Genomic DNA, 57,671 nt, shown 5'->3' with positions numbered 1-57,671 from the left:
GCCGTAAGGCAAAAGTTTCCGACTTTGGTCTGCAGTTGCGCGCCAAGCAGAAGCTCAAGGGCTACTATGGCGACCTGACTGAGAAGCAGTTCAAGAAGATCTTTAAAGAAGCGGACCGCGTCAAAGGCGATACAGGTGAAAACCTCATCGGCCTTCTCGAGCGTCGTTTGGACGCGGTTGTGTACCGTGCCAAGTTCGTTCCAACAATCTTTGCTGCACGCCAGTTCGTGAACCACGGCCACGTCCGTGTGAACGGCAAGAAAGTAAACATCGCATCCTACCGCGTTCGCGAAGGCGACGTTGTTGAGGTACGTGATCGTTCCAAGCAGATGGCCGCAATTCTTGAAGCAACACAGCTTCCAGAGCGCGATGTGCCTGACTACATGGACGTCGATCACTCCAAGCTGACAGCGACATTCACACGTACACCTGGTCTGTCCGACGTGCCGTATCCGGTGCTGATGGAACCAAACCTCGTGATCGAATATTACGCACAGAACTAAGGTTCACAGCATAAAATTCAGGGCCGTCGCGAGAGATCGCGGCGGCCTTTTTCGTTTCGGCTGGCTTTGGCGAAACGGGCTGGCTAAAAGCGCAGTAAGGAGACCAGCACATGAGCAAGATCAAACCCCAACCGGGCATTATGGACATCGAGCTTTATCAAGGCGGCGCGACGCATGTTGAGGGTGTCAGCAATGTCGTGAAACTCTCGTCGAACGAGAACCCGTTCGGCCCGTCGCCTGCCGCGATCAAGGCTTATGAGGCGGGTGCGCGTTCGCTGCATCGGTATCCTTCGTCGGATCACGCTGAGCTTCGCGCAGCCATTGCATCGGTGTACAGTTTGGACGGGGACCGCATCATTTGCGGTGCAGGCTCTGATGAAATCATCGCGTTTTTGTGCCAAGCCTACGCGGGCAAAGGTGACGAAGTCATTCACACAGAGCACGGCTTTGCCATGTACGCGATTTCCGCGCGTGCAGCAGGGGCGAAACCTGTCGAAGTGAAAGAGCAAAGCCGCGTGACAGATGTCGATGCGATCCTCGCGGCCTGCACGAACAAGACCAAGCTGGTTTTTATTGCGAACCCTAACAATCCAACGGGCACGATGATTGCTTTGTCTGAGGTCGAGCGTTTGGCGGCGGGTATTCCAGAGCAAGCGATTTTGGTGCTCGACGGCGCTTATGCGGAGTATGTTGAGGAATATGATGGTGGAGCAGCCTTGGTGGACGCGCGCGAGAATGTTGTGATGACGCGCACCTTTTCCAAGATTTATGGGCTTGGCGCTTTGCGGGTCGGTTGGGGCTATGCACCTAAAGCGATCATTGATGTGCTGAACCGCGTACGTGGTCCATTTAACTTGAGCGATGCTGGTTTGCGCGCTGCTTTGGCGGCGGTTCAGGATCAGGCCTACGTCAATCAATGCCGTGAGGCGAATGCGAAATGGCGCGACTGGCTTTCGCATGCACTGGCCGCGCATGGCGTGCCATCGGATGTGAGCCTCGCGAACTTTATACTTGCGCGGTTTGGCAGTGATGAAGAAGCAGGTGCATGCGACGCCTACCTACAAAGCCAAGGGCTGATTGTGCGACGTGTGAAGGGCTACAAACTGCCCAAAGCTTTGCGCATCACCGTCGGTGATGAAGCATCTTGTCGCCAAATTGCTCATGCGGTTGGCCAGTTCAAAGGCGGCGCGCGATGAGTCAGATTTATGATCGCGTGGCACTAATTGGCCTAGGATTGATTGCTTCCTCGCTCTATTGGGCGTTCAAGCGCGATGGTTTGGTTGGCGAAGTGACGGGCTATGCACGATCTGGCGAAACGCGCGATATCGCGCGTGAGATTGGGCTGTGTGATCGTATTTGTGACAGCGCGGCCGAAGCCGTCGAAGGCGCTGATCTCGTGGTTCTTTGCGTCCCTGTTGGTGCGATGGATGCGGTCGCGCGCGAGATCGCACCAGCGCTGAAAGCAGGCGCGACGGTCACAGACGTTGGATCTGTCAAGCGAGCAGTCATAGACGCAGTGCATCCGCATTTACCTGATACAGTGCATTTTGTTCCCTCGCATCCGCTTGCGGGTACAGAGCATTCAGGCCCACGTTCGGGGTTTGCTGAACTGTTTGAAGGGCGCTGGTTTCTGATCGTACCGGTGGAGGGCACTGATGTCGCCGTGGTCGATCAGCTTGATACACTTTGGCAAGCGATCGGGTCGAAAACCGCGCGCATGGATGCGGATCATCATGATCTTGTGCTGGCCGTGACTTCCCACGCGCCGCACTTGATCGCATATACGATGGTTGGTGTCGCCGATGATCTCAGTCGCGTGACAGATAGCGAAGTGATCAACTATTCGGCGGCGGGTTTCCGCGACTTTACACGCATCGCAGCGTCTGACCCTACCATGTGGCGCGATGTGTTCTTAAACAACAAAGACGCGACGTTGGAAATTCTTGGGCGCTTCACAGAAGAGCTTTTTGCATTGCAACGCGCGATCCGCACCGAAGATGGCGATATGTTGCATGATTATTTCACGCGCACACGTGGCATCCGGCGGGGCATTGTTGAAGCGGGGCAGGATACGGATGCCCCCGATTTTGGGCGAACGAAAACATGAAGCATGTGATTGCAGCGATCTTGCTCGGGTGTTTGGCGATGCCAGCCGCGGCAATTGCGCCTGATGCGTCGATGCGTCCTTTGGCGCGTGGGCAAGAACCTTCGCCAGTTTTGCTGCGCCCTAAGTTACGCCCTGAAGTGAAGGCAGTTTTAGCTGCTGAAGCCGCTTTGCCACATCGCCCGAAGCTGCGCCCAATGTCGGAGCAAGAAAAGGCCATGGGTGATGGCGCGCAGATTATGCTCGCGTCAGCTGCAGTGGGATTGCAGCAATCTTTGCATCCAGTGACGCGCCCAAAAGGATTGGCGGAAAAGGTCATGGGCCAACGCCGCCAAGCAAAACGCGCGCTTGTGAAAGGGTCTGTTTGCGGTGACCCCGCGATTCAAGGCGATGTGGTTGGCGCTGTTCCAGGGCGTATTCGCGGATGCGGTGTGCAAAACGCTGTTAAGGTTCGATCTGTTTCGGGTGTTGCGCTGAGCCAATCGTCTGTCATGGATTGCGGTACGGCAAAAGCTTTGAAGACTTGGATTGATAAAGGCGTGAAGCCTGCGCTTGGTAATCGCGGTGGTGGTGTGAAATCTTCGCGTGTCGCTGCGCATTATGCGTGCCGTACGCGCAATAACAAAAAGGGTGCCAAGATTTCAGAGCACGGCAAAGGCCGTGCGATTGATATTTCTGGAATTAAGCTGAAAAACGAAGAAGTGATTACGGTTTTGAAAGGCTGGCGTTCTGGAAAGAACGGCCCGGCTTTGAAGCGCATGCACAAGGCGGCTTGTGGGCCGTTTGGTACAGTTTTAGGGCCGAATGCAGATCGCTATCATCAGGATCATTTCCATTTTGATACGGCGCGGTATCGATCTGGCAGTTATTGCATGTGATGTTTTCGGATCGCAAAGCGATCCGACCGGCTGGGGGACTAGTCCCCCAGACCCCCTAGGATATTTAAAAAGAGAGGAAGAGCAGCGGTTTATTCACGAAGTTCTTCCAGTCTAACGCCCCAAAGTGCTGCTTTTGGTGCCCAGCCTTTGTAGCCCGATGAGGTGAGGCGACACCAAGCAGGGCCGCATTTCCCAAGTCGTGCAATCACGCCATGTTCTAATCGAGCCATAACAGGAGTCGCTGGATCCGCGCGTTGGTAGAGTGCGAGCATGTCTTGCTCGATCAGCACGTAGCGTGTGCCAGAGAGCAAAGAATAATGCACCCAACCGCCTGCGCCATCGCGGTCGCGTACGCGACGCCAGTGGCCATGTTCAGCGGTGATTTCAAGTGGCATATCGCGGCGTTTGAAGACCCAGTCGATGCGATGGCTGAGGGAAGGCCCACGCCGCACGTTACCTTCGCTCGCCTTTAGGGAAACGTACCGAGGCAAGGGTAAATTGGTCACGGCCCCGCGCTCGGACGCGCTGGCTGTCGCTGCAATAAGAGCGAGCATGCCTGCTCGCAAAAGCGTCGCAATTGGTTTCATAAATAGGCCTGTTTTTTTGACTGCGTAATATTATTGCGCCTTGCTTCTTGTAGGTGGCGGCGCTTTTGGGCACTCTGCACCTGAACGGTCCGTTTGAAAACCCGCAAGGAGAGCAAGATGCCATCAGAACGCTTGAGTGTTGTCGTGACGCGACGCCTGCCAGAGGCGGTTGAGACGCGGATTAAAGAGCTTTTTGATGTGCGCTTGCGTGATGATGATACACCGATGACCCGTGCGGAGCTCTCAGAAGCGGTGAAAACGGCTGATATTTTGGTGCCAACGGTAACAGATACGATTGATGCTGCCTTGCTTGCAGGTGCCGGTCCGCGTTTGAAGTTGATCGCGAACTATGGTGTCGGAGTGGATCATATAGACGTGGCGACAGCGCGGCAGCGTGGGATTTTGGTGTCTAACACGCCCGGAGTTTTGACCGATGACACCGCTGACATGACGATGGCGCTTTTGCTCGCCGTGACGCGGCGCATTCCTGAAGGATTGAGCGTTATGCAGTCGGGTGAGTGGGGCGGTTGGGCTCCGACAGCTTTGCTGGGTGGTCGCGTTGGTGGGCGTCGCCTTGGTATTCTTGGTATGGGTCGCATTGGCCAAGCAGTGGCGCAGCGCGCGCGCGCATTTGGGATGCAGATCCATTATCATAATCGCCGCCGTTTGCGTCCAGAGGTTGAGGATGGTTTGGAGGCGACCTATTGGGAGAGCCTCGATCAGATGGTCGCGCGTATGGACGTTCTGTCCGTGAATTGTCCGCATACGCCCTCGACCTTTCATTTGCTCAATGCGCGACGTTTGAAGCTGATGAAACCCAGCGCTGTTTTGGTGAACACGTCACGCGGTGAAGTGATTGATGAAAATGCAATGACGCGAATGCTCAAGGCGGGTGACATCGCTGGTGCTGGGCTTGATGTCTATGAGCATGGCATGGAAGTGAGCCCTGATTTGCAAGGGCTGCCAAACGTCGTGTTGCTACCGCATATGGGGTCGGCCACTCAAGAAGGTCGCCTAGAGATGGGTGAAAAAGTCATCATCAATATCAAGACATTTGCAGATGGGCATCGCCCACCGGATCAGGTCGTTCCGGGCATGTTATAAAACAATTTAGGGAGACGAGACGATGCGCCAGAAGTTGATTTCAACAGGATTGGCGTTGATTGCGCCGTTTGCTTTATTCGCTCAAGAGGCCGCAGATGCGGTTCAGCCTGAGACGACGATTTCCCTTAATTCCAAAGCGGCTGGAACGCCGGTCGAAGCGCAAGACTGGATGATCGTTGCTGCCAATCCATTGGCGTCGCAAGCGGGCGCCAAGGTGCTTAGGCGTGGTGGGACGGCTGCGGATGCGATGATCGCGGTGCAAACCGTTCTAGGACTGGTTGAGCCGCAAAGCTCTGGTCTTGGTGGTGGCGCGTTTCTGGTTTGGTATGATGCAGAGAGTGGCGCATTAACCACGCTTGACGGGCGCGAGACTGCACCCGCTGATGCGACTCCGCGTTTGTTTCAGGACGAGAATGGAGAGCCTTTGAAGTTCTGGGATGCGGTTGTTGGTGGGCGCTCGGTTGGGGTGCCTGGCACGCCTGCGTTGATGGAACGCGCGCATCAAAAATGGGGCAACCAAAAGTGGGATACGCTGTTTGAAGATGGCATCGCGTTGGCCGCTGGTGGCTTCAAAGTATCAGAGCGTTTGGCTGGTATGATTGCGCGCGACTCAAACCGCTTGGTGCGCTTCGGTGGTTCGTCTGCGTATTTTTATCCGGCAGGCGTGCCTTTGAAAGAAGGTAAAATCCTACGCAATCCTGACTATGCAGAGACGCTGCGTGATCTCGCCAAGAACAGGACGATGAATTTTTATAACGGTGATATCGCGCGTGAAATTGTGCGAACCGTGCGCAACACGAGTGGTAATCCTGGTGTGTTGAGCATGTCTGACATGCGCGGCTATGAGGTCAAAGAGCGTGCCTCGGTTTGCGCTGCTTATCGCGCGCATGAGGTCTGTGGGATGGGGCCACCCTCGTCTGGGGCGTTGACGGTTGGGCAGATCTTGGGAATGCTGGATGGCTACGACTTGGCCGCTTTGGGTGCTGAAAATCCACAAAGCTGGCGCTTGATTGGCGATGCTTCGCGGCTCGCGTTTGCAGATCGTGGGCGCTACATGGCGGATAGCGATTTTGTGCCCGTGCCTGTGAAAGGCTTGGTCGATCCCGAGTATTTGGCGCAGCGTGCGGAGGCGCTGGATGGGGGGCCTGCTTTGGAGACGGTGAGTGCGGGCATGCCAGCGTTTGATCATGCGATGCTCTGGGCAGATGATGAGAGTATTGAGCTGCCATCGACCTCTCATATCTCAATCGTGGATAGCTACGGTAACGCGTTGTCGATGACGACGACGATTGAAAATGCGTTTGGCTCGCGCCTGATGGTGCGGGGATTTTTGCTGAACAATGAGCTGACAGATTTCTCGTTTCGCACGCATAAAGAAGGGGTGCCGATCGCCAATGCCGTCGCACCGGGCAAACGACCGCGTTCTTCGATGGCTCCGACGATTGTTTTGAAAGACGGTAGACCTGTTTTGGTGGTGGGTAGCCCCGGTGGCAGCCGGATTATTGGCTACGTGGCAAAAACGATTGTCGCGCACTTAGATTGGGGAATGGATGTTCAACAGGCGGTTTCGCTCGGGCATGCTGTGAACCGTTTTGGCACCTATGATCTGGAAGCTGGTAGCGCGATGGAGGCGATGGCTCCTGAGTTGGAAGCGCTTGGATATAAGGTGAAAATACGCGATCTTAATTCAGGAATCAACGCGATCTCGATCGGTGATAGCTTGCTCGGTGGAGCCGATCCGCGGCGCGAAGGCGTTGCCCTTGGGAAATAAGTTTATTTTGAAAGATGAAGGTCGGGTTGTTCTTCTAAATTGGCGTCTCCCCTTGTTGCGAGCCATTCGCAACACCATATCTAACTTATGAATAGACGATCCTTCACCGCCTCGCTCGCTGCTATATTTGCAGTGCCTGCCTTGCCTGCCGTTGCTTCGTTGGCGCCTGCTGCGGCATCACAAACCGCATTTTCGCATTATGCCACAGCCAAATTGCTAGCTCGTGCGCACAATCGATGCTCGCCAGAAATGTTGCAGCGTTTGTTGCGTGTGGACAGTGCGATGGCGCAAGAATTAAATGCTATGCTGCTCAAACGTGGTGTGATTTCAGGCGCGGGGGCGCATGGTGTGTCTATGGCAATCGAGCCGCTCAATACGCATTGCATCACAAACGAAGCAATGCGTTCGTCGAATTTGGTGCAGAAGGTGCGAAAGGCGAAGGTGCGGATAGACAAGTTAGACAAGGTGTCAGAGGCGTTTGAAACGCCACAACACGCAAATGCTTCCAATACAGATCAACAAAGCGGTTCTGAGAGCGGCTAACGCGCAAAGTAAAAAGAAGTCGGTTTCCAACGGTTTTGCGTCGGCTTGACCCCGCGCGTGCCTGCGACATTTGCGACAAGGGATGAAAGTGCATTTCAGGGAATCGCAGATCATGAAAACTCAGGTCAAAGCTCTTGTCGTTGGCGGCGGTGCTGTCGGAACGTCTATCGCGTATCATCTTGCGAAAGCGGGTTGGGATGATGTCATGCTGCTGGAACGTGATGAGCTGACGTCTGGGTCTACATGGCATGCCGCGGGTCTTTTGCCGCTCTTCAACATGAGCTTTGCGACGACGCATATTCACCAATATTCTGTTGATTTCTACAAAGAGCTTGAGGCGGAAACGGGTCTGAACGCGGGTTTCGCGGTCGTTGGTAATCTGCGTATGGCCCAAACCAAAGAACGCATGGACGAGTATATGGTCTATGCGTCAACTGCCGAAACCTGCGGCGTCCCTTATGAATTCTTGACCCCTGACGAGATCAAAGCGCGCTGGCCATTGATCAATACCGAGACGCTTGAGGGCGCTTTGTATCACGCGACGGACGGCTATATTAACCCTGCGGATGTAACGATGGCGATGGCCAAGGGCGCGCGTCAGCGCGGCGTCGAAATTGTACGCCGTGTGCAAGCTGATAGCTTTGAATGGACAGGCACGCATTGGAACGTGACTTGTTCGAAGATGATCGAGAAGGGCGGCAATCTGATCGCGTCTGACGAGCAGGTTGTCATTACCGCAGAACATGTCGTAACCGCTTCTGGCAACCATGCGCAGCGCACCGCGAAAATGCTTGGCATCAAAATTCCTGCGATCCCTGTTGAGCACCAGTTCATTGTGACTGACGTTGATCCCGCTTTGCAGCAATGGCGCAAGGATGGCAATCCTGAGCACCCTGTAATCCGTGATGCAGACGCGCAAAGCTATGTTCGTGAAGAACGTGGTGGTTGGATCTTGGGCGTGTACGAAAAAGACGCGCCAGCAGTCTTTGAATATGGCGTGCCAGACAGTTTCCGCGCAGATCTTTTCCCGCTCGCACTAGACCGGATCGAAGAGCAATATATGGCGATGATCCACCGGATGCCGTCATGTGAGGAAAGCGGGCTGAAGGATGATTTCAACGGTCCAATCTGCTACACACCTGATGGTAATCCGCTTGTTGGTCCAGCACCGGGTCTGCGCAATATGTGGCTGGCAGAAGGGTTTTCGTTTGGCATCACAGCGGCGGGTGGCACGGGCTATTACCTTGCGCAAATGATGGTAGATGGTGAAGCCGAGATTGACATGGCGAGCCTTGATCCCAAGCGCTACGGCTCTTGGATGACCACAGAGTTTGCAGCGCGCAAGAATGAAGAGTGCTACGATCACGTCTATGTTTTGCACCACCCTGATGAAGAACGTCCGGCCTGTCGCCCGCTTCGCACGGCGCCTGCTTATGACCGCCAGAAATCACGTGGCGCGCAGTTTGGATTTGTGAATGGATGGGAGCGTCCTAACTATTATGGACCTCTCGATGCGCCTGATAACTTCGATCACGATGGTCGTTCGTTCCGTCGCGGTGCGTGGTGGGAGCACGCGGTTGAGGAAGCCAAAGCGATCCGTGAGGGCGTCGGCCTCATCGATGCGACGGCCTTCACGAAGCATGTGGTCAAGGGCCCGGGTGCGACGGCGTTCCTGGATTGGTTTACCTGTAACAAACTGCCGAAAATTGGCCGTATCAACCTAACCTATGCGCTGACTGCGGCGGGTACGACACGCACAGAATACACCATCGTGCGCAATGGCGAGAACGATTATTATCTTGTGAGCGCCGGTGCTTGGACTGCGTATGACGCTGACTTCCTGCGCAAAGCTGCGGAGGATAAAGCGCCTGAGTTCGGCTATATCGAGATTCAGGATGTTACCACGCAGTGGGGTGTGTTTGCCATCGCGGGCCCCAAATCACGCGATGTTTTGAACAGCGTTATTAAGGATGCTGATCCTGCGACTGCACTCACGAACAAGCGCTTCCCTTGGCTCTCTGCGCGCAAGATTGAGCTGGGCATGTGCCCCGTGAATGCGATCCGCGTGGCCTACACGGGCGAGCTGGGGTGGGAGTTGCACCATCCGATGGAAATGCAGAACTATCTGTTTGATTTGCTGGAAAAAGCGGGTGAGCCCCATGGGATGAAACTGGTTGGTGCGCGCGCCCAAAACTGGTTGCGTCAGGAAAAATCTTATCGCGCCTTTGGCAACGAGTTGGGTCGCGATGCAACACCTGCGGAAGCGGACTTGCCGCGGTTTATTGATCTGAGCAAGGAGTTTCAGGGCAAGGCAGAGATGGAAGCGATTGGCATCAGATCCAAGTGCGTGACTTTGCTGATTGATGGACCGAGCGATGCGGACCCATGGGGCCGCGAGGCGCTTTATGACGGGGACACCAAAGTAGGTCGTCTCACCTCTGGTGGGTATTCTGTGCACTTCGGCAAGTCGATTGGCATGGGTTATGTGTCGCCTGATTTGGCGGTTGTCGGTCAAAAACTGAAAGTCAAAATGCTGAACCAGCTTTGGGATGCTGAAATCGTTGAAGACAGCCCTTATGATCCAAAGAACACCACTATCCGTGTAGACGGTTGATGGGATGCGCGCTGCTTTTAAGGCAGCGCGCTATTAGCCCACACCCCGCGATTTGCGCCACTGCTTCCACTGTGCCTCAGAGCCGTTGAAGCAGTTTAAATCGACTTCTTTTTCGATGCCGTCCAGAACACCCGTCGCAGTGTATTGCCAAAACCGCCACCCTTTGACGCGATAGCGTTGTTCGACGTGATTGGCTGTTGAGCGCAGCCAGAAGTCTCGTTTCAGGCGGGCAACATCGTTGCGTTCCCAGAAATCGGGGGCAGTGTAGACGACAACACGGGTTTGGTAGTGACGCTCAATAATCTTGATGAACCGATTGGCAACTCTGCGCACTTCGGCTGCTGGCGGGCGCAAGGTGCAGGTCGGCGAAAACGGGTTCCATTCCAGATCGAGCACAGGTGGCATTCCCCCGCGCAGACGCGGCACATTCTTGATGAACCACTTGGCCTGCGTATCTGGATCGGTGCAAAAGTAATAGAAATGATAGGCCCCAACTGGCACGCGCGCACGTTTAGCTGCGCGCCAATTCGCTTTAAATTCAGGATCAAGTAAATCACCGCCTTCCGTTGCTTTCAGCCAGGCAAAACGGATGCCTTGGCGACGCACTTGTTTCCAATCCATTTGGCCTTGAAAGCGCGCAGCATCAATGCCGTGAACTGGAAACGTCGAAGGCCCTCGAGCGCCAAAATTTACAGGATCGTTGTCTCGAAACGTCGAGCGTGCAAGCAAAAGCGAAGGCGCTGAAAGTAGTGGCAAACTTGCCAATCCAGTGAGTGTCGCGCGGCGGGTCAAAGTCATAGAAAATTACTTCGGTTTACGAATTACAAAACTCAAATTATTTGCGGGCATTTCAAGGATTTGATCCACCACAAGGCCACTGTCGCACGCCCAATTCAAAATTTCAGTGTCGTCTTTGTAGCCAATTTCGCGATCTGCATTGATCAGGCTTTCATGAAAACGCGCATCCCCTTCAGAGATCAACGCACCTTCTCGTTTGAATGGGCCATAGAGCAAGAACATGCCACCAGGGGCAAGCGCTTGGCTGACTTCATCCATAGCTGTGCGCGCATGTTCAGCACTGATCAGATGAAGCAAATTAACCAAAACAATCAGGTTGAGTTTTCCTGTACTTGCGCTCCAACCCGCTTTGGTCGCGTCAAGTTTTACTGGCAATGTCAGGTTCTCAAGCTGCGCATCACTCACATAAATCGCAATAGAAGCGAGCCGCGCTTCGTCGATATCCGTGGGCACCCAAATGAGGTTTGGGCACGCCTTGGCAAAAGCGACGCAATGCTGGCCAGTTCCGCTTGCCAGCTCAACTGCGCGACCTGTCTTTGGGGCAAAATCGCGCAGGACTTGGCAAAGCGCGTTCGCGTTTTTAGAAGCAGACGGCGCGACAAGTCGGCCATCATCCATTTGCTCTGCAATGCTTGCTGTCGGAGGGAGGGTCATACGCGTTCTTCCCAGCGATCTGTCGCAGGTGGTGGGGTAGGGCTGAGTGCCGCAATCTTTTGATAAAGCGCGTCGTCCATTTCAAAGGTGATTGCGTCGAGTGAAGGCTGCAATTGCTGAACGGAACGCGCTGATAAGAGCGGCACAGGCGCAAACGAGTGATGGGCAACCCATGCGGCGGCGAGCGTTGCTGGATGAATGTTCTGTTCGTGCGCGAGCGCACTTAGGGCGGCAGCGGTTTCGTGCATATATGCAAGTGAATAACGCTGGTTATAGCGTGTATCCGTCGCGATTCGACCACTCGCGCCTTGGCCATATTTTCCGGTCAACAATCCACCACCAAGCGGCGAATAGGGCGCGCATGTGATGCCTTGATCCATGCACATCGGCAGAATTTCAACCTCTGCTTGGCGCTTCACAAGGTTGTACATGGGCTGGATGATATCGATGCGTGTTCCGTGCGATTTGGCCAGCCCGACAGCATCCATGACTTGCCAAGCAGCGAAGTTCGACAGTCCAATATAGCGAAGTGTGCCTTGGCTTTGTTGCTCAGCCATCCATTCAATCGCGCGCGGCAGGTCCTTGCCGACGTGACGATGCAGGTAAAGGATATCAACGCACTCCATACCTAGCCTTTTGCGCGAAACGTCAAAATCGGTTTGGAGTTTGGTAGGATCACCCTGTTCGTCATAAGCAACTTTAGTGGCGATTATCAGCTCGTCGCGCAGGGGCTTTACAAGTGCCCCAAGGATCGTTTCGGAGCGACCTTCTGTATAAAGATATGCAGTGTCAAAGTGGTTAATGCCTGCCGCACGTGATGCGTCAAACATCTCGGCGCTGGCTGTTTCATCGGCAGTGCCGCCAAATTGCATTGTGCCAAAAGCGAATGGGCTCGCGGCGGTTCCATTTAGGGTTTTGATATCTATCATGCTGCCAAAATGGCACGCGCTGCTTGGCTTGAAAAGAGCAACAGCACCGCGCTACAAAAAAGGCCCCGCTTGTCACCAAGCGAGGCCTTGTTCTTGTCAGATGATCCGAACTTTAGTTAGGGATTTCACCTGTGATGCCTTCAACGTAGAAAGACATGCCAGCAAGTGTGCCGTCGTCCGCTGTTTCGCCTTCAGCGAGCCATGCGGAGCCGTCCTGTTTGTTGATCGGGCCAGTGAAGGCGTGGTAGCTGCCGTCACCCAAAGCCGCGACCATCGCAAGCGCTTCTTCCTTAACGTCCGCTGGAACAGCATCGGAAATTTCACCGATTTTAACCATGCCAGGGCCGATACCGTCCCATGTGCTGGTGCTTGTCCATGTGCCATCCATCACCGCTTGAACGCGGTCGATGTAGTAGGGTGCCCAATCGTCGATGATGGACGAAACGCGCGGCATCGGGCCGAACTCTGCCATGTCAGATGCTTGACCGAAGGTGATGACGCCGCCAGCTGCTTCCGCTGCGGCCTGTGGCGCGGTGGAGTCTGTGTGCTGCAAAATGACGTCTGCGCCTTGCTCGATCAGAGCTTGTGCCGCGTCTGCTTCTTTCGCGGGATCAAACCAAGTGTAGGCCCAAACGATAGAGAATTCGACGTCAGGATTAACCTTCTTCGCGTGGATAAATGCAGAGTTGATGCCGCGAATAACCTCAGGAATTGGGAAGGACGCGATGTAGCCAACTTTGTTGGTCTTCGTCATCTTGCCCGCGATATGGCCCTGAACTGCGCGACCTTCGTAGAAACGCGCGGAATAGACAGACACGTTGTCAGCTTGCTTGTAGCCTGTCGCGTGCTCGAATTTCACGTCCGGGAATTTCTTTGCAACGTTGATCGTCGGGTCCATGTAGCCAAAGGACGTTGTGAAGATTAGATCTGCACCCGACAGCGCCATTTGTGTCATCACACGTTCGGAATCTGCACCCTCAGGGACGCTTTCCTGAAACACTGTTTCGACTTTATCTCCAAATGCTTCTTCGACCGCGAGGCGGCCTTTGTTGTGCTCATATGTCCAGCCGCCGTCGCCGACAGGGCCAACAAAGACGAAACCAACTTTGGTTTTGCCGTGGCCGTCTGCAAATGCAGTGCCTGTGAGTGCCAGCGCGACAGCTGCGCTCGCGAGAAGTGTTCTGCGTTTCATGTGATGCATCCCCCTGTGGATGGTGGTGTTCTGCCGCTCTTAACGAGAGGCGTGGAAAATCTTGCCCAGTGCAGCGGGCGCGCCATGATTGCCGCGCGCCGAGATGATCACGAGCACTGCAATAGTTATCAGATAAGGCGACATCGACAAGACCTCGATCGGCACCTTCGCTCCTGCTGCCTGTAGATTCAGCTGTAAGACCGTGACACCGCCAAAAAGATAGGCACCTATCAGCACACGCCATGGTTTCCAGCTTGCGAAAACAACAATCGCGAGGGCGATCCAACCCGCACCAGCGGTCATGCCTTCCGTCCATTGTGGAACCCGCACAAGGCTAATGTATGCGCCTGCCAATCCAGCACAAGCGCCGCCAAACAGGATCGCAAGCAGGCGAATGCGCACGACTTTATACCCAAGCGCGTGGGCGGCATCATGGCTTTCGCCAACAGCGCGCAGGATCAGACCCGCACGACTGTATTTCAGCACCGCCCAAGTCGCTGCAACGAGGGCCACTGAGAAGTAGACCATCGGATCGTGCGAGAACAGCATAGGCCCAACGATAGGAATATCAGAGAGAATCGGCAGCTCCATCTTTTGCAGCGTTGGCGATTTGATACCCTCATAAGGTTTACCAATCAGTGAACTTAGGCCAAGCCCAACAAGGGTTAGTCCAAGTCCCGTGGCAACTTGGTTAGAGAGCAAATATTGCGTTAAAATGCCGAAGGCGAGCGACAGCAAAGCGCCACAGATAGCCGCAAACATAAAGCCTAAAACGGGCGAGCCTGTATTGACGCCAATCGCAAAACCACAGATCGCGCCAGTGATCATCATGCCTTCAACGCCTAGGTTTAGAACGCCTGACTTTTCGACAACGAGTTCGCCCAAAGCCGCGAGCAAAATAGGCGTGGCAGATACCATCAAAGAGGCGATGAGAAGGACGGGGTTGATGGATGACAGGTCCATTATGCGGCCTCCCCAGAGTCTAACCGGATACGGAAGTTGATGAACACATCTGTTGCAAGCAGGAAGAACAAAAGCATTCCTTGGAACAATTGGATTGCTGCGGATGGGATGCCCAGCATCAATGACGCGAGTTCACCGCCGATGTAGGTGAGCGCCATAAGCAGGCCCGCAAAGAGTATACCGATAGGGTGCAATCGGCCCAAGAACGCGACGATAATCGCGGTAAAGCCATAGCCCGAATTGAAGTCGATGGTGATTTGACCTGCGGGGCCAGAGACCTCGAACATGCCTGCCATACCCGCGAGCGCGCCCGCAAGACCGAGGCAGAGAAACACGATCCGCGTCGGGTTCACACCAGCGAACCGTGCAGCGCGGGGGGCTTCGCCAGTCAAACGGATCTGAAAGCCAAGTATGTGTCGTGACAGCAAGACATAGGCGAAGATCACCGCGATGAAGGCGGTCAAAACGCCATAGTGCATACCTGTGCCTTGGATGATTTCAAGGTTGGCGCTTGCAGGGTATTGCTGCAAATTGCGGCTTCCGGGAAAGCCCATGCCCTCGGGGTTTTTCAACAGACCAGACGATACAGAAGCAAGCCAAGCTTCGGCTACGTAAACCAGCATCAAAGAAACCAGAATTTCATTTGTACCGAAACGGGTTTTCAAAATCGCCGGGATCATCGCCCAAGCCCAGCCGCCAAGCGCGCCTGCGAGGATCATGAGCGGGAAAATGATAAAGCTCTCAGAGGGGTAGAACGCAAGGCCCATGCCAGCGCCGCAAATGGCACCCATGATGTATTGACCTTCTGCGCCAATGTTCCAGATGCCAGCCTTGAAACCCAAAGAAAGTCCAATCGCAATCAGGATCAGGGGCCCCGCTTTCACCAACAATTGTGGGCGTGAATAGGCGGCGAATTGTTCGCTAAACAAAGGATCCCAAAAGATGGTGCGGATCGCCTCGAATGGGTCACTGCCAAGCGCGGCAAACATGATGCCACCGACGATCATCGTCATGATGACGGCCAAGAAAGGTGTCGCAAAGGTCCAAAACTGACTTGGTTGCGCGCGCTTTTCGAGGCGGATCATGCCGCGCCCTCCATGCTGTCGTGCACACCGCCCATCATCAGGCCGATCTCTTCCACGCTTAGGCCTTGCACAGGGCGAATGGCGGACAAACGTCCTTCGTTCAATGCGGCGAAGTGGTCTGAAATTTCCATGAGTTCGTCCAAGTCTTGCGAGATCACGATCAAAGCCGCACCTTTCGCGGCGAGATCCATCAAAGATTGGCGGATCGCCGCTGCGGCGGAGGCATCTACGCCCCACGTGGGCTGGTTCACGATCAAAACATCAGGGTCTTGCAAGACTTCTCGTCCGATCACAAATTTCTGTAAATTACCGCCAGAAAGCGAGCGCGCTGCGTTCGCAGGTCCGGGGGTGCGCACATCAAACTCTTTGATCACGTGCTCCGCATAGGCTTTGGCCTTGCCCCAATTCAAAAAGCCGGATCGCATCATGTCTTTGCGCACGGCTGCTGATAAAAGCGCGTTCTCTGTCAAACTCATGTCAGGGACTGCTGCATGCCCGAGGCGTTCCTCAGGTGCCGCCAAAACCCCCAAAGCGCGTCTTTGTTGCGGGCCGAGCTTACTGATGTCGCGCCCACGCAGGCTGACCGCATTCGTGCTGCTCACTTCGCCAGACAAAGCGCCAAGCAGTTCGTCCTGACCGTTGCCAGCGACCCCCCCAATTCCAAGGATTTCGCCCGCGCGCACCTTAAAGCTCACCTCTTTGAGCGCCGTGCCAAATTCACTGGGCGCGCGCAAAGATAGGTTTGTAACATCAAGCAAAACCTCGCCAAACGCGCCTGCTGCGCGTTCTGGCACATGCAAAGTTTCGCCGACCATCATTTCTGCGAGTTCTTTGGCGCTGGTGTCTGCGGGTGTGCAGGTCGCCACTTTTTTGCCCAAACGCAGGATCGTCGCCGTATCACACAGGCTTCGAATCTCTTCGAGTTTATGGCTGATATAAAGGATCGCTGTGCCTTCTGATTTAAGTTGACGCAGCGTCTTGAACAGGATTTCCACTTCTTGCGGGGTTAGAACAGATGTCGGCTCATCCATGATCAACAATTTGGGATTTTGCAAAAGACAGCGAATGATTTCAACGCGTTGCCGCTCTCCTGCGGACAAATCGCCGACCCGCATGAAAGGATCAAGCGGCAGACCATATTGATGGGACACCTCTTTGATCTTTGCGGCCAAGTCACGCTGCTTAGGTGCGTTTTCCATCCCGAGCGCGATATTTTCTGCAACATTCAACGCATCAAATAGCGAGAAATGCTGGAATACCATGGCCACACCAGACAGGCGCGCCGCACTTGGTGCGCTGGGCGCGAAGGGTGCGTTGTTTAGCGTCATGCGACCCGTGTCAGGCTTTACCAACCCGTAGATCATCTTGACCAGCGTTGACTTTCCAGCACCGTTTTCGCCGAGCAAAGCATGCACTTCGCCTGCGTGAATATCAAACGAGATATCGCTATTGGCGACAACTCCGGGATAGGCCTTGGTCAGGCCACTCAAGCGCAGAAGTGGATCGCTCACGCTGAGTTCCTTTGTGTTTGTGCCACAGTTTGCGACGCCTTCAATAAAGAAGAGCCGACCCCAATCGCAATAGCTTGCGGGTGTTTGCCTAAGATAGGGTTACCAATCGGGCACGTAATGCGCGAAATTTGAGCGTTTGAGTGGCCAAGCGCTGCGAGACGACTTTGAAAGCGTGCCCATTTGCTTTTCGATCCGATCAACCCGGCGAATTGGAAATCATGCGTCAGCAGTTGATGACAAAGCTCAAGATCAAGGGCATGCGAATAGGTCAGAATAAGGTGTTCCGCATTTTTTGGCGCATGCTTGACCAGCGCTGCTGGATTTTGCGCTGGAAGTTTGGTGACATCTTCGGGAACGTTGTTTGGAAAGCGATCTTCGCTGGTATCAATCCATGTGGTCGCAAATTCTGGCAAAGGTGCCAGCGTGTTCACCAATGCGCGTCCTACATGTCCTGCGCCCCAAACCCAAAGCGCGCGCGTGGTTTTATGCACTGCCTCAATGAACCATCCTTGGCAAACGTGCGTTTCTATCAAAGCACCGCTGCGCGCGTCCTTCAGCAATTTTTGAACGCGCAAAGGCATGGTGTGGGATCCATCAACTGCTCTTACAACAACCCCGTTTTGCGATGTTGGAAGTGTGTTTTGCTCAAACACCTCCGTCACAATTTGAACAGCCCCCCCACAACATTGCCCCAACTCGGGTCCAAGTGCGTGGCGACTAAGGCGCTTGTCGGCTACGTTCAAAACTGATTTCGCGAGCTCAAATTCTAAAGCCCCGCCACCAATCGTCCCGCTTTGTCCGCCTTGCCAAACAAGCATGGACGCACCAATTTCGCGCGGTGAAGACCCTTGAATCCCAGTAATAACCACACGGGCCACGCGCCCATGCTCGGTTACCGCGCGCTCCAGTGCGTTCAGATCAAATCCCATGTTTCACCCGCTCAACTGTTTTCAAAACACGCTCCGGCGTGGCAGGCGCATCAAGCGACGGATAACTTTCGCCGCAGGAAGCGATGGCATCTGACAAGGCCATGAGCGCAGAAATTCCATGCATAAACGGTGGTTCACCCACAGCTTTGGAGCGGTAGATGGTTTCCTCTGGGTTCGATCTATCCCAAAGCGAAACGTTGAAGATGTCAGGCCGATCAGAGCAAGCCGGTATTTTATAGGTGGACGGCGCGTGCGTTCGCAAAGTGCCTTTGTCGTCCCAGACCAGCTCTTCCATCGTGAGCCAACCTGCACCTTGAACGTAGGCTCCTTCGACTTGTCCAATGTCCAACGCAGGGTTCAAGGATGCGCCTGCGTCGTGCAAAATGTCCGTGCGCAGGATACGGTTTTCGCCAGTGAGAGTGTCGATCACAACTTCGCTCACCGACGCGCCATAGGAGAAATAGAAGAATGGCCGACCTTCTCCCTTGATCCTGTCCCATGCAACTTTTGGTGTTTTGTAGAACCCGGTTGCAGACAATGAAATACGGTTTTCATAGGCGAGTTTGGCGACGTCAGCGAAGGCCAAAGCCTTGTCACCGATACGTACTTCGTCATTATCAAAAACAATTGCTTCTTGGGCCACCCCAAAATGTCCAACCAAGAAATCAATCAATCGCGCTCGGATCGTATCACAGGCTGCCTTTACGGCCATCCCGTTCAAATCAGATCCAGATGAGGCCGCCGTCGCAGAGGTGTTCGGAACTTTGCCTGTATCAGTCGCTGTAATTTTGACCGCACTCACGTCAATGCCAAATCGCGTTGCCGCAACTTGGGCAACTTTCAGAAACAAACCCTGTCCCATTTCAGTGCCGCCATGGTTCAAATGCACAGAGCCGTCTGAATAGACATGCACCAATGCGCCCGCTTGATTGAGATGAGTAAGCGTAAAGGAGATCCCGAACTTTACGGGGGTAAGTGCAATACCTTTTTTCAAAATAGGATTTTGCGCATTCCACTTTGCGATCGCCAAACGGCGCGTTTCATAGTCAGCCGCTTTTGCCAACGCTCCAGTCATCTCATGTAAAATAAAGTCTGTGACCTCCATGCCATAGGGCGTCGTCTGCGACTTCATCTTTCCAGTTAAACTTCCGCCGGAGGCTCCTGCATTTTCGGCCGGCAGGTCCGCGTAATAATTTGCACGCCGCACTGCCAACGGATCCATCCCCAACGCGTGGGCGACATGATCCATCACGCGCTCGATCCCGAGCATCCCTTGCGGTCCGCCAAATCCGCGATATGCTGTTGCGCTCTGCGTATTTGTCTTCAGTCGGTGACTTTCAATCCGTGCATTTTCGAGCAAGTAAGCATTGTCCGAGTGTAGCATCGCACGGTCCGCGACGGGCAGCGACAAGTCTTGCGCCCAACCACAGCGCGCATACTGGATGAAATCTACTCCGCTGACGCGTCCATGTGCATCAAAGCCTGCTTTGTACTTGATGCGAAAATCATGACGCTTGCCGGTTATGATCATATCATCATCGCGGTCATATCGCATCTTACAAGGCTGCCCCGTTGCGCGTGCTGAAACCGCACATGCGACAGCTAAAGCATTGCCTTGGCTTTCTTTTCCACCAAAGCCACCGCCCATGCGCCGCACTTCGACACGCACAGCATTCATCGGAACGCCAAGTGCCTCTGCGACTTTGTGCTGAATTTCTGTAGGATGCTGGGTCGAGCTATGCACAACCATGTCAGACCCTTCTTGAGGCAGGGCCAAAGCAGCTTGCCCTTCAAGATAAAAATGCTCCTGCGCGCCCATCTCGATTACACCTTCGATCGTGTGATCTGCCTGCTTTATCGCGTTAGTGGCATTGCCTTTTTGATAGATGCGCGGCCCTTCCTCAAAGCGGCTGTTTGCTGCGAGTGCGTCGTCAATGCTCAGTAGGCTGGGTTTTTCGAGGTATTCGATCTTGGCCAATCGCGCGGCTTTGCGCGCGAGCAAATGGGATGTGGCGATCACCAAAAAGATGGGCTGCCCCACATAATGAACTGATCCTTCCGCCAACAAAGGCTCGTCATGTGCAGAGGGGCTAACATCATTGTCGAACGGTAAATCATCCGCGGTGAGGACGGCGGTTACGCCAGAGGAACGACGAACTTCGGTAAGATCAATGCTTTGAATCTCACCATGTGCAATCTCGCTCTGACCAAATGCCAGATGCAAAGTTCCGCGCGGTGTCGGGATATCATCCACGTAGCGTGCGGCACCTGTGACATGCAGCTTTGCGGCGTCATGAGGAAGTGGTTTTGCAACGCTCATGCTTTCACCTCCAGGACAGAAACTTGCATTCCTGAAAGCTCTGCAAAGTACCGCCGCAGCATGTTTTGTGCAGTAAGCAATCTGTACTCGGCAGACGCGCGCATGTCTGACAAAGGAGTGAAATCAATTGCCATCATGCTTGCTGCAAGGTCGATATTATCTTCATTCCAAGCTTGACCAATCAGGGCCTCTTCGGTCTTTTCAGCCCTCATCGGTATCCCTGCCATCCCCCCGAAAACGATACGCGCATTTGTGACGACGCCCCTCGAAATTTCGATGTTGAAGCACCCACACACCGCAGAAATATCCTGATCAAACCGTTTGGAGAGCTTGTAGCAGCGCATTGCGTCTGCATGCTTGGGGATCGTCACACCCTCAACAAGCTCCCCTGCTTTGCGATCTTGCTGGCCGTAGCTGATGAAAAACGCCTCAATAGGCATTTCGCGCCGCGTCGCGCCTTTGCGCAGATGCAAGGTTGCACCAAGGGCGATCAAAGCAGGTGGGTTGTCTCCAATCGGTGAGCCGTTCGCGATGTTGCCGCCGATCGTGGCGGCTTGGCGCACTTGCTCTGACCCATAGCGGCGCACCATTTCTGCATAAGAAGGATGACACTCTTTCAAAACAGGATGAAGCTGCGCCATGGTGACCCCGGCCCCTATCTTGAGATGATCGCCTTGGTCTTCAATGCGTTGCAAATCGCGACAGCGATGCAAAAACGCGATGTCGGTAAGCTCTCTTAACTGTTTCGTCACCCAAAGCCCCACGTCAGTCGCACCGGCGACAAGCGTTCCGTTTGGATTTGCTTCATACCAAGCCGCCAATTCATCACTCGTTTCAGGGGACAAAGCGCTTGCGCTGACTTCAGGCGCAATGTCCTGCACCCAGTCTGGAACATCCTCGCTCGCGGCCGCTTTTGCTGCGCGAATAATCGGTGCGTAGCCTGTGCAGCGACATAGATTACCCGCCAAAGCGTCGTCAAAATCATCGCGCCCATTGCGGTGTGCCGTCACCATCGAGCCAATAAATCCCGGCGTGCAAAATCCACATTGCGATCCGTGATGCTCAACCATCGCTGCTTGCACAGGATGCAACGCGCCATCGGGGCTGCTAAACCCTTCAACGGTGCGGATCGCTTTGCCATGCAATTGCGGCAAGAACAGAATGCACGCGTTCAAAGCTTTCGCGCCGCTTGCGTCCGTGACCATGACGGTGCAAGCCCCGCAATCGCCCTCGTTACAGCCTTCTTTGGTTCCCGTCATCGCGCGTGTTTCGCGCAGCCAATCGAGCAGAGTGACCGTCGGACTACCGTCGATTAACTCTACCGCCTCTCCATTCAGAAGAAACTTGATGCTCATGCCATATGCCTGCCGCGGTACTGGTTTATTTGATAGTGCTGAAGTGTGCGCCCTCGATGCGGCGTAGAAAGCGCTTTGTTTAGATTGTGAAATTCAAACTTAGGAGGCGAACACGTGAACTTGCAAGAACATTCGATCTGGTAGCACGAATTGAATATTATTTTTTCGTGCGTTACGCAGAGATTCGATCTGCCTCGTCCAAGGCAAATGTCACCAAACGGTCTACGGTGCGCTTGCTGGTCACGATCCCGTTGTGATCGCCACTTTCATAGAGCGTGACTTGCGCTGCTGGCCATGTTCTTTGCAACGGAGCAATGTCTTCAAAAGGGGCAGCGAAATCATTTGTGGAATGGAGGAGCAATAAGGGCGCACTTTGAGATTCAGCGACTTTGTACCAGTCCTTATCTAGTTGGTAAGGCGCCCCTAATGCGTCGACTTGCTTGATGAAATAGGAAAGACTTTTACCCGCTAAACCAATCAGTTCGCCACCGCTTCGAATTAAATTTTGTAGTTTCAAAGGTATGGAAATGAATGCGTAGCGCGCACTTAAGGGACCATTTTCCAATTCAAACAAAACCGCATTCGCACTTACACAATGGGCGACTAACAAATGGTAAATTCCATGCTGTTTTGACGCTGTGCGCACGGTTTGCGCAATGGATCGCATTGAACATGTCTCTCTCTTTTTTCCGAGATGTCCAGGAAAGGCGAGAATATCGACGCTAAATTGGTTTTTATGCAGGTTACGTATCAACCTGAGAAATTGTTTGTAGTGCCCACCGTGACCGGGAACGATCAAACACCTTCGCCTTGTGCCTTGAGCATCTGTTGCGTCTAATCTTAGAATGTAGCCTGCACCACATTTTATGACTTCAAATGGGGTTTCCGAATGTCTTACATCTCTCAAAATTTGATGCTCTGACTGGAGATATCGCCGGGCAAATACTTTAGCGGTTAATCTGGGAAAGACCTGCGCTACACTTGGAACCGCTTTGTGAAACCTACCTGTTTGACGCTGCTTCGCGGCCTTCCGACCCGCGAAAGCGGTTTTAACGAAGGTATTCAGCATTTGTTCGTTTCCGACATCCAAGAGAAAGGTTTCATCAAGGAACGACCCACACGTCCGAAAATTTAGCGAAACGCACTATTTTTTGTCAACATTCCAAAGGGAATAGTCCGTAAATTGCTATGTCCTCGATAGTTAGGTTGAGATATGCTTGCGCCATGACAAAAGCTCCTCGATTCATTCACCTTCGCACACACACCGAATATTCGCTTCTTGAAGGGGCGATGCGGCTGAAGAAACTGCCAGACCTTTGTGTATCGATGGACATGCCTGCGGTCGCAGTGACCGACACCAACAACCTCTTTGCGGCGCTGGAATTTTCTGTTGGCGCGTCTGGCAAAGGCGTGCAACCGATTGTGGGCTGTCAGGTCGATCTCGCTTATCTCAAAGCCCAGCCGGGAGAGCGTGAAAAAACGCCTGCGCCGATTGTTTTGCTCGCCCAAACAGAGCAGGGTTACGAGAACCTGATGAAGCTAAATTCCTGCCTTTACGTCGATAAAGGTGGGCAGTTGCCGCAGGTGACGATGGACGAGCTTACCGCTTTGAGTGCAGGCCTAATCTGTCTCACCGGCGGACCTGAGGGCGCAATTGGCAAGCTGTTGCAAGGCGGGCAACGCCCTGCGGCGGAAGCGCTCATGGATCAGATGCAGAGCGCATTTGGGGATCGGCTTTACGTTGAACTCCAGCGTCATCCTGAGAATGGTGGCCTGCCCGAGGCAGAGCGCTTGTCCGAGCGAGGGTTCGTCGAAATGGCCTATGCCAAGGGCATTCCATTGGTCGCCACCAACGACGTCTATTTCCCGAAGTCGTCGATGTATGAAGCGCATGATGCACTGATTTGTATCGCGGATGGTGCCTACGTCGATCAACAAGACCCGCGCCGTAAGCTGACAGCGCAGCATTATTTCAAGTCGCAAGAAGAGATGGTCACGCTTTTTGCAGACTTGCCGGAAGCAATCGAAAATACTGTTGAAATAGCCAAGCGCTGCGCGTTTCAAGCTTATCGCCGCGATCCGATTTTACCGAAATTTGCCGACGATGAGGTTGCCGAATTGCGCCGCATCGCCAACGAAGGCTTGCAAAAGCGCCTCGCCGTGATTCCCCATGCGGTGACGGTGGAAGAATACCAAGCACGCCTCGACTTCGAGCTTGGGATCATCGAAGGCATGGGCTTTCCGGGTTATTTCTTGATCGTTGCGGATTTTATCCAATGGGCGAAAGACAATGGCATTCCCGTGGGACCTGGGCGTGGTTCTGGTGCGGGCTCGCTCGTTGCTTATGCGTTGACTGTAACCGACCTTGATCCTTTGCGTTACTCGCTGCTGTTCGAGCGATTCCTCAATCCTGAGCGTGTCTCGATGCCGGACTTCGACATCGACTTTTGCATGGATCGCCGCGAAGAGGTGATTCAATACGTTCAAAAGAAATATGGCCGTGACAAAGTTGGTCAGATTATCACGTTCGGTGCCCTCCTCTCTAAAGCTGCAGTGCGCGATATCGGGCGCGTTTTGCAAATGCCTTATGGGCAGGTGGATCGTCTCTCCAAAATGATCCCTGTTGAGGGTGTAAAACCTGTTTCGATTGAGAAGGCCTTGGCTGATGAGCCGCGCCTGCGCGAAGAAGCGCGCAATGAGGAAGTGGTGAAGCGCTTGTTGGATTATGGTCAACAAGTTGAGGGTTTACTAAGGAACGCTTCCACCCATGCGGCGGGTGTTGTGATCGGCGACCGTCCTTTGGACGCGCTTGTTCCTCTTTATCAAGACCCGCGCTCGGACATGCCTGCAACCCAGTTCAATATGAAATGGGTCGAACAAGCGGGTCTGGTGAAGTTCGACTTTTTGGGTTTGAAAACCCTCACGGTCATTCAAAACGCGATGGAGCAGATTACAGCGAGCGGTCGCCAATTGCATATCGCGGCGGACGGCACGGAACTGTATCAACCACCCGCTGGCACGGTCGATGATATCGGCGCGATCCCTTTGGATGATGAGAAGAGTTACAAGCTTTACGCCAGCGCCAAGACTGTCGCGGTGTTTCAGGTGGAAAGCTCGGGCATGATGGATGCCCTCAAGCGGATGAAACCGACCTGTATCGAGGACATCGTCGCCCTCGTGGCGCTGTATCGTCCGGGTCCAATGGAAAACATCCCGACCTATTGTGAGGTGAAGAACGGGATCAAAGAGCGTGAATCGGTGCATCCGCTTATCGACCACATTTTGGAAGAAACCCAAGGCATCATCGTTTACCAAGAACAGGTGATGCAGATCGCGCAGGTCATGGCAGGTTACTCGCTTGGTGGCGCTGATTTGCTGCGTCGCGCGATGGGTAAAAAGATCGCCGAAGAAATGGCGAAAGAACGTCCTAAGTTCGAGAAGGGCGCAAAAGAAAATGGCGTGCCAGCCAAGAAGGCGTCCGAAGTTTTCGACCTTCTTGAGAAGTTCGCGAACTACGGTTTCAACAAATCCCACGCGGCGGCCTATGCTGTGGTCAGCTACCAAACGGCTTGGCTGAAAGCGAACCATCCGGTCGAGTTTATGGCCGGCGTGATGAACTGCGATATCCATCTGACCGACAAGCTCGCTAACTATTTTGAAGAGGTGAAAAAGGGCCTGGATCTGCCTTGGGTACCGCCCTGCGTGAACCGTTCTGGCGCGACGTTTAAAGTGACCGATGGCGCGTTGGTCTACGCGCTGGGCGCTTTGAAGAACGTCGGTGTCGAAGCGATGAAATTGGTTGTGGACGGGCGTGGAGACAAGCCGTTTAGCACCATCTTCGATCTTGCGCGGCGTGTTGATTTGAAACGCGTTGGCAAGCGTCCTTTGGAAATGCTCGCGCGCTCTGGTGCGTTTGATCAGCTTGATCCCAACCGTCGCCGAGTGTTTGATAGCCTTGATGGGTTGGTGAATTATTCACAGGCGATTTTCGAGCAGAAAAACTCTAATCAGGTCTCATTGTTCGGTGAAGCGGGGGATGATCTTCCAGAACCACGCCTAAGCCCTGTCCAAGACTGGATGCCCGCGGAACGCTTGAACGAAGAGTTTCGTGCGGTTGGTTTTTATATGTCTGGCCATCCGTTGGATGACTACATGGCCCCTTTGAAACGTAAAGGTGTGATGACGCTCGATGAAGTGACGGCCAAGGCAGAAAACGGCGCTTTGGTTGCGAAACTTGCAGGTGTTGTTGCGGGTCGACAAGAACGTAAATCAGCGCGTGGCAATCGTTTTGCGTTTGCGCAGCTGAGCGACACGAGCGGGGCGTATGAGGTCACGTTGTTCTCTGACACGCTCGATAAATGTCGCGATTTTTTGGAGACTGGCGCGAAGGTTGTTGTGACGGTTGAAGCGACAATGGAGAGCGATCAGTTGAAGCTGCTGGGGCGTTCAGTTGCGCCGATTGATGTGGTTGTTGCGGATGCGGGTCAAACGAGTTTACGCATTTTTGTCGAAAATTCAGGTGCGGTCGCGAATATTGCGTCTGTGCTTACCCGTGCGCAAGAAACAGTGAAGCAGGGCGCGCGTGGCTCTGTTTTGCTTTGTTTGCTCGACAGTGATTTGCCGGGTGAAGTGGAGGTGGACTTGGGACGTGAGTTCCCGGTGAATCCGCAGATTAAAGGTGCGCTCAAAAGCCTGGATGGTGTCATGCAGGTCGAAGAGGTTTGAAGTGCGATTTTTCTAGAAAAATCGATGCCTCCGGCGGGGATATTTTTAAAGAGAGGAAGATCAGTGCGGTTCGCGGTTTAGCGCAGCTTCGGCCAAGTCTGGCAGACCGGTTTTCTGATATACCTCAGCAAGCATCCTATTGAGCGGCACCCCATCAGGATCAAATGTGCGCCGCATCTCCAAAACTTGCTGCGCTTGCGCGAGCCGTTCTGTTTTCATCAAAGCATCCAAATGAACTTGCTCGAATAGATCGCGTTGGGCGTGACTGCCGCCAATCTCTGCCATGCGCGGCAGTGCGTGGCCAAGTTCGCGAACCGCCATTTCAAAATCGCCACGCGTATATGCGAGCAAGCCTTCGCAAGCAGGCAAAGCGACGTTGCGCCAAACTTCTTGCTCAAAACTAGGGGCACTGGCTTTCTGCTTGATAGCGCTGATCAAAGTGTCGGCCATTGGATCGTTTGAGCGACCCAATGCGTAGAGGTATTGCATGGTTAAGAATGGCAGCGTCGTGTCGGCACCGCGCAGGGCTATGTGACCCGCGACGTCTTTCCAGCGATCCTCCACATCGATGCCCGCAAGCTCCATGCGGGCTAGCAGTGAGGCCGCGCCGATCTGATCTTGCGCAAAATTTTTCTCAAGGCCCCAAACATGCGTGTCATAAGCTGCCCGCACTTCGTCGTGCTTGCCCATAGAAATGTAGAACAGCGCAAGGTGCCACCAGTTATGGCTGTACATAAAGCTGTTGAGGCCGTCCCAGCGCGGTGCCATCTCTTCCATAAAAGCAGCGCCTTCGAGCACGCGGCCTTGGGTCAGCATCACATGTGCAATCGCGTGATGTGCCCAGGCATCGGTGGGTTCGATATCGATGGCGTGGCGCGCACTGGCTTCGGCTTGCTCTAACTGATGGCACTGCTCATAGCCAAAGGCGATCATGCCATGCACGAAAGGTTCACCGCTGGCGGCGGGTAGTGCTTTCAGGCCTGCGCGCAACATGGATGGTGCATCGCCGGTGTTGAAATAGAGGTACTGCGCGAGTTTGATGATGACCAGATCGCGTGGATATTGATCAGAATGCGCCTCGCACAGGCGCATGGTTTCAGGGACATTTCCCGAGGCCCACGTGCTGGCGATATTTATCGTAGAGCGTTCACGTGGATTGGCGTTTTCAGCGTTTTGCGCACGCGAAATATACGGCGCAGCTTTGTCTGCGGCTACGGGCGCTTCGAGGAACATCCAAAGCATGCCTGCGTAAGCGTTTATCAACGCGCTGGAAGGCGTTTTATCTGCGGCAGCCAAGATGTTTGCGGCCTTCGGTTGATAGGCAAGGAAACCATGCACGAAGTCGTCGATCGCTGCCACGTCGGTCGGTGAAGTCTCAGAGAAAGTATTGTCGAAGCGATCAGTTGCCATTGTTATGCTCCTTCAAAAACGGAATGAGGTGGGCGAGCACTTCGGTCGGTGCATCCCAATGAACCGAGTGGCCCGATTGCGGTATCGTGTGAATACTAGATTGCGGGATTTGTGAGAGCAGGTCTAGCGCTTCGCCGTGTGGCACGATGAGATCATTTTCAGCGAGAAGTGCAAGTGTTGGGACATTCAGCTGATGCGCCATGTCTTTTGGCGCGTATTCTTTGAGGGCATCGAGTTGGTGTTGCATCGCGTCAAGAGATTGCGCGTATGGGTAAGCGAGGCTGGCGGCAACAGCCCCTTCGATCTGTTCGGGTTTGTCGAAAAAACGATGATGGAAAAGCCACGGAAAGAGGCTGCGTAACCAAAGTCCTTCTGGGCCGTCTTTTCGAATATCGCACAAAGTTTGGAACAGGTGCCAAGAGCGTTTTAAGTTGAGCGGAGCACTGCACAAGAGCGTGAGAGATTTGATGCGTTCATGTGCACAAGCGGCGAGTTCGGCGGCGATGTAGCCGCCCATGGAATGCCCGACGATATGAGCTTGTTTGATCTGAAGATGATCCATGAGCGCCAGTATGTCAGACGCATTTTGCTGTGGTGATGTTGGCGCGAGCTTTGGTGTTGTGCGCCCTGTTGAACGGTTGTCGGGGCGGATGACTGTGTGGTTTTCAAGCAATGGCGCAATCAGCGGGCCCCAACTTGCGCTATCGCTAAGCATACCTGCGATCAGGATTACAGGCGTTCCGTTGCCATCCTTTTCAAAGTGCATCTGAATATCGTTCAATGAGGCTGTTGGCATCGGTTAAGCCTCGTTCTTTTCGCGCCATGTGGGGAGTAAATCGCCTTTGGCAGGGCTTGCTTCATAGACAGCGCGCGCGATGGCGCGCGTGACGCAAAGGGCGGCTGCGTGGCCTATCATGGCAAGTTCGAAGTCTGGATTGGCGAGCTCTTTTTCGCCGGTTGTGGTGCTAAAAATCAGATCACCGTCCATGGGCGTATGCGCAGGAACGCAGGCGCGGCCAATGCCGTCATGCGCGGCGATTGCCACTCGTTTGCATTGGGCTTTGCTGAGTTTGGCATCTGTCGCGACGATGCCGATGGTTGTGTTGGCATACTTTAACATGGCGGTGATTTTTTCTGAGTTGAGATCGCGGCCTAGACCGGTGCTGGGATCAACACCTTGTCCGCCAAACTCTGCGTCGATCTCAAACGGAGCGGCCCAGAAATGACGCTCGCCCGGAGTTGTGACAGAGCCGATTGGATTGGCGATCATCAGCGCGCCAACGGTTACGCCGGAATCTAGCGTAAGCGAGGCCGAACCTGTTCCGCCTTTTAGCATTGCACTCATCGCGCCTGTGCCAGCACCGACCGAGCCAAGCGTAAAAATGGCGTCGGCGCTGCTTAACGCGGCTTCTCCGAGGGCAGGATAGGGGCTGGCGTCCCAATGTTTGTTACCGCCATTGATCAGATCGAAGATGATTGCAGCTGGAACAATCGGCACGCGCACAGTGTGGACTTGAAAGCCGCGACCCATATCCCGCAATCCCTGCACAACGCCACTGGCGGCATCGAGACCGAAAGCGGACCCACCTGAGAGCACAAATGCATCGACGCCGGGGGCGGATTTATCAGGATCGAGCAAGTCCGTTTCGCGGCTGCCCGGTGCGCCGCCCATGACGTGCACCGATGAGACAAGTGGTTTGTCCGATGTCAAAACTGTCGTGCCGGATTTAAGGCTTTCGTCTTGGGCATGGCCGACTTTGAGGCCTTGCACATCAGTTATCAGGTTTAAGGGGCCTGGTTTCATGGGGAAGGAGCCTCCGGCGGAAGTTTATTTCGAAAGATGAAGGTGGGGTTAGATACAGCGGCCACCATCCACTTCCATGCAGACACCTGTGATCATGCTCGCTTCGTCAGAGCACAGATAGCAGGCGGCGTTGCCCATGTCCTCTGGGGTGGAGAAGCGACCAATTGGGATGGTGGAGAGGAATTGCGCGCGTCGCTCGGGCGTGTCTTCGCCCATGAAAGAGGCGAGTAAAGGTGTTTCGCCTGCCACAGGATTGAGGGCGTTCACACGGATGCCAAAGGGCGCGAGTTCTACGGCCATGGATTTGGTGGCCGTGTTCATCCAGCCCTTTGACGCATTGTACCAGCTGAGGTTCGGGCGCGGGCTAACGCCAGCGGTTGAAGCGACGTTGAGGATGTTGCCGGATTTGTTGGCTTTCATGTGCGGGATGACGGCTTGGGCAATGAGGTAGACAGATTTACAGTTCACTGCGAATACGCGGTCAAAGTCATCTTCTGAGATCGTGTCCATAGGTGCGGGCAAATGGGTGACGCCTGCATTGTTGATGACGATATCGATTTGGCTGTGCCTTTGGAGCGTTAAGTCGATCATCGCTTGAACGCTTGCTCTATTCGCAACGTCAACAGTGCAGGGCGTTCCGCTTATCTCACGGGCGATCGAGGAGGCTGCATCGCTGTTGATGTCAGCGACAATCACATGAGCGCCTTCAGCTGCAAACTTTCTCGCAATACCCGCGCCGAAGCCTGATCCTGCACCTGTCACAATCGCTGTTTTACCATCAAGTCGCATTTTATTTCCCCCGAATTTCGCGTGGCGGTTTTTCTCGCCACATTATGTAGAGTGCTGCGCAAGCGCCAAGTACTCCGCCAAAATAGCTTGCCTCATGCATGATAGCTGCGCGCACGAACCCTTGTGGGTCGGTAAATGCATCAAGTGAAGGTAAATAGCCAACAAGCGTGTTTATGTCTGCGATATGCGCAAAGCTGAGGCCAATGAAAGCGCAGATCGCGGTGATTGATAACGCAACTGTTATGGCTTTGATCCCTGCGTAAAAATAGCGTCTGCGACCCGGTTGAGTGAAAAAACCATACAGGAATGCAGGAGTGCCCATAAGAAGGCCCATCCACCAGCTGGCGAGCGCGCCGACGATGCTGGCACCGATCCGGTTTTGCGCGGTTGGATCGATGGCAAACTGCGGAAATTTCACATCGTAAAAGTAGCTTGCGCCTACACTAAAGCTGATCTGATTGTGCAACGCTCCAAAGATTGCGGCAGCAAACATCGCGCAAAAGCAAAGCAATATGAAGACCGCAAACCTAGCCATGTTTTGCCGCAACTGTTTTGAGGGTTGAGAAGCCATAGAGGGCTTCGAACCCTTTTTCTCGGCCATGTCCGGATTTACCGACACCGCCAAAAGGCAGTTCTACACCGCCGCCTGCACCGTAGTTGTTGATGAATACCTGACCGGATTTCAGAGCTTTGGCGAGACGCATTTGGCGCGCGCCATTCTCTGTCCAGATGCTTGCCACGAGGCCAAAATCGGTGCCGTTGGCGATCTTGATTGCATCGGCTTCGTCTTTGAAAGGGATGATAACTTGAACGGGGCCAAAGATTTCTTGCTGTGCAAGTGGGTGGTTTGGATCGGTGCAAAGCAAAAGATGTGGCGCAACATATGCGCCAGTCTCAGGCGCATCGGCGGCGATTTGGCCAGTGGCTGCGAGTTGCAAGTCCTCACCTTGTTTTAAGAAGCCTGTGACGATCTCTTTCTGACGCTGGGAAATAAGAGGGCCAAGATTGAGGTCATTCATGGCGGGGCCAACCGTAAGGGCTTTGTAGCGCTTTGACATGGCTGTGACGACCTCATCATAGCGCGAATGATGCACGAGGATGCGTGAAGAAGCAGAGCATGTTTGCCCTGCATTCTGAATGCCTGCGTTCACGAGGAACGGCAGAGCCTCAACGAGATTGGCATCCTCAAAGACCAGTTGCGGGGATTTGCCACCAAGTTCTAGCGTGACAGGGATCACATTCGCGCCTGCGGCTTGCTGTACCAAAGCGCCTGTTTTGACGGAGCCTGTAAAGGATATATGCCGCACGCCTGCGTGGCCTGAAAGAGCGGCACCAGCTTCGGCACCAAGGCCCGGAACCACGTTCAAAGCGCCATCAGGAAGACCCGCTTGGCGTGCAATTTCTGCGAACATGAGGGCGGTCAGACAGGCCTCTTCAGCAGGTTTCAAAACTGTAGCATTGCCCATCGTCAAAGCCGCGCCAACAGAGCGACCTATGATTTGCATCGGGTAATTCCAAGGCACGATATGGCCTGTCACGCCATGAGGTTCGCGTAGCGTGTAGACCGTGTATCCATCAAGGTAGGGAATAGTTTCGCCGTGCACTTTGTCCGCAGCACCCCCGTAAAATTCCATATAGCGCGCCAGCGCAACAGCATCTGCACGCGCTTGAGTAAGAGGTTTTCCAACGTCACGGGCTTCGAGTTCTGCTAGCAAATCCACGTGTTCTAAAACCAGCTGTCCAATGCGGGTTAAAATGCGACCGCGCTCCAGTGCTGTGGTTCTACCCCACTCCCCATCTAAAGCCGTTTGTGCCGCCGTGACGGCGGCGTCGATGTCTATTGATGTTCCACGCGCGATTTGTGTGAGCTCGCTGCCGTCAGATGGATCAACTAACGCTAGCGTTTGGCCTTCTTGAGGCGCGCGCCACGCGCCGCCTATAAGGCAATAAGACGGATTGAAGGGCAGGTCAGGCAGGGACATTAGACAAGGCTTTCACATCAGGAAGAGTTGGGGCCGCGGCAATCAGATTGGCGGTGTAGGGATGAGATGGGTTGGTGAAAACTTGTTGTGTGGCTCCATCCTCAACGATTTCACCGTTTTTCATCACAAGTACGCGGTCGGTGATCGTACGCACGACGCTCAGATCATGGCTGATAAAAAGGTAGCTGAGATCATGAGTTTGCGTCAATTCAGCGATCAGGTCGAGGATTTGTGCACGGATTGACACATCTAAAGCGCTGACGGCTTCATCAAAAATAATGACCTCGGGACGAATAATAAGCGCGCGTGCAATGGCGATGCGTTGGCGTTGCCCACCGCTGAAAGCGTGGATGTATTTGTCGGCGTCATCAGGATGCAGGCCGACAGCGAGAAGCGCGTCGCTCACTCGGTTTTTACGCTCCAATCCTTGGGGCGGATTATCGAGTAGATGGAATGGTTCCGTGATAATGCGCGCGACTTTGTGACGGGGGTTAAAGCTGCCGTAGGGGTCTTGAAACACCACCTGCAAACCAGAGCGCAGCGCGGCGGGCATATCTGGTGCAACTTCTTGCCCGAATGCCTTGATGGAACCACCTTGGAGCGGTTCTAGCCCTAGAATGGCGCGGGTTAGGGTGGACTTGCCACAACCGCTTTCTCCGACCAGACCGATACGCTCGCCCTTGTGCAGCGTAAAGCTGATGCCGTTCACGGCGCGGGTATATTCGCGCTGGGCAAAGAGCGTTGTGCGCGGTTTGGGATAGTCGCGCACTGCATCTTGAACGATCAACAAAGCATCATCCGCTTCGGGCGCTTTTGGCAGGTTCACTTCATGCGCAGAGGCAGCGAAGAGCGCGCGTGTATAAGGGTGCTGCATATTTGCGAAGAGTGTCTTGGTCACGCCAGTCTCGACAACTTCGCCGCTGCGCATCACGACGATCCGGTCTGCCATATCCGATACAACGGCAAGATCATGCGTGATCATCAAAAGGCCCATGCCAAAGTCTTGCACGAGGTCCTTCAAGAGCTCCAGAATTTGCGCTTGCGTGGTCACATCAAGGGCTGTCGTCGGTTCATCCGCGATCAAAAGGCGCGGGCGAAGGGCGATTGCCATAGCAATAACCACGCGCTGTCGTTGCCCACCCGAAAGCTCGTGTGGGAAGCGCGAGAGGCTGTAACTTTCGGGCGGCAGACCAACACGGGCTAGCACCTCTAGGGCCCGTTTACGCGCCTCATCGCGACTTTGGTTGGTGTGAAGAAGGATCGTCTCCATCACCTGGTCACCGATATTTTTCAACGGGTTGAGCGCGGTCATGGGTTCTTGAAACACCATGCCGATGTCATTGCCGCGCAGCTTGCACATTTCGGGATCTGGCGCGTTCAGTACTTCTTGGCCGTCGAGTTTGATTGAGCCTGTAGTGACAGTTCCGCGCGGCAAAAGCTGCATGACAGAAAAGGCTGTTAGCGATTTTCCTGAGCCACTTTCGCCCGTAATCGCAACAATTTCGCCCTGCGCGAGGTCCAGTGAAACGCCGTTCAAAATAGGGTTGCCGTGAATGCTGAGATCGAGGTTTTGGATGGACAACAGGCTCATGTGCGCTCCACCCGAATGCGAGGGTCGAGCAGGTCGCGCAGACCGTCGCCCATAAGGTTCAAACCGAGCACTGTCAGGATAATCGCACCACCTGGAATGAGCGCAAGATGTGGAGCGAAATTGACCATAGTTTGTGCATCCGCGAGCATACGTCCCCAACTAGGCAAAGGCGGCTGTGCACCAAGACCAACGTAGCTTAGACCCGCTTCCGCAAGGATACCAAGCGAGAACTGGATAGTGCCTTGCACGATCAAGAGATTGGTCACATTGGGCAGAATATGCTCTATCGAAATGCGCGACACACCTTTGCCTGCGACGCGCGCAGCCATGATAAATTCGCGCTGCCAAAGCGGCAAAGCTGCACCGCGCGTGAGACGTGCGAAGACCGGAATGTTGAAAATGCCAATAGCGATGATCGCGTTCACAGCACCGGGGCCAAAAACGGCCGTAATCAGGATTGCAATGACCAGCGAAGGAAAGGCAAAGACAAGATCGTTGCCGCGCATGATGACTTCGTCGAGCAAGCTGCCCTGTCGTGCAGCAGCGGCCAGCCCAAGCGGTACCCCAACCCCCATACCAATCCCGACAGCAACCAGCGCCACAGCAATAGAGGTCCGCGCGCCGACCATGATCATGCTGAAAATATCGCGTCCAAAGTGATCGGTGCCAAGCCAATGTGTTCCGTTCGGCGTTTGTAATTTCGCAGGAATATTCATCTGCGTGACGTCATATGGCGTCCACAGAAAACTAATCAAAGCCGCGGCAATGACCAGCGCAGAAAGTACGCCACCAATGATAAGATTGCGCGATCTCATGATCGCGATCTTAGGCGGGGATCAACAAAGGCGTAGGCGAGGTCGACAATAAAATTTACCATGATGACTGCGAAGACTAGCAACATCACGACGCTTTCGACCACGATCAAATCGCGTTGCGAAATGGATTGAAAGACGAGGCGCCCGAGCCCCGGAAGATAGAAAACCTGTTCGATGATGATGGACCCTGCAAGCAAGAACGAGAATTGCAAACCGATGATTGTGAGCACTGGGATGAGCGCGTTTCGGAGCGCGTGACGCCACAGAGCTTGGCGACGGCTAAGGCCTTTCGCGCGCGCGGTTCTAATGAAATCTTCGTTTAGTATGTCGAGAAGGGACGAGCGCATGACGCGCGCGAGGATCGCCGCTTGTGGGAGGGCGAGTGCGATTGCAGGAAGCGTGAGGGCTTTTAGGCCGGTGAACAGGCCTTCGTCCCAACCGGGAAAGCCGCCCGCAGAGAACCAACGCAAGTTGATCGCAAAGACCAGAACCAGTATCATCGCGAACCAGAAATTCGGGATGGCGACGCCGAGTTGCGTCGCCCCCATCACGGCCACATCGCCCGGTGCGCCGCGACGCGAAGCTGCATAAATACCTGCGGGAAAAGCGATTAGCGTCGAAAGAGCCAAAGCATAAAGTGCAAGCGGCAAGGACACCCAAAGTCGATCTGCCACCATTTGCGCGACCGGCGTGCGATAGGTGTAGGAGGTGCCGAAATCACCTTGAAGCATCCCAAACGTCCACGACAAATAGCGTTCCAGTTTACTCTGGTTTAGCCCCAATTCTTCGCGCAACGCGTTTAAGGTATCCTCTTGCGCATTCATCCCCAGCATAAAGCTGGCTGGATCACCCGGTGCAACCTCGATCACCAGAAAGATGACAAGGCTGGCGATGATCAGGCTGATCGCAAGGGACAGCAGTCGTTTGAGGCTATATCGCAGCATCTGATCACGCTAGGCGAGAGCCGCGCGAGCGTCTAGAGGGCTTGTCGCATCGTGACGCTGGTGTATGTCAAAGGGCATGTTGAAACACCCCATTTTCATCGGCTCGGAAATCTATCGTGGCTCGTCTTACGGTGGGTTGCATCCTTTGCGCGTGCCGCGCGTTTCGACCGTGATGGACTTAAGCCGCGCGTTGGGCTGGCTGCCGGATGTGCAGTACCGCACGTCTCCGCGTGCCAAGCCAAAAGCCTTTTGGGAGTTTCACACACCCGCCTATATCTCTGCCCTCGCGCGCGCCGAGCGGCGTGGTCAAGTAAGTGACGAAGAGCGCGCGGAGTTTGATCTGGGCACGCATTCCAATCCTGTGTTTGGTGAGATGTTTCGCCGTCCTGCCACGGGTGTTGGCGGTGTGATGCTCGCGGCGGAACTCCTTGCCGAAGGCGGTATTGTGCATGTGCCCGGCGGTGGAACCCATCATGGAATGCCGGAGCGCGCGAATGGGTTTTGCTATCTGAACGACCCTGTTTTTGCGATCAAAGCTTTGCAACATCATGGTGCGTGGCGCGTGGTTTATGTGGATATTGATGCGCATCATCCAGATGGTGTGGAGGTCGGATTTAGTGGTGATCCGTCGGTACGCATGATCTCAGTGCACGAGGAGAAGCGTTGGCCCTTTACAGGGGGTCTTGATGAGACCGGCAAGGGCAGCGCGTTCAACTTGCCAGTGATGCGGGGCTTTAATGATAGTGAAATGCGAATTGCTTTGCAGGATTTGATCATCCCGCTGATCGAAGATTTCGAACCCGACGCTATCGTTCTGCAGTGTGGTTCTGATGCGATTGAAGAAGACCCGTTGTCGCGTTTATCCCTATCAAACAATGCGCATATCGAGGTCGTGCGCGCTCTGATGGCTCTCACGAACCGCCTGATGGTGCTTGGCGGTGGCGGCTATAATCCATGGAGCGTTGGGCGGTGTTGGACACGTATTTGGGGTGCTTTGAATGGGTTGGAAGCGCCTGAGATGTTGAATGTTGAGAACGCGCAAATTTTGCGAGCGCTTAGATTTGAGGGCAATTCTCGCGGTCGTAATCCGCCTGAGCATTGGTTTAGCACGCTCGCGGACGAACCCAACGAAGGCCCTGTTCGTGACGAAATACGCGCGCGCATTGGAATGTTGCGCGCGCGTTTGATTTAGGGCGTCGAATTTTCTAGAAAATTCGGACCCCGCTTAGTTGGACCAGCTTACGCCAGTGAGATCGGTCGCTTGTGTTGGGGCATTCTCCCAGAGGCCTTTCACCTTTGCATCCGCAACAGTCGGGAACGCCAGCTGGAACAAATACCCGTTCACATAATCTTGCGAGATTGTTGTCTGTGCCGTCGCGATCATCTCTGAGCGCATCGCAGGATCAGCCGTCGCATTGAGCTTTGTCATCAACGCTTGGAACTCAGGGTTGTCGTACTGGAAGTAGTAATCTGGACGCGCATAGATGCCGATGTCGAAAGGCTCTGTGTGGCTTACGATTGTCAGACCGAAGTCTTTGCCACGAAACACAGTTTCCAACCACTGCGCCCATTCCACATTAATGATTTCAGCTTTGATGCCAACTTCGGCGAGCTGAGCTGCGATAATTTCACCGCCACGACGCGCGTAAGAGGGCGGCGGAAGATGCAAAGTTGTCTCAAATCCGTCGGCCATGCCTGCTTCGGCCAGCAGTGCTTTCGCCTTCGCGGGATCGTGCATAGAGCCAGCGGTCAAATCCACATAATCAGGATTGTGTGGGGCAAAATGCGTGCCGATTGGCGTGCCGTATCCGAACATCGCACCATCAATAATCGCTTGGCGATCAATCGCATGCGCAACGGCTTGACGTACCTTCACATTGTCAAAGGGCGGCATCTTGTTGTTGGTCGAGAGGATCGTTTCACCCTCTGAACTACCAACAAGTACTTGAAAGCGTGGGTCAGCTTCAAATTGCGGAAGGTTCTCTGGTGCAGGAAAGCCTGCGAACACATCCACATCTTGAGCCATTACAGCAGCAAACGCCGCTGTTGGATCAGAGATGAACTTGAACGTCGCCGCCTCTAGCGCGGGGGCATCGCCCCAATACGCATCGTTGCGCGCCAGTTCGATTTTGTCGCCTTGTACCCAGTTTACAAACTTGAATGCGCCTGTTCCGATGGGCATCTGTTTGATGTTCTCGATACTTTCCGGCGCAACAATCACCGCATCGCCCCAAGCAAGGTTGAACAGCATGGAACCGTTCGCCTCTGCAAGCGTCAATTTGACGGTCATCGGGTCCACTACGCTGACATCTGTGATGCCTGCATAAAGGGCTTTTTGAGCATTCGTGCTGTCCTCGGCGCGTGCGCGATCGAGCGAGAATTTCACATCTTCCGCGTCCATCGCCGTGCCATCATGGAACGTCACGCCGTCGCGCAACTTGAATGTGTAGCTCAACCCGTCGTCCGAGATTTCCCAGCTCTTCGCGAGGCCCGCAACAACTGACCCGTCTGCCATGAAGCGTGTTAAACCTTCAAACACGTTGGAATAAAGAACGCTATCAATCGCTCCAGCGGCGGCAGATGTGGGGTCCAAATGCGGTGGCTCAAGTTGCAATGCAACGGTGATGTCTGATTTCGCGAAAGCGGCGCCAGCTAGCAAAGCTGCGGCACTTGCACCTAGAAAAAGCGTTTTGAAGTTGGACATATGTATCTCTCCCAATGATGTTTGAGTGAGAGCGTAGCCCTTGCCTTAGGGTCTTGCATAGGGGGAATTCTGGTCTTGCGCGTTGGGCTTATGCTCGGGTATGGGCTGTTTTTTGGCAATTGAGGGCGGAAAATGGCTCAGCATCAGCAGGTTTTGGCCGTCGATTTTGGTACATCGAACTCGGCTGTTGGCATCTGTCGCGATGGCCAAGCGCATATTCTTGAAATGGAGGCAGGTCAGCAAACTCTGCCCACTGCGCTGTTTTTTGATTACGAAGAAAAGGTGGTCAACTTCGGCTCGGCAGCGGAGCAAGCGCTGTTTGAGGGGGCATGGGGCCGATACATGCGCGCGCTCAAATCTTTGTTGGGCACACCTTTGATCCGTGAAAGCAGCATTTTTCTGGGCAAACGGATGAGCTACATCGACATCGTCGCAAAGTTCCTGGCTGAACTCAAAGAACGCGCAGAATTGGCGTCGGGTGTGCGTTATAACAGCGTGTTGTCTGGGCGCCCCGTACGATTTCATGCAGATCCCAAACGCGATGCGCAGGCGCAAACTGATTTGACTGAATGCTATGAAAAGGCAGGTTTCAAACAGATCCACTTCATGAATGAACCCGAGGCTGCTGCGCGTGCGCAAGCACATGTTTTAAGCGCCGGTGATCTAGGGTTGGTGATTGATATTGGGGGGGGTACCTCGGATTTTACCCTTTTTCGCAACGCGTCTAACACAGAAATAGAAATCATCCACAGCGAAGGTTTGCGTCTTGGTGGCACTGATTTTGATCGCCTGCTTAGCTTTGAACACATCATGCCGCTACTTGGCAAAGGCAGCCCTATTCGTCACGCTTTTGGCAGCGAAACGCATCTTGCTCCGAATGGCATTTTTGCGGATCTCGCCACTTGGCAAAAAATTCCATTCCTCTATGCGCCAGACACACGCCGTGCGGCGAAAGACTTACTGCAATATGCGGTTGAGCCAGACAAGCTCGCGCGGTTGGACCGCGTGCTGACGGATGAACGTGGTCACGATCTTGCTTTTGCGGTGGAAGCGGCCAAGATTGAGCTGAACACAAAGCCAGTGGCGAGTGTGGATATCAAGCTTGATCCTTTGGAAAAGGGTTTGATCGCGCCGCTCTACGCGCTTGCGCTCGCACATTCGCTTCAGCTCTGTGCCGAGCAAATTGCGCAGACTGCTTTGCGCTGCACGGATCAAGCGGGCCATACGCCAAGCGATGTCACGCACCTTATTCTTGTGGGTGGTTCGAGCCTGATGCAGGTCGTGCAAACCGCAGTTTCAGGTGCTTTCCCAAAGGCTCAAACACATCACGGTGCGGCGCTCACGGGGATCATTGAGGGCCTCGCGCTTGCCACTCAGGAACACTAGCCGCATCCCCTTTTCGTAAATATCCCGGGGGAGGCTTGGCTTGCCAAGTCGGGGGCTGGCCCCCTTCAGACCTCATCCGTCAAGAGCTGCGCCAACGCATGTGCCATGACTTTCGCACTATCGATCATGTCATCAACGCCAACATATTCGTCCGGTTTATGCGCCAGCTCCAAAATTCCGGGCCCATAGGCGATGCAATTTTTCAACTTCCCGATCCGATCAATATGCTTTTGATCATATGTACCCGGTGACGCCACATAGCGCACTTTTTTGCCCATCACCGCTTCTATCGAGCGCGCAACTGTCTGCACAACAGGCGCTTCTTTATCGGTCATGGAGGGTGCGACGTGGTTCAATTCTCGCATTTCGTATTCAAAATTCGGCCGCGTCACACGCAAACCTTCGAGCAGGTCTTTCACCTCACCGCTCACGCCTTCGTAATCTTCTTCTGCCAAATAGCGGCGATCGATCACGATACGGCAACTGTCAGGAACGCAATGCGACGGCAATGCTGTGCTGTCTGCGGCCTGCTCATTCTGACCGCCATGGATCGAGTTGATGTTCATCGTCGATTGGCGCGCGCCTTCGGGGATCACAGGCATTTCTGTGTGTCGCGCAGCCATTGCGGGATAAAGCGTATCTTCGAATTTATCGAGCACGGCTCCCATATGACGCACAGCGCAATCGCCCAGGAAAGGCATGCAGCCGTGGGCAATCTCGCCAAAGGTTTCGATTTCTGCCCACCAACCGCCGCGATGCCCAAGGCAAATCTGATCGACGCCAAGTGGTTCGGGAATGATCACATGCTGCACGCGCTTGGGATCGTAGAACCCTTTTTGCGCCAAATAGGCCACGCCACCATAGCCACCTGACTCCTCATCGGCCGTTCCGCTGATTTCAATTGCGCCTGCATAGTCAGGGCATTCTTCAGCAAACGCTTCCGCCGCGATGATCGAAGCGGCGAGACCGCCTTTCATATCGCAAGCGCCACGTCCGTAAATTTTACCGTCGCTGAGCTCTCCACCGAAAGGATCAAAGGTCCAGCCTGCACCCACTTCGACGACATCAATGTGGGAATTAAAGTGAACGCACTCACCCGCGCGCGTTCCTTCGCGACGACACACAACATTCCAACGTGGGTACTTTGTGCAATCCCCCGGCGCACCTTCTGCACGCACCATTTCCATCGCAAAGCCACTGCGCGCCATGCGTTCGCCCAAATAGGTGCAGATCTCGCGGTAGTTTTCTCCGGGGGGATTGAGCGTGGGGATGCGGATCAGCTCTTGTGTAAGTTCGATCAGATCATCGCGTTTGTCTTCGATGCGCTTGGCCAGCCGTGTTTGCAAATCGCTCATGTCGCTCTCCCATTTGAAACTCAAAGTGACGCGGCGACGGCACTCTTGCAAGACCTCTGCGCGCATGGCACGAAGCAAGTGTTCTCAGGGCAGGGTGAAAGTCCCTACCGGCGGTGATAGCCCGCGAGCGCTTGTTGTCCCTAGCGGGACAACTTGGTCAGCAGATTTGGTGAAATTCCAGAGCCGACGGTGAAAGTCCGGATGAAAGAGAGCGGTTTGCATGTCCTTTGGGGCAGGTAGGCTATTGCGATGCTCTGGGGCTTTTGTGACGTCTAAAACAAAGGTTCCAAAATGACGAAACTTCTTAAAATTGCGTTTATCAAAGCGCGTTGGCATGCCGAAATCGTTGATCAAGCGCTTGTCGGATTCGAGGCGGACATGGACAGCGTTGATGCGACTGTGCAGATCACCTCATTCGATGTTCCGGGTGCGTTTGAGATGCCGCTTCTGGCGAAAAATCTAGGTGCATCAGGCGATTACGACGCCATTGTCTGTGCCGCGTTGGTCGTGGATGGCGGGATTTATCGCCACGATTTCGTCGCCGCAGCAGTCGTGAATGGCTTGATGGAGGCACAAATGTGCACGGGCGTGCCGACATTCTCTGTCTCGTTGACACCACATCATTTTCAGCCAAGCGCGGAACACATCGAGTTTTATTCCGAGCATTTCGTCAAGAAAGGTTCAGAGGCCGCGCAAGCGGTGCGTCAAACGTTAGAGCACTACGTTTAACCTGCGACTTAACGAAGTCGAAACAGCGGGGCGGGTCCAATCGGGATCGGCCCCAGTTTCATCATGCCCGCGTCCAATTTGAGCGGCAGATCAAGCGTGTTGCGATTGCCGGATAGGCCAGAGAGCAAGGAAAGCCCTTGCTCAATTGGGCGTAAAAGCTGGGCTGGCACAGCCCCTGTCGCCGCACTTAGCGCTAAAATATCACGCCAGTTTTGCGCTTTGATCGTGATCTGACCCGTCGCACGACCCGCAGTGTCCACATCAAAACCACCGGCAAGGCGTAGTTCTAGCTGACCCCATTTCGCCTCAATCAACCTCACGTCAATGCGTGTCGGTTGTGGGCGCGAAGCCTGCAAAGCGTTCAAATCCCAAGGCGCGTCAAATGCCGCCGTCACATCGCCGCGCGCATATTCGAGCGCTTTGGGCAAGATGCCCGCCTCAAGACGCAGTCCTTTGGGCTCTGGCAAAACCACATCCTTTAGATCGACGCCGAACTTGTAGGTATTCTGCGCTGCTGCGGTTTTCTCTACCGCCATCAGAGCTCTCGCCGCTCCCAATGTTTCGCCGCTCTCCATCTGGATCTTGACCGCGTCCGCAGTGAAGTTGGTTTTCTCCAACGCAAGGGAGGTGTTTTTCTTCACGATAAGCGATGCGCGCATGTCTTCGCTGGTGATTGCTGCTTTGCCAAAAGGGCTGCTAAAGGTCTGCTCGTTGGGCCAAACAGCGATCAAATGCTCTGGCTTGTAGCTAAGCGCAAAGATTTGCAAGAACGGTGCAGAATAGGCGACGCCTGTGTCTGGATCGGCCAAGGAAATACCGCTCAAAGTCGTGTCAAAACGGCTTGGAAAACCACGTGTTTCGATGCTTTCGACGTCCGCGACCCAACCCTCGGCGCGGCGCTCTTCGAACCAACGCTCGAAGCCCGCAGTCGCACCGGAAGAGCCGACAAACCAGTAGCCTGCATAAAGCGCAGCGGCGGCAATAATCACAAATAACAGTCGTTTCATGTCTTTTCCTCACGGCTTGGCTCGTATCTAGTGCAGGCATCTGAAAAGGACCAGTGCGATGACGATGTGGGTGTTTGGCTACGGATCCCTTTTGTGGAACCCCGGTTTTGAGGTGGATGAGCAGCAAGTTGGCATGATGCACGATTATGCGCGCAGTTTTTGCATGCGCTCAATCCATCATCGCGGGACCTCCGAACATCCCGGTTTGGTCTTGGCTTTGGATGAAATGCAGGGTGCGCGCTGCGAAGGTGTGGCTCTGCGCGTCAAGGCTGGCACAGAGGCAGAAACGCTGGCTTATTTGCGAGAACGCGAGCTGATTTCGTCGGCTTACCTAGAGAAAAACCTCGCAGTGCATCTCAAAAATGGCGAGGTGATTGAGGCTGTGACATACGTGATTGATCCCAATCACGTGCAGTACTGTCATCTGGATTTAGAGGCGCAGGCACAGGTCATTTCACGCGCTATCGGCGATCGTGGTCCGAACACGGATTACTTGCACAACACGGCGAGCCATCTTGTCGAACTCGGGATCGAGGATGAAGATCTCAACTGGCTTTCGCAGCGTGTAAAAACCCTTTGTTCATAAGGCTTGGCTTGATCGCGCAATCAGCGTAAACTCACCCACAATAAGAAACGTGTCAGGAGCAGTCCCCTTGGACAAGCCAGACCGCGAGGTACGCGCGCAGTTTTCCCAGCCTTGGCGGCAAATTACGTCAATGCTGATCGTCATCGGCTTGGTCGGAGCCGGAGCATTCGTGGCCTTGCCGCGCGTGTTGCCTGTTTTCTTGGCCAATCCTTGGCTCAATGGCTTCATTATTGTCGTCTTTTTCATTGGTGTTTTGGCTTGCTTTTACCAAGTGGGCCAGTTGATCAATTCAGTACGATGGCTCGAGGCATTTGCCTCTGAAAACCGTGAAGACCCGAGCATTAAAGCCCCACAATTGCTGGCGCCCTTGGCGGCGTTGTTGCGGTCACGTGGCGCGCGGATGCAGATTTCGAGTAGCTCCACACGGTCGATCTTGGATTCTGTGGCGACGCGCATTGATGAAGCGCGTGAAATTACGCGCTATCTTGTTAACCTACTGATTTTCCTTGGTTTGCTGGGAACGTTCTATGGGCTTGCCACAACTGTCCCTGCGATTGTCGATACAATCCGCAACCTGAGCGCAGCTGAGGGCGAAACTGGCGCAGATGTTTTCAAACGTCTGCAATCGGGACTTGAGGCGCAAATGGGTGGCATGGGCGTTGCTTTTGGGTCTTCGCTCTTGGGTCTCGCTGGATCGCTTGTCGTCGGCCTTTTGGAACTCTTCGCGGGTCATGGCCAGAACCGGTTTTACCGCGAGCTTGAAGAGTGGCTCTCATCCATCACGCGTCTCGGTTATTCCTCTGGCGATGGCGAAGGCGGCGTAGAAAACGCGGCGATGGCTGGGGTCATGGACCATATGGCCGAGCAAATGGAAGCACTGCAGATGATGTTCACTCAAAGCGATGTCAGCCGCTCGATGGTGGATGACAAGCTTGGCTCGCTCACGGATGCAATTTCAAGAATGACAGAACGTATGGAGGCCACGGGCACCGCCACTGATGCACTTATGCGTGTGGCGCAGGGACAAGAGCAGTTGATCGCCAAACTCGATGGCGGCGTGTTGGGCGGGGATGGCGGTATGGATGCGGAAAGCCGGATGCGCTTGCGCTCTATCGACGTTCAGATGCTTAAAATTCTTGAAGAAATGTCCGCGGGTCGCGCTGAAACCATGGCCGAGTTGCGTAGTGACATCGGTGCGTTGGGTCGCATGCTGACGCAACCGCGCAAAGCACCCGCCGGGGCTGCGAAGGCACAGGCAACACGTACGCGTGACGGTGGCTAATGGCACTCTCAAGGCGCACAGGTCAAAGGTTTCAAGGCTCGATCTGGCCCGGCTTTGTCGACGCAATGACCGGACTTTTGCTGGTTTTGATGTTCGTTCTGACCATCTTCATGGTGATGCAATTCGTCTTAAATGAAACGATAACCGGCCAAGAAAGCGAGTTGGATGATCTTGGCCAAGAGATCGCAGCACTTGCGCAGGCCTTGGGCTTGGAAAGGGATCGCAGCGAGAAGCTAGAGAATGATCTTGGCGCTTTGAACGCAACGCTTGATGACACAACGCAGCGCGCAGAGGCGCAATCGGCCCTTATCGCATCTTTGCAACAACAGCGCGCGGATCAAGATAGCGCATTGGCGCAAGCGCAAGCACAGATCACCAGTTTCGAGGCGCAAGTCGCATCGCTTTTGTCCCAACGTGATGATGCGCTCAGCAATGTGGCGTCGCTTGAGGATGCGCAGACCCAATTGCTAAGTGAAAAAGAAGCGCTTGATCTCGCGCTTACTTCTGCGCGCACAGAGATTGATGCGCAGGTTGAAACGGCTCGGCTTGCGGCTGCAGAGCGTGAAGCAATGGATGCCTTGATCGCTGATCTGCGTCGCGAAGGCGAAGATAAAGACGCAACACTTAGCGCGCGCGCTCTGGAACTCGCTGAGTTGCAAGAGGCGCTTTCAGCAGAGGAAAAAGCGCGTTTGTTGGAGGCAGAAGCTGCCGAAGTCTTGCGCGCACGCTTGGAAAACGCGGACGCAGAGCTGACTGCGATGACGTTGAGTTTGGAAGCAGAGCGTAAACAAGCTGAAGAAACGCTAACGCTATTGGCCGCTGCGCGCTCTGCGGGTGATGATCTCACGGCGCAATTGGCCGCGGCTGTAACCATTGGCCAAGACAGAGACGCTGCAAAAGCAGCTGTTGAAAAAGAGCTCTCAGAGGTTTTGACGCAGCTCGCACTCGCGCGTTCAGATTTGGATGCGGCGCGTGAACAGCAGGCTTTAAGCGAAGCAAGTAAATTGAGTGCTGAAGAGGAAGCGGCAGCACGCATTGCGGCGCTACAAGCTGCGCAAAAAGCGGCCGAAGCTTTGCTCGCAGAGCAAGGGTCCGATCTGGAGAATGCGAACGCGCAGTTGGCAGCCTCGAATTCAAGAATAACCGAAACCAACGCGTCGCTTGAGATCGCTCAAACGCGTTTGAACGAGATAAATAGCGCCTTGGCGCGGGCTGAAGCGCAGCTTTCCGAGGCGAGTGGATTTTTGAACGAAACGCAAACCGAACTTGCGAGACTTCAAGCCGAGCAGGAACAGTCTATTGCAACGATCACAGCCTTGAGCGCAGAACTGGCGCGGACCCGTGACGCGCTTGCTTTGGCTGAGGCGAACTTGACCGTCGCGATGGACGACAGTGAGCTAGAGCAGACGTTGGCAGCAGCCCTTGCGGCGCGTAATGCAGCAGAGCTGGAACGTGAAGAGGTGCAAAAACAACTTGCCGCAGCACTAGCGGCGAAGCTTGCAGCTGAACAAGATGCTGGAACACGATTGAATGATGCGGAACAGCAAGCCATTTTGCTGTCTGCCGCGCGTGAAGAATTGGCCAAAGAACAGGCACGTTCGAGCCAAGCAGAATTGCAGACAGAAGCGCTTAATCAACAAGTTGCAGCGCTTCGTGCGCAGCTTGGTAGTTTGCAGGCGATCTTGGATGACGCGCGTGTTCAGGATGTGGCGTCGCAGGTACAGTTGCAAAACCTTGGGTCTGAGTTGAACGCAGCTTTGGCCCGTGTCGCAGCGGAAGAGCGTCGTCGGCGTGAGTTGGAAGAGGCGGAGCGCGTGCGTTTGGAAGCGCAAACCAAAGACCTAGAGCGGTATCGCTCTGAGTTTTTCGGACGCTTGCGCGATGTTCTTGGCAGTCAGGAAGGGGTTCGGATCGAAGGGGACCGTTTTGTCTTTTCTTCAGAAGTGCTTTTCCCACCGGGGCGCGCTGCGCTCTCAGAAGTTGGGCGTGGAGAGGTGGCAAAGGTCGCTTCGATCCTGCGCGCAGTTGCCGATGATATTCCAGAAGGGATTGACTGGGTCATTCGCGTAGATGGTCATACGGATAATGTGCCGTTGTCTGGTCTTGGTGAATTCGCCGATAACTGGGAGTTGAGCCAAGCGCGCGCGCTGTCTGTCGTCAAATATATGGTGAACTTCCTCGGGATCCCGCCAACACGTTTGGCGGCAAATGGTTTTGGACAGTATCAACCTGTGAACACCGAGGACAGTGACGAAGCGCGCGCGCAGAACCGTCGTATCGAGCTGAAATTCACCGAAAAGTAACTATCGCTTGATTTCAAACGTAGCAGTTTGTGTATCAATTTCTTCGCCGTTTCGAGTAAAGCGCGCTCTGGCTTCATAAATGCCCACAGGCCAAGGCTCAGCACGACGTTTTTTACCTATGGCGCGGAAGAAGCGGGCTAGGTTCTTTTCGAGCTCGTAGATTTGCGTAACCTCAAATCCATCAGGTCCAGTGAACTGCACATCAATTTTGTCACCCGCTTTGCCGCCAAACATGAAAAAGTAGCTGACGAGCGCTGGTGAGATCGATCTCAATTCTTGCTCTGCCGTACCCATTTTTATGTCGGCGAACTTGGGAACGCTTTCGGCAAAACCAATTTCTAGAATGCCACCTTTTTGAAACAAGAGCGGCTCGCGCCACATCGTTTTTTCAATCGGTTTATCGCACTTAGCACCCTTAGGCGCGAAGGGATCGACGGGTTTTCCGTCTTTGCGCACGGACAAATGCAGGTGGGCAAATTCTGTGCGTCCGGTCATCCCCATTTGGCCAAGTTTTGTACCAGCCTCGACGATCTGTCCTTTGCGCACGTTCAAAGAGCCTTCGCGCAAGTGACAATACTGCGTTTGCCAACCGTCGCCATGATCAAGCACAAGGCCATTGCCGCATTCACGCCCTTTGATCGCATCTGTGTTAATCTCGCCGTTCCAAACGTCGCTCATTCCGTCTCGCACGCCAAGAACTGTAACTTCAGCGGCGGCGAGAATATCGACACCTTCCTGTGCATCGCGTGCTGTAGGAACGGCAAAATCAGTGCCTTTGTGCGCATTGTACGAGCGCGGACCACATTCGAAATCTTTGAAATTTTCTGTCGCGTCATGATCCATATATTGTTGGATATAGCAGTTTTTTCCAAGCTCGCAGTCCACAGGCAGCGCCAAAAGAGGAGCCCCCGCAGCAGGTGCTGCGAGGGCTAAGAAAGGTATCATAAAAAGCGCGAGACGCATTAATCGGCCGTCAGCAAGGGAGGCTTTTTACCAGAAAGACGCGGCTTTTCCGGGCCTTCTGTCTTTAGAACAATCTTGCCGTCTTTGACACCGACTTTAACAACACCGCCTTTGGCAAGCTTACCAAACAGCAACTCCTCTGCGAGTGGCTTTTTGATGTGCTCTTGGATCACGCGGCCAAGCGGGCGCGCACCCATTTTGCTGTCGTAGCCTTTGTCGGCAATCCATTCTGTTGCTGCTTTGGACAGCTCAAACGTCACGTTGCGGTCCATTAGCTGCGCTTCGAGTTGCAGTACGAATTTTTCAACCACTTGCATGATGACAGTCTTCGGCAAGGCACCGAAGCTGATGATCGCATCCAGACGATTGCGGAATTCAGGCGTGAATGTGCGTTCGACCGCAGCCGTATCTTCGCCCTCACGTGCGGAGCGACCAAAGCCCATCGCTTCTTTCGCTTGCTCAGCGGCACCCGCGTTAGAGGTCATGATTAGCACGACATTGCGGAAATCAACGGCGCGGCCATTGTGATCCGTCAGTTTGCCGTGATCCATCACTTGCAACAGGATGTTGAACACATCGGGATGCGCTTTTTCGATTTCATCAAGCAAGAGCACGCAGTGAGGATGCTGATCCACACCATCTGTCAAAAGGCCGCCCTGATCGAAACCGACATAGCCGGGAGGTGCACCGATAAGACGCGAAACCGCGTGCTTTTCCATGTACTCGGACATGTCAAAGCGCAACATCTCAACGCCAAGCGTATCGGCGAGTTGTTTTGCGACTTCGGTTTTACCCACGCCAGTTGGGCCTGCGAAGAGGTAGTTGCCAATGGGCTTTTCAGGCTCGCGCAGACCTGCACGGGCAAGTTTGATCGCGGAGCTGAGTGCTTCGATGGCCTTGTCTTGACCAAAGACCACGCGCTTGAGGCTCGCCTCGAGGTCTTTCAGAACCTCAGCGTCGCTTTTGGAGACGCTTTTCGGCGGAATGCGCGCAATCTTGGCCACGACCGCCTCAATTTCCTTAGCACCAAGCGTTTTGCGGCGCTTGCTTTCAGGGATCAAATGCTGCGCGGCGCCTGCTTCATCGATCACGTCAATGGCTTTGTCCGGCAATTTACGGTCATTGATGTAACGTGCAGCCAGTTCCACGGCGCTTTTGATCGCGTCAGATGTGTATTTGACGGAGTGATGATCCTCGAAATAAGGCTTGAGGCCTTTGAGGATTTTGATGCTGTCCTCAACAGAGGGCTCATTCACGTCGATCTTCTGGAAACGACGGCTGAGCGCGCGGTCTTTTTCGAAATGCTGACGGAACTCTTTATAAGTGGTTGAGCCCATCGTGCGCAATTTGCCGCCCTGAAGCGCAGGCTTCAGAAGGTTGGATGCATCCATCGCACCGCCAGAGGTCGCACCAGCGCCGATAACTGTGTGGATTTCGTCGATGAAGAGAACACTATCAGGATGCTCTTCGATTTCTGTCACAACCGCTTTCAAACGTTCTTCAAAATCACCGCGGTAGCGTGTCCCCGCGAGCAAGGCCCCCATGTCGAGTGAGAAGATCGTCGTTTTTGAGAGAACCTCAGGGATTTCACCTTGCACGATCTTGCGCGCAAGCCCTTCGGCAATGGCTGTTTTACCAACGCCGGGATCGCCCACCAAAAGCGGGTTGTTCTTGCGGCGGCGGCAAAGCACCTGAATGCAGCGTTCGACTTCGCTATCGCGGCCAATCAATGGATCAACATCGCCTTTCGCAGCTTTTACGTTCAGATCAACACAGTACTTCGCGAGCGCACTTTCTTTCTTTTCTTCGCCGTCCATTGCAGCAGCGGCACCCTCTTCGTCCATCTCGCCAGAGCCGGAGATCGGGCGGGCATCGCCAAAGGCAGGATCTTTTGCAACGCCATGTGCAATGTAATTCACAGCATCGTAGCGCGTCATGTCCTGTTCTTGCAGGAAGTATGCAGCGTTGCTTTCACGCTCTGCAAACATCGCAACCAATACGTTGGCACCTGTCACCTCAGAGCGTCCAGAGCTTTGCACGTGAATCGCCGCGCGTTGGATAACGCGCTGGAATGCCGCCGTAGGCACCGCTTCGGAACCTTCAATGTCCGTGATCAGATTGCTCAAATCGTCATCGATGAAACCGACCAAAGTTTGCCGCAATTCTTCCGTATCGACAGAGCATGCTTTCATCACTCGTTCTGCATCGGGTTCATCGACAAGCGCGAGCAAAAGATGCTCTAGCGTTGCGAATTCATGACGGCGCGCGTTTGCAAGCGCCAAAGCGGAATGGATTGCTTGCTCGAGTGTTGTTGAAAATGATGGCACGGGCGTGCTCCTTTTCTTGGACCCTGTTCGGGGATACCGATCAGCTTAGGCCTGTTGTCTTAAAGTTTGGTCTATATTCGGCCAGCTTCAAGGTCTTTCTTACATTTCTCGATCAACTTTGATGTGACTGGTGTCATAAAATGGGCGGTCGAGACCTTTGGTTATTGACTTAGGGCCGCTTCAAAATTTGTCACGGCGTTTGCGAATTTCTGTGAACACATCAACGGGTGCTGCGTCGGGCATACCAAGATGCGCCGCGATTTGCGGGATATGCGCGCGTAAAAACGGATTGGTTGCGCGTTCACGTTTCAAGGATGAGGGCACTGTCGGCGATCCTGCCGCACGCGCCAGTTTCGTGGCTTCGCGTCTAGACATAAGAGCTGCATTGTCAGGTTCAATAGTCAGCGCAAATCTTGCGTTGGTTGAGGTGTATTCGTGGCCGGAATAAATGATGGTGTCGTCGGGCAAGGCGTTCAGCTTGTTCATGCTCTCATACATTTGCGCGGGCGTCCCTTCGAATAAGCGACCACAGCCAAGCGCCATCAGGCTATCGGCAGTAAAGGCGGCATCGAGCTCAGGCATATGAAATGCGATATGACCCAGCGTGTGGCCAGAAACGTCGATGATGTTTGTCGGCGTGCCTAAGATGTCGATGGTATCCCCTTCGCTGACAGCGTTTGTCAGAGCTGGTAGCCGATGTTCATCTGCCGTTGCGCCGATCACGATTAAGCGGTCGCGCCCCGTTAACCCGTCAAGCCCATCGACGTGGTCCCAATGATGATGTGTTAAAAGGACCGTCGTCAGCGTCCAGCCTTTGTCTTTGAGCATCTCATTAATCGGTGCGGCCTCGGGAACATCAACGATTGCCGCGTCCTGCGTCTCAAGGTTGCCGATCAGAAACGCATAGTTGTCTTCCAAGCAGGGGATGGTCACAATTTCATAAGGCATAGTAATTCAGCTCCGGCTTGTTATGTGATAAGTCAGAGTGGCTGATCGTGAGAGGCGCTGCAATGCATCTTGATGTGCAAGACCTGCGAAATTTTTATTACCGCTCTGCTTTGGGGCGCGCCGCGCAGCGTGCTGTGCGCAATCGGATGCTTAGGATGTGGCCGGAAGCGCAGGGGCAAACTGTCGCTGGATTTGGCTTCGCGGTACCGCTTTTGCGTCCCTACCTCAAAGATGCGCGCCGTGTGATCGCGTTGATGCCGGGGCCGCAAGGGGTGATCCCTTGGCCTGCTGGCCTGCCGAATGTGTCGGTGCTTTGCGAAGAAATGCTCTGGCCCATTGAAACTGGACGGGTGGATCGGCTTGTTGTGATGCACGGGTTAGAGACGTCAGAAAACCCAACAGCGGTTCTGGAAGAATGCTGGCGTGTTCTGGGGCCGGGGGGGCGTGCGCTCTTTATAGTGCCCAATCGCGCGGGCCTTTGGTCACGTAGCGACGCGACGCCCTTTGGGTTTGGGCGACCATACACCCTTGGTCAGTTAGAAACGCAGTTGAAGCGTCACGAGTTTTTGCCAGAACGGCATGCTGCTGCGCTGTATCAACCACCCAGCACCAAGCGCGCTTGGATGAAATCTGGCAATGTGTTGGAACGTATTGGGGGCAATATGCCAGCGATTTTCCCGTCAGGCGTGTTGATGGTAGAAGTGTCCAAACGAGTTCATGCCCCCTCTGGTCCGGGAAAACGCCTGCGCGTCCCAAGCCCTTTGGAGGTGCTTGGACCCAAGCCAGTCCCTGAAGCCGCTGTTGGCTTGAAGGCTCAGCGTAAGTAAAACTGCCTGCTTATTTTACTCTACGGGGCAAGGAATCAGATAATTTCACGAAATAATTCGGTTTTTGTCATCAATTTGCCTGCGCATCTCGTCGCACTTGCGTCAAAGTCATACAAATAAGGTGTGATACGATCACTCAATTGTATCAAGATATGTTGCGATGCGTGAAACCCTCTGCTACATCGGCCCAGAATTTCACGCACCGGCGTTTTGTCGGAGCTCCATCGCTTGCGGGTTGCTCTAGTCATTTGAGCGAACCAAAGGCCAGAATATCGGAAGGGTGGACGTGTCCGAACCAGCTTCGATTTCCTCGGGTATTGCTGCGCGCTATGCCTCAGCAGTTTTCGATCTTGCCAAAGAAGGCAAGGCTATCGCGAAACTCGAAACCAATGTGGATGATCTGGCCGCTGCGCTAGAGTCCAGCGCTGACTTGCGCGACTTGATTTCTTCGCCGGTTTATTCCCGCGATGTTCAGGGCGGCGCAGTCAACGCGATCTCCAAAAAGATGAAGTTGCAGCCGATTATGGCAAACACGCTCAGCCTTATGGCAACAAAGCGTCGTTTGTTCGTGTTGCCGCAACTTGTTGCTCAACTGCGTGCCCTTATCGCAGAAGACAAAGGTGAAGTGACTGCGGAAGTTACCTCCGCAACTGCAATGACCAAGGCGCAGTCAGATAAACTGGCGAAAACGCTGAAGGCCAATGTAGGCAAAGACGTTATTATCAAAGCGACCGTTGATGAATCCCTCATCGGCGGTCTTGTCGTTAAAGTTGGCTCGAAGATGATCGACACGTCGATCCGCTCCAAGCTCAATTCCCTCCAGAATGCAATGAAAGAGGTCGGATAAATGGGTATCCAAGCTGCAGAAATTTCTGCGATCCTAAAGGACCAGATCAAGAACTTTGGCAAAGATGCTGAAGTTGCTGAAGTTGGCCGAGTTCTGTCCGTTGGTGACGGTATCGCTCGTGTGCACGGACTGGACAATGTTCAGGCCGGCGAGATGGTCGAATTCCCCGGTGGTATTCAGGGCATGGCCTTGAACCTCGAAGCTGACAACGTTGGTGTTGTTATCTTCGGTTCTGACCGTGACATTAAAGAAGGTGACACAGTCAAGCGCACCAACTCTATCGTTGACGTTCCCGTCGGTGATGAGTTGCTTGGCCGCGTCGTTGACGGCCTTGGTAACCCGCTTGACGGCAAAGGCCCGATCAAGACATCCAAGCGCGGTGTTGCGGACGTGAAAGCGCCCGGCATTATTCCACGTAAATCCGTTCACGAACCAATGGCGACTGGCCTGAAGTCCGTAGACGCGATGATCCCAATTGGTCGTGGCCAGCGAGAGCTGATCATTGGTGACCGTCAGACAGGCAAAACTGCCGTTGCTCTGGACGCGATCCTGAACCAAAAATCCTACAACGAAGCTGCTGGCGACGACGAGAACAAGAAATTGTACTGCGTTTACGTCGCGATTGGCCAAAAGCGTTCCACAGTGGCGCAGTTGGTTAAGAAACTCGAAGAAGCTGGCGCGATGGAATATTCCATCGTTGTGGCTGCAACTGCGTCCGAGCCTGCACCTTTGCAGTTCCTCGCACCATACGCTGCGACATCCATGGCAGAGCACTTCCGCGACAATGGCCGTCACGCGCTGATCATCTATGATGACCTCTCCAAGCAAGCGGTTGCATATCGTCAAATGTCCTTGCTTCTTCGCCGCCCACCAGGCCGTGAAGCGTATCCAGGCGACGTTTTCTATCTTCACTCCCGTTTGCTTGAGCGTTCCGCGAAGCTGAACGAAGACAACGGTTCCGGTTCTTTGACGGCTCTGCCGATCATTGAAACACAGGGCGGTGACGTTTCTGCGTTTATTCCGACAAACGTGATTTCGATTACAGACGGTCAGATCTTCTTGGAAACAGAATTGTTCTTCCAAGGTATCCGTCCAGCTGTGAACACAGGTCTTTCTGTTTCTCGCGTTGGTTCCTCTGCACAAACAAAAGCGATGTCTTCTGTTGCTGGTCCGGTTAAGCTTTCCTTGGCTCAGTACCGCGAAATGGCGGCGTTCGCGCAGTTCGGTTCCGACCTTGATGCGTCCACTCAGCAGCTCTTGAGCCGTGGTGCACGCTTGACAGAGCTGATGAAGCAGCCACAGTATTCTCCGCTGACGAACGCGGAAATCGTGACTGTCATCTACGCTGGTACAAACGGCTTCCTCGACAAAATCGAGGTCTCAGCTGTTGGTCGTTTTGAAAAAGGCCTGCTTGCGCACATGCATTCCAAGCATTCCGCTGTACTCGATGAAATCACCAACAAAGATCAAAAGATCAAAGGTGAGATCGAAGAGAAGTTGAAGTCCGCAATCGCCGAATTCGCCAACGACTTCGCGTAAGGGGATCTGGTAGATGGCAAATCTCAAGGATCTCAAAAATCGGATCGAGAGTGTGAAGAACACTCGTAAGATCACGAAAGCCATGCAAATGGTTGCCGCGGCGAAACTTCGCCGCGCGCAGGAAGCTGCCGAGCAGTCTCGTCCATATACAGAGCGTTTTAATGCTGTGATGGCGGGTCTGGCAGCTTCGGTTGGTGGATCGGACTCTGCGCCCAAACTGCTGAGCGGTACGGGCAAAGATGACGTGCATCTGCTTGTTGTTATGACGTCTGAGCGTGGCCTTTGCGGTGGTTTTAACACCAACATCGCCAAGAAAGCACGTGGTCACGCAGAAAGCCTGCTCGCAGCTGGCAAGACTGTCAAAATTCTGACAGTCGGCAAAAAAGGCCGCGACAGCATGAAGCGTGACTTTGGTCAGTATTATGTCGGGCACGTTGATCTGTCTGACGTCAAACGCCTTGGCTATGTAAACGCGCAAGACATCGCATCTGATGTACTGTCGCGTTTCGACGCCTCCGAGTTTGATGTCGCGACACTGTTCTATGCGAAGTTCCAGAACGTGGTTACCCAAATCCCAACGGCGCAGCAGATTATCCCTGCTGCGTTTGAGCAGGAAGAGGGCGCCGAAGCGGCAACGCTTTATGACTACGAGCCTAGCGAAGAGGCCATTCTGGCTGACTTGCTTCCACGCGCTGTCGCCACTGCTATTTTCTCAGCTCTGCTGGAAAATGCGGCGTCCGAGCAAGGCTCACGTATGTCTGCGATGGACAACGCAACACGCAACGCGGGTGACATGATCGACAAACTGACGATCCAGTACAACCGTTCCCGTCAGGCCGTCATCACCAACGAGCTGATTGAAATCATTTCGGGCGCGGAAGCGCTCTAAAATATCGGAGTTTACGACATGGCAAATTCTGTCGGAAAAATTACTCAGGTCATCGGCGCTGTCGTTGACGTGCAGTTTGAAGACAACCTACCAGAGATTTTGAACGCTCTGGAAACACAAAACCAAGGCAAAAACCTTGTTCTTGAGGTTGCTCAGCACCTCGGCGAGAACACTGTTCGTACCATTGCGATGGACGCGACTGAAGGTTTGGTTCGTGGTCAAGAAGTGACCAACACGGGCAACCAGATTTCTGTTCCAGTTGGCAACGCCACACTAGGCCGCATCATGAACGTCACAGGCGATCCTGTTGACGAGCAAGGCCCTGTGAATTCAGAAGCACGCCGCCCGATCCACGGCGACGCGCCAACGTTTGAGCAGCAATCCACAGCGACAGAAATTCTCGTGACAGGCATTAAGGTCATCGACCTTCTCGCGCCTTACACGAAGGGTGGTAAGATTGGTCTCTTCGGTGGTGCGGGTGTTGGTAAAACAGTTCTCATCATGGAATTGATCAACAACATTGCGAAGGTGCACTCCGGTGTTTCCGTTTTCGCGGGTGTTGGCGAGCGTACACGTGAAGGCAACGACCTTTACCACGAGATGATCGAATCCGGCGTTATCGTTCCTGACAATCTGACAGAGTCCAAGATTGCTCTGGTTTACGGTCAGATGAACGAACCTCCCGGTGCGCGTATGCGTGTTGCTTTGACTGGTTTGACACTGGCCGAGCAGTTCCGCGACGACACAGGCACAGACGTTCTGTTCTTCGTTGATAACATCTTCCGCTTTACACAAGCGGGTTCCGAGGTTTCCGCCCTTCTTGGCCGTATTCCTTCTGCGGTTGGCTACCAGCCAACACTGGCGACCGACATGGGCGCGATGCAGGAGCGTATTTCTTCCACGAAGAATGGTTCCATTACATCGGTTCAAGCGGTTTACGTTCCAGCGGACGACCTTACTGACCCGGCTCCGGCGACATCCTTTGCGCACCTCGACGCGACAACGGTTCTGGATCGTTCGATCTCTGAGAAAGGCATCTACCCGGCTGTTGACCCACTTGGTTCCACATCGCGTTTGCTTGACCCACTGATCATCGGTGACGAGCACTACAAGGTTGCGACAGACGTTCAGCAGGTTCTTCAGCGCTACAAGTCGCTTCAGGACATCATTGCCATTCTTGGCATGGACGAACTGTCTGAAGAGGACAAACTGGCCGTGTCTCGTGCACGTAAGCTAGAGCGCTTCTTGTCCCAGCCGTTCGACGTTGCAAAGGTCTTCACGGGTTCTGATGGTATTCAGGTTCCAATGGAAGACACAATCGCGTCGTTCAAAGCGGTTGTCGCGGGCGAGTACGATCACCTTCCAGAGGGCGCCTTCTACATGGTTGGCGGCATCGACGAAGTGATCGCCAAAGCCGAGAAAATGGCCGCAGACGCAGCTTAATCGTTGATTTGGTAGGTGCTGGTTTCGATCAGCACTGCCGACAAAGGAGACGAACATGGCAGATACAGTGCAGTTCAATCTGGTTTCTCCAGAGCGCAGCCTTGCGTCCATGCAGGTGAACGAAGTGCAGATCCCAGGCTCTGACGGTGACATGACAGCTATGGCGGATCACGCGCCAACGATCACGACATTGCGCCCTGGCGTTTTGAAAGTGACCGGTCCAGAGGGTGATGCTGAGTATGTGGTCACCGGCGGTTTTGCAGAAATCGGTGAAAGCGGTATCTCCGTTCTTGCTGAGCGTGCAATCGCGAGAGCAGACATGGATCAAGCGACTCTCAAAGGCATGGTTGATGCGGCGACAGACGCATTTGCGAAAGCACAAGACTCCAAAAGCGAAGCGGCAGACGACATTGCCAAGACGCTTGCGGATACGGTTGCCTTAGGTGATGCGCTGGGAATTAGTGTGAACTAAGTTAACAACTGTTTCAGAATTTGAGCCCTTCCGATCCTGTCGGGAGGGCTTTTTTGTTGCCAGCACTTTTGTGGCTTGCCAAATTTATGGCATCATTCAATGCTATACCGCTGCTACCCCAAAACCCGAATTTTTTCATGGGTTATGACGCGGAAATTGTCTGA

Annotated in this window: 48 protein-coding genes and 1 riboswitch (1 of these 49 running past the window's edge); of the genes, 21 read left to right on the top strand and 27 right to left on the bottom strand. The window is 54.0% G+C overall.

The features are described 5' to 3' along the window. The 4 genes from rpsD to PFRI_RS02865 all read left to right on the top strand — a co-directional run. Positions 1-503, top strand: partial view of a 30S ribosomal protein S4 gene (gene rpsD / locus PFRI_RS02880; protein WP_072629251.1) — the 3' portion only. The gene continues 118 nt to the left of window position 1, outside the view; the window shows 503 of its 621 coding nt (coding positions 119-621); the start codon falls outside the window, past its left edge; the stop codon is at positions 501-503. Between the two features lie 110 nt (positions 504-613). Beyond that, positions 614-1,699, top strand: a complete 1,086-nt coding sequence (gene hisC / locus PFRI_RS02875; RefSeq protein WP_072629247.1) for a histidinol-phosphate transaminase — start codon at positions 614-616, stop codon at positions 1,697-1,699. Beyond that, entirely contained in the window at positions 1,696-2,610 is a 915-nt protein-coding gene (locus tag PFRI_RS02870) for a prephenate/arogenate dehydrogenase family protein (RefSeq protein WP_072629246.1), read from the top strand. Before hisC ends, PFRI_RS02870 begins: the two co-directional genes overlap by 4 nt. Then, positions 2,607-3,485, top strand: coding sequence for an extensin family protein (locus tag PFRI_RS02865; protein ID WP_072629245.1), 879 nt, complete (start codon positions 2,607-2,609; stop codon positions 3,483-3,485). Before PFRI_RS02870 ends, PFRI_RS02865 begins: the two co-directional genes overlap by 4 nt. 89 nt (positions 3,486-3,574) lie before the next feature. Here the strand turns inward: PFRI_RS02865 and PFRI_RS02860 are convergent, their stop codons facing one another. Continuing rightward, entirely contained in the window at positions 3,575-4,072 is a 498-nt protein-coding gene (locus PFRI_RS02860; RefSeq protein ID WP_072629244.1) for an SH3 domain-containing protein, read from the bottom strand. Positions 4,073-4,189: 117 nt separating this feature from the next. On the opposite strand from PFRI_RS02860, the gene PFRI_RS02855 reads away from it, so the two are divergent. The 4 genes from PFRI_RS02855 to PFRI_RS02840 all read left to right on the top strand — a co-directional run bounded on the left by PFRI_RS02855 (position 4,190) and on the right by PFRI_RS02840 (position 10,104). Beyond that, entirely contained in the window at positions 4,190-5,176 is a 987-nt protein-coding gene (locus PFRI_RS02855; RefSeq protein WP_072629243.1) for a 2-hydroxyacid dehydrogenase, read from the top strand. Positions 5,177-5,198: 22 nt separating this feature from the next. Next, complete coding sequence (gene ggt / locus PFRI_RS02850; RefSeq protein WP_072629242.1) at positions 5,199-6,947, top strand: gamma-glutamyltransferase; 1,749 nt, start codon at positions 5,199-5,201, stop codon at positions 6,945-6,947. Positions 6,948-7,229: 282 nt separating this feature from the next. Then, positions 7,230-7,490: a hypothetical protein gene (locus PFRI_RS21050; RefSeq protein ID WP_139292073.1), complete on the top strand. Its 261-nt coding sequence runs from the start codon at positions 7,230-7,232 to the stop codon at positions 7,488-7,490. A 112-nt stretch (positions 7,491-7,602) separates the two neighbouring features. Beyond that, the gene (locus tag PFRI_RS02840) at positions 7,603-10,104 is read left to right on the top strand and encodes a GcvT family protein (protein ID WP_072629240.1); all 2,502 of its coding nucleotides are present in this window, start codon (positions 7,603-7,605) and stop codon (positions 10,102-10,104) included. Between the two features lie 33 nt (positions 10,105-10,137). Here the strand turns inward: PFRI_RS02840 and PFRI_RS02835 are convergent, their stop codons facing one another. The 11 genes from PFRI_RS02835 to PFRI_RS21045 all read right to left on the bottom strand — a co-directional run bounded on the left by PFRI_RS02835 (position 10,138) and on the right by PFRI_RS21045 (position 22,909). Beyond that, on the bottom strand, positions 10,138-10,902 hold the full coding sequence (locus PFRI_RS02835; RefSeq protein WP_072629239.1) for a GH25 family lysozyme: 765 nt from the start codon (positions 10,900-10,902) through the stop codon (positions 10,138-10,140). Between the two features lie 6 nt (positions 10,903-10,908). Then, complete coding sequence (locus PFRI_RS02830) at positions 10,909-11,556, bottom strand: DUF938 domain-containing protein (RefSeq protein WP_072629238.1); 648 nt, start codon at positions 11,554-11,556, stop codon at positions 10,909-10,911. Next, the gene (locus tag PFRI_RS02825; RefSeq protein WP_072629237.1) at positions 11,553-12,485 is read right to left on the bottom strand and encodes an aldo/keto reductase; all 933 of its coding nucleotides are present in this window, start codon (positions 12,483-12,485) and stop codon (positions 11,553-11,555) included. Before PFRI_RS02825 ends, PFRI_RS02830 begins: the two co-directional genes overlap by 4 nt. 112 nt (positions 12,486-12,597) lie before the next feature. After that, on the bottom strand, positions 12,598-13,677 hold the full coding sequence (locus tag PFRI_RS02820; RefSeq protein WP_072629236.1) for a BMP family ABC transporter substrate-binding protein: 1,080 nt from the start codon (positions 13,675-13,677) through the stop codon (positions 12,598-12,600). A 39-nt stretch (positions 13,678-13,716) separates the two neighbouring features. Then, positions 13,717-14,640 (bottom strand): ABC transporter permease, encoded by a 924-nt coding sequence (locus PFRI_RS02815; protein ID WP_175549225.1) that lies wholly within the window; start codon positions 14,638-14,640, stop codon positions 13,717-13,719. Continuing rightward, on the bottom strand, positions 14,640-15,725 hold the full coding sequence (locus tag PFRI_RS02810; RefSeq protein ID WP_072629235.1) for an ABC transporter permease: 1,086 nt from the start codon (positions 15,723-15,725) through the stop codon (positions 14,640-14,642). The genes PFRI_RS02815 and PFRI_RS02810 overlap by 1 nt, the downstream gene beginning before the upstream one ends. Beyond that, positions 15,722-17,236 carry an ABC transporter ATP-binding protein gene (locus PFRI_RS02805; protein ID WP_072629234.1) on the bottom strand — a complete coding sequence of 505 codons (1,515 nt, stop codon included), beginning with the start codon at positions 17,234-17,236 and terminating at the stop codon, positions 15,722-15,724. The genes PFRI_RS02810 and PFRI_RS02805 overlap by 4 nt, the downstream gene beginning before the upstream one ends. Further along, a complete protein-coding gene (xdhC, locus tag PFRI_RS02800; protein WP_072629233.1) occupies positions 17,233-18,165 on the bottom strand; it encodes a xanthine dehydrogenase accessory protein XdhC in 933 nt (310 codons plus the stop codon). Before xdhC ends, PFRI_RS02805 begins: the two co-directional genes overlap by 4 nt. Continuing rightward, a complete protein-coding gene (gene xdhB / locus PFRI_RS02795) occupies positions 18,155-20,485 on the bottom strand; it encodes a xanthine dehydrogenase molybdopterin binding subunit (protein ID WP_072629232.1) in 2,331 nt (776 codons plus the stop codon). The genes xdhC and xdhB overlap by 11 nt, the downstream gene beginning before the upstream one ends. Continuing rightward, the gene (gene xdhA, locus PFRI_RS02790) at positions 20,482-21,840 is read right to left on the bottom strand and encodes a xanthine dehydrogenase small subunit (RefSeq protein ID WP_072629231.1); all 1,359 of its coding nucleotides are present in this window, start codon (positions 21,838-21,840) and stop codon (positions 20,482-20,484) included. The genes xdhB and xdhA overlap by 4 nt, the downstream gene beginning before the upstream one ends. A 172-nt stretch (positions 21,841-22,012) precedes the next feature. Further along, on the bottom strand, positions 22,013-22,909 hold the full coding sequence (locus PFRI_RS21045; protein WP_139292072.1) for a hypothetical protein: 897 nt from the start codon (positions 22,907-22,909) through the stop codon (positions 22,013-22,015). 155 nt (positions 22,910-23,064) lie between these two features. On the opposite strand from PFRI_RS21045, the gene dnaE reads away from it, so the two are divergent. Beyond that, positions 23,065-26,565 carry a DNA polymerase III subunit alpha gene (gene dnaE, locus PFRI_RS02780; RefSeq protein ID WP_072629229.1) on the top strand — a complete coding sequence of 1,167 codons (3,501 nt, stop codon included), beginning with the start codon at positions 23,065-23,067 and terminating at the stop codon, positions 26,563-26,565. 60 nt (positions 26,566-26,625) lie between these two features. On the opposite strand, the gene PFRI_RS02775 is transcribed toward dnaE, so the two are convergent. The 9 genes from PFRI_RS02775 to PFRI_RS02735 are packed head-to-tail and all read right to left on the bottom strand — an operon-like array spanning position 26,626 to position 35,900. After that, a complete protein-coding gene (locus PFRI_RS02775) occupies positions 26,626-27,975 on the bottom strand; it encodes a tetratricopeptide repeat protein (protein WP_072629228.1) in 1,350 nt (449 codons plus the stop codon). Next, a complete protein-coding gene (locus PFRI_RS02770; RefSeq protein ID WP_072629227.1) occupies positions 27,965-28,771 on the bottom strand; it encodes an alpha/beta fold hydrolase in 807 nt (268 codons plus the stop codon). Before PFRI_RS02770 ends, PFRI_RS02775 begins: the two co-directional genes overlap by 11 nt. A gap of 3 nt (positions 28,772-28,774) precedes the next feature. After that, positions 28,775-29,779: a P1 family peptidase gene (locus PFRI_RS02765; protein WP_072629226.1), complete on the bottom strand. Its 1,005-nt coding sequence runs from the start codon at positions 29,777-29,779 to the stop codon at positions 28,775-28,777. 48 nt (positions 29,780-29,827) lie between these two features. Beyond that, positions 29,828-30,568: an SDR family oxidoreductase gene (locus PFRI_RS02760; RefSeq protein ID WP_072629225.1), complete on the bottom strand. Its 741-nt coding sequence runs from the start codon at positions 30,566-30,568 to the stop codon at positions 29,828-29,830. Between the two features lies 1 nt (position 30,569). After that, on the bottom strand, positions 30,570-31,103 hold the full coding sequence (locus tag PFRI_RS02755; RefSeq protein WP_072629224.1) for a hypothetical protein: 534 nt from the start codon (positions 31,101-31,103) through the stop codon (positions 30,570-30,572). Further along, the gene (locus PFRI_RS02750) at positions 31,096-32,550 is read right to left on the bottom strand and encodes an aldehyde dehydrogenase family protein (RefSeq protein ID WP_072629223.1); all 1,455 of its coding nucleotides are present in this window, start codon (positions 32,548-32,550) and stop codon (positions 31,096-31,098) included. Before PFRI_RS02750 ends, PFRI_RS02755 begins: the two co-directional genes overlap by 8 nt. Next, the gene (locus tag PFRI_RS02745) at positions 32,537-34,141 is read right to left on the bottom strand and encodes an ABC transporter ATP-binding protein (RefSeq protein ID WP_072629222.1); all 1,605 of its coding nucleotides are present in this window, start codon (positions 34,139-34,141) and stop codon (positions 32,537-32,539) included. Before PFRI_RS02745 ends, PFRI_RS02750 begins: the two co-directional genes overlap by 14 nt. Further along, a complete protein-coding gene (locus PFRI_RS02740; protein WP_072629221.1) occupies positions 34,138-34,956 on the bottom strand; it encodes an ABC transporter permease in 819 nt (272 codons plus the stop codon). Before PFRI_RS02740 ends, PFRI_RS02745 begins: the two co-directional genes overlap by 4 nt. After that, positions 34,953-35,900 carry an ABC transporter permease gene (locus PFRI_RS02735; RefSeq protein WP_072629220.1) on the bottom strand — a complete coding sequence of 316 codons (948 nt, stop codon included), beginning with the start codon at positions 35,898-35,900 and terminating at the stop codon, positions 34,953-34,955. The genes PFRI_RS02740 and PFRI_RS02735 overlap by 4 nt, the downstream gene beginning before the upstream one ends. 76 nt (positions 35,901-35,976) lie before the next feature. Here PFRI_RS02735 and PFRI_RS02730 point away from each other — a divergent pair, with 76 nt between their 5' ends. Next, on the top strand, positions 35,977-37,092 hold the full coding sequence (locus tag PFRI_RS02730; protein ID WP_084649577.1) for an acetoin utilization protein AcuC: 1,116 nt from the start codon (positions 35,977-35,979) through the stop codon (positions 37,090-37,092). Positions 37,093-37,125: 33 nt separating this feature from the next. Here PFRI_RS02730 and PFRI_RS02725 read toward each other — a convergent pair whose 3' ends face one another. Continuing rightward, positions 37,126-38,604, bottom strand: coding sequence for an ABC transporter substrate-binding protein (locus tag PFRI_RS02725; protein ID WP_072629218.1), 1,479 nt, complete (start codon positions 38,602-38,604; stop codon positions 37,126-37,128). A gap of 132 nt (positions 38,605-38,736) precedes the next feature. Here PFRI_RS02725 and PFRI_RS02720 point away from each other — a divergent pair, with 132 nt between their 5' ends. Then, positions 38,737-39,990, top strand: a complete 1,254-nt coding sequence (locus PFRI_RS02720; protein ID WP_072629217.1) for an Hsp70 family protein — start codon at positions 38,737-38,739, stop codon at positions 39,988-39,990. Positions 39,991-40,055: 65 nt separating this feature from the next. Here PFRI_RS02720 and PFRI_RS02715 read toward each other — a convergent pair whose 3' ends face one another. Next, entirely contained in the window at positions 40,056-41,345 is a 1,290-nt protein-coding gene (locus tag PFRI_RS02715) for an acetylornithine deacetylase/succinyl-diaminopimelate desuccinylase family protein (protein WP_111445452.1), read from the bottom strand. A 76-nt stretch (positions 41,346-41,421) separates the two neighbouring features. Further along, a riboswitch (FMN riboswitch) is annotated at positions 41,422-41,562 on the top strand. Positions 41,563-41,636: 74 nt separating this feature from the next. Between PFRI_RS02715 and PFRI_RS02710 the strand changes: the two genes are divergently transcribed. Then, positions 41,637-42,074 carry a 6,7-dimethyl-8-ribityllumazine synthase gene (locus PFRI_RS02710; protein ID WP_072629216.1) on the top strand — a complete coding sequence of 146 codons (438 nt, stop codon included), beginning with the start codon at positions 41,637-41,639 and terminating at the stop codon, positions 42,072-42,074. A gap of 8 nt (positions 42,075-42,082) precedes the next feature. On the opposite strand, the gene PFRI_RS02705 is transcribed toward PFRI_RS02710, so the two are convergent. Then, a complete protein-coding gene (locus PFRI_RS02705) occupies positions 42,083-43,081 on the bottom strand; it encodes a DUF2125 domain-containing protein (protein ID WP_072629215.1) in 999 nt (332 codons plus the stop codon). Between the two features lie 58 nt (positions 43,082-43,139). On the opposite strand from PFRI_RS02705, the gene PFRI_RS02700 reads away from it, so the two are divergent. The 3 genes from PFRI_RS02700 to PFRI_RS02690 all read left to right on the top strand — a co-directional run bounded on the left by PFRI_RS02700 (position 43,140) and on the right by PFRI_RS02690 (position 47,252). Then, positions 43,140-43,667, top strand: coding sequence for a gamma-glutamylcyclotransferase (locus PFRI_RS02700; RefSeq protein ID WP_072629214.1), 528 nt, complete (start codon positions 43,140-43,142; stop codon positions 43,665-43,667). A gap of 67 nt (positions 43,668-43,734) precedes the next feature. Next, positions 43,735-44,949: a biopolymer transporter ExbB gene (locus PFRI_RS02695; RefSeq protein ID WP_072629213.1), complete on the top strand. Its 1,215-nt coding sequence runs from the start codon at positions 43,735-43,737 to the stop codon at positions 44,947-44,949. Beyond that, complete coding sequence (locus tag PFRI_RS02690) at positions 44,949-47,252, top strand: peptidoglycan -binding protein (RefSeq protein WP_072629212.1); 2,304 nt, start codon at positions 44,949-44,951, stop codon at positions 47,250-47,252. Before PFRI_RS02695 ends, PFRI_RS02690 begins: the two co-directional genes overlap by 1 nt. Here the strand turns inward: PFRI_RS02690 and PFRI_RS02685 are convergent, their stop codons facing one another. The 3 genes from PFRI_RS02685 to gloB all read right to left on the bottom strand — a co-directional run bounded on the left by PFRI_RS02685 (position 47,253) and on the right by gloB (position 51,490). Continuing rightward, positions 47,253-48,197, bottom strand: coding sequence for a M23 family metallopeptidase (locus PFRI_RS02685; RefSeq protein WP_170124840.1), 945 nt, complete (start codon positions 48,195-48,197; stop codon positions 47,253-47,255). Positions 48,198-48,214: 17 nt separating this feature from the next. Then, complete coding sequence (clpA, locus tag PFRI_RS02680; RefSeq protein WP_072629210.1) at positions 48,215-50,542, bottom strand: ATP-dependent Clp protease ATP-binding subunit ClpA; 2,328 nt, start codon at positions 50,540-50,542, stop codon at positions 48,215-48,217. 180 nt (positions 50,543-50,722) lie between these two features. Continuing rightward, the gene (gloB, locus tag PFRI_RS02675) at positions 50,723-51,490 is read right to left on the bottom strand and encodes a hydroxyacylglutathione hydrolase (RefSeq protein WP_072629209.1); all 768 of its coding nucleotides are present in this window, start codon (positions 51,488-51,490) and stop codon (positions 50,723-50,725) included. 62 nt (positions 51,491-51,552) lie between these two features. On the opposite strand from gloB, the gene PFRI_RS02670 reads away from it, so the two are divergent. The 6 genes from PFRI_RS02670 (at position 51,553) to PFRI_RS02645 (ending at position 57,507) form a co-directional block, all read left to right on the top strand. Next, positions 51,553-52,317, top strand: coding sequence for a class I SAM-dependent methyltransferase (locus PFRI_RS02670; RefSeq protein WP_072629208.1), 765 nt, complete (start codon positions 51,553-51,555; stop codon positions 52,315-52,317). A 286-nt stretch (positions 52,318-52,603) separates the two neighbouring features. Further along, entirely contained in the window at positions 52,604-53,164 is a 561-nt protein-coding gene (locus tag PFRI_RS02665; protein WP_072629248.1) for a F0F1 ATP synthase subunit delta, read from the top strand. After that, positions 53,165-54,703 (top strand): F0F1 ATP synthase subunit alpha, encoded by a 1,539-nt coding sequence (gene atpA, locus PFRI_RS02660; protein WP_072629207.1) that lies wholly within the window; start codon positions 53,165-53,167, stop codon positions 54,701-54,703. 13 nt (positions 54,704-54,716) lie between these two features. Further along, positions 54,717-55,592 carry a F0F1 ATP synthase subunit gamma gene (locus tag PFRI_RS02655; RefSeq protein WP_072629206.1) on the top strand — a complete coding sequence of 292 codons (876 nt, stop codon included), beginning with the start codon at positions 54,717-54,719 and terminating at the stop codon, positions 55,590-55,592. Between the two features lie 18 nt (positions 55,593-55,610). Further along, positions 55,611-57,035 (top strand): F0F1 ATP synthase subunit beta, encoded by a 1,425-nt coding sequence (atpD, locus tag PFRI_RS02650; protein WP_072629205.1) that lies wholly within the window; start codon positions 55,611-55,613, stop codon positions 57,033-57,035. Positions 57,036-57,090: 55 nt separating this feature from the next. Continuing rightward, complete coding sequence (locus tag PFRI_RS02645) at positions 57,091-57,507, top strand: F0F1 ATP synthase subunit epsilon (protein WP_072629204.1); 417 nt, start codon at positions 57,091-57,093, stop codon at positions 57,505-57,507. Positions 57,508-57,671 lie beyond the last annotated feature (164 nt).

This window comes from Planktotalea frisia (assembly GCF_001890925.1).
In the GTDB taxonomy this organism is placed as follows: domain Bacteria; phylum Pseudomonadota; class Alphaproteobacteria; order Rhodobacterales; family Rhodobacteraceae; genus Planktotalea; species Planktotalea frisia.
This window is presented reverse-complemented; position numbering and strand designations above follow the sequence as displayed.

Coding starts and splice junctions, on each gene's coding strand:
- PFRI_RS02705 (WP_072629215.1), bottom strand. CDS start 43,081: ATGAAACGACTGTTATTTGTGATTATTGCCGCCGCTGCGCTTTATGCA.
- PFRI_RS02770 (WP_072629227.1), bottom strand. CDS start 28,771: ATGCCAACAGCCTCATTGAACGATATTCAGATGCACTTTGAAAAGGAT.
- PFRI_RS02820 (WP_072629236.1), bottom strand. CDS start 13,677: ATGAAACGCAGAACACTTCTCGCGAGCGCAGCTGTCGCGCTGGCACTC.
- hisC (WP_072629247.1), top strand. CDS start 614: ATGAGCAAGATCAAACCCCAACCGGGCATTATGGACATCGAGCTTTAT.
- PFRI_RS02870 (WP_072629246.1), top strand. CDS start 1,696: ATGAGTCAGATTTATGATCGCGTGGCACTAATTGGCCTAGGATTGATT.
- PFRI_RS02750 (WP_072629223.1), bottom strand. CDS start 32,550: ATGTCCCTGCCTGACCTGCCCTTCAATCCGTCTTATTGCCTTATAGGC.
- xdhC (WP_072629233.1), bottom strand. CDS start 18,165: ATGGGATTTGATCTGAACGCACTGGAGCGCGCGGTAACCGAGCATGGG.
- PFRI_RS02775 (WP_072629228.1), bottom strand. CDS start 27,975: ATGGCAACTGATCGCTTCGACAATACTTTCTCTGAGACTTCACCGACC.
- PFRI_RS02725 (WP_072629218.1), bottom strand. CDS start 38,604: ATGTCCAACTTCAAAACGCTTTTTCTAGGTGCAAGTGCCGCAGCTTTG.
- PFRI_RS02835 (WP_072629239.1), bottom strand. CDS start 10,902: ATGACTTTGACCCGCCGCGCGACACTCACTGGATTGGCAAGTTTGCCA.
- PFRI_RS02720 (WP_072629217.1), top strand. CDS start 38,737: ATGGCTCAGCATCAGCAGGTTTTGGCCGTCGATTTTGGTACATCGAAC.
- PFRI_RS02765 (WP_072629226.1), bottom strand. CDS start 29,779: ATGAAACCAGGCCCCTTAAACCTGATAACTGATGTGCAAGGCCTCAAA.
- ggt (WP_072629242.1), top strand. CDS start 5,199: ATGCGCCAGAAGTTGATTTCAACAGGATTGGCGTTGATTGCGCCGTTT.
- PFRI_RS21050 (WP_139292073.1), top strand. CDS start 7,230: ATGGCGCAAGAATTAAATGCTATGCTGCTCAAACGTGGTGTGATTTCA.
- PFRI_RS02865 (WP_072629245.1), top strand. CDS start 2,607: ATGAAGCATGTGATTGCAGCGATCTTGCTCGGGTGTTTGGCGATGCCA.
- PFRI_RS02755 (WP_072629224.1), bottom strand. CDS start 31,103: ATGGCTAGGTTTGCGGTCTTCATATTGCTTTGCTTTTGCGCGATGTTT.
- PFRI_RS02825 (WP_072629237.1), bottom strand. CDS start 12,485: ATGATAGATATCAAAACCCTAAATGGAACCGCCGCGAGCCCATTCGCT.
- PFRI_RS02815 (WP_175549225.1), bottom strand. CDS start 14,640: ATGGACCTGTCATCCATCAACCCCGTCCTTCTCATCGCCTCTTTGATG.
- PFRI_RS02740 (WP_072629221.1), bottom strand. CDS start 34,956: ATGAGATCGCGCAATCTTATCATTGGTGGCGTACTTTCTGCGCTGGTC.
- xdhA (WP_072629231.1), bottom strand. CDS start 21,840: ATGAGCATCAAGTTTCTTCTGAATGGAGAGGCGGTAGAGTTAATCGAC.
- PFRI_RS02730 (WP_084649577.1), top strand. CDS start 35,977: ATGTTGAAACACCCCATTTTCATCGGCTCGGAAATCTATCGTGGCTCG.
- PFRI_RS02855 (WP_072629243.1), top strand. CDS start 4,190: ATGCCATCAGAACGCTTGAGTGTTGTCGTGACGCGACGCCTGCCAGAG.
- atpD (WP_072629205.1), top strand. CDS start 55,611: ATGGCAAATTCTGTCGGAAAAATTACTCAGGTCATCGGCGCTGTCGTT.
- PFRI_RS02715 (WP_111445452.1), bottom strand. CDS start 41,345: ATGAGCGATTTGCAAACACGGCTGGCCAAGCGCATCGAAGACAAACGC.
- PFRI_RS02710 (WP_072629216.1), top strand. CDS start 41,637: ATGACGAAACTTCTTAAAATTGCGTTTATCAAAGCGCGTTGGCATGCC.
- atpA (WP_072629207.1), top strand. CDS start 53,165: ATGGGTATCCAAGCTGCAGAAATTTCTGCGATCCTAAAGGACCAGATC.
- xdhB (WP_072629232.1), bottom strand. CDS start 20,485: ATGAGCGTTGCAAAACCACTTCCTCATGACGCCGCAAAGCTGCATGTC.
- PFRI_RS02655 (WP_072629206.1), top strand. CDS start 54,717: ATGGCAAATCTCAAGGATCTCAAAAATCGGATCGAGAGTGTGAAGAAC.
- PFRI_RS02760 (WP_072629225.1), bottom strand. CDS start 30,568: ATGCGACTTGATGGTAAAACAGCGATTGTGACAGGTGCAGGATCAGGC.
- PFRI_RS02735 (WP_072629220.1), bottom strand. CDS start 35,900: ATGCTGCGATATAGCCTCAAACGACTGCTGTCCCTTGCGATCAGCCTG.
- PFRI_RS02840 (WP_072629240.1), top strand. CDS start 7,603: ATGAAAACTCAGGTCAAAGCTCTTGTCGTTGGCGGCGGTGCTGTCGGA.
- PFRI_RS02700 (WP_072629214.1), top strand. CDS start 43,140: ATGACGATGTGGGTGTTTGGCTACGGATCCCTTTTGTGGAACCCCGGT.
- PFRI_RS02670 (WP_072629208.1), top strand. CDS start 51,553: ATGCATCTTGATGTGCAAGACCTGCGAAATTTTTATTACCGCTCTGCT.
- dnaE (WP_072629229.1), top strand. CDS start 23,065: ATGACAAAAGCTCCTCGATTCATTCACCTTCGCACACACACCGAATAT.
- PFRI_RS02860 (WP_072629244.1), bottom strand. CDS start 4,072: ATGAAACCAATTGCGACGCTTTTGCGAGCAGGCATGCTCGCTCTTATT.
- PFRI_RS02810 (WP_072629235.1), bottom strand. CDS start 15,725: ATGATCCGCCTCGAAAAGCGCGCGCAACCAAGTCAGTTTTGGACCTTT.
- PFRI_RS02645 (WP_072629204.1), top strand. CDS start 57,091: ATGGCAGATACAGTGCAGTTCAATCTGGTTTCTCCAGAGCGCAGCCTT.
- PFRI_RS02745 (WP_072629222.1), bottom strand. CDS start 34,141: ATGAGCCTGTTGTCCATCCAAAACCTCGATCTCAGCATTCACGGCAAC.
- PFRI_RS02685 (WP_170124840.1), bottom strand. CDS start 48,197: ATGATACCTTTCTTAGCCCTCGCAGCACCTGCTGCGGGGGCTCCTCTT.
- PFRI_RS02830 (WP_072629238.1), bottom strand. CDS start 11,556: ATGACCCTCCCTCCGACAGCAAGCATTGCAGAGCAAATGGATGATGGC.
- gloB (WP_072629209.1), bottom strand. CDS start 51,490: ATGCCTTATGAAATTGTGACCATCCCCTGCTTGGAAGACAACTATGCG.
- PFRI_RS21045 (WP_139292072.1), bottom strand. CDS start 22,909: ATGCTGAATACCTTCGTTAAAACCGCTTTCGCGGGTCGGAAGGCCGCG.
- PFRI_RS02690 (WP_072629212.1), top strand. CDS start 44,949: ATGGCACTCTCAAGGCGCACAGGTCAAAGGTTTCAAGGCTCGATCTGG.